Here is a 57306-nt window from a genome sequence, read left to right on the forward strand (position 1 = left end):
GTGTACCCAAAGTCAACACCACGGTAGAGCCATTCACTGTAACACCGGTTACAGGTACCACTTGACCATCTGCGGTGACCACGAAACTGTTTAATGGCGGTAAGTTGTTACTGTCTAGTGCTTCACTATAGGTCAACGTGAGCGATGTGCCGGCTGTATCTAGTGCTGCACTGACAAAAGTCGGTGCTGTGGTATCACCACCGGGCACAGTTGAACCATTATCCACTGTGGTGGCTGGAAGTGTTGCTGCATCATTACCCGCAATGTCTTGAATCGCATTTGGATCATTGGCTGCCGATGGATCGGTATAACCCACTTGCACCGCTTGACCTGCTGTCACTGGTGTACCCAAAGTCAACACCACGGTAGAGCCATTTACTGTAACACCAGTTACAGGTACCACTTGACCGTCTACAGTCACTGTGAAGTTACCAGCAACGGGTGGATGTAATGGATCAAGGGTTTCACTGTAGGTAAGGGTCAATTGTGTTCCTGTACTATCCACATGCGAAGATTGGAATTGTGGATTTGTGACATCACCTGCTGTAATTTCAATCGCTTTTGGATTACCAGCACCATCTGTCACAGTGACCGTAATTTTTTCACCATCTGTAAGTGGTCGTGTTAACTGGATGTTATCAACAACACCATTCCCCGTTGCCGTTCCTGTTCCAATCACATTACCTGAACTATCTGTGATTTTAACTTGACCTATTTCATTTGAAGTAACTTCAACATGGGTCGCATCTTGAATGGTTGTAGTGATCACTGGTGCAGTTACATCACCTGCTGTAATTTCAATCGCTTTTGGATTACCCGCACCATCTGTCACAGTGACCGTAACTTTTTCACCATCTGTAAGTGGTTGGGTTAACTGGATATTATCAACCGTGTTATTACCTGTGATTGTACCCGTACCAATTACATTACCATGACTATCCGTGATTTTAACTTGACCAGCTTCATTTGAAGTAACTTGAATATGGGTTGCATCTTTAATTGTTGTACTAATATTTGGCGGTGTTACATCACCTACTGTAATTACTTTTTCTGTTTGATTCCCTGCGGCATCAATAACGTCAACAATAATCTTACTGCCGTCAGTTAAAGGCGTATTTAAATCAACTATTAATTTTCCATCAGGACCAATTACACCCTCAGCAATTATTTGTCCTGCTTCATTTTTAATTATAACTTTACTACCAGGTTCATTTGAATTGACCTGAATAGTATCATTATCAATAATATTTATTTCGACGTCAGGTTTTGTAACATCGCCAACATTTATTGTTTCAGTTGTTTTATTTCCCGCATTATCTGTTGCTGTTATTGTAATTTTTTCATTATCAACCAAAGGTCTCGTTAAATTAATTTCAAGCGCACCTGCTTGATTTAATTGCCCTGACCCAATTGTTTTACCACTCGCATCAACTATTGTAATTTTACTTGCTTCATCTGCAGTGATTTTAATTTTCTGATTATCTAAAATATCATAGGTAAGTTTTGGTCCAGTTTTATCACCGCTTCCCGAATGGTTTGAACCACCACTTCCTCCTGACGCTGCTGCAATACCAATCACCCCAGCTGCAGCTGCAACCCAAGCCCATGCTGGTACAGCAGAATGTTCACCAACTAGATATTCTTCAAAATCTGCAATCCCTAAATAATCAATTTTAGTTACTGTACCACTCGCATCAAACTCAAGAAAGTTAAGTAAATAATGCTTTCCATCTGAAGTTTCTATTGTAAATTCTTTTGGTTTTTCACCAATAAAGAAATCATCAATAACAACTTTTTCTCCATTTTGTAAATAAACCTCCAAATTATTATTAACTTTTACAATCTTGGCTATTTCTGCGCTATCAAGATTTACTTTATACACTGAGTAGTGTTTATTAACTAAATCTTGAGTAAGAACTTTAGCTGTTCCTTTTTCATAAATAGTGATGTTTTTCATAATATTTTTTCCGTCTTATAATTTACTGTTATGCAAAAAAGATAAATAAGTGAGATAAATTTCACAAGTGTATATTTTTAATATTAAAATCACATATACATATAAAAAACTGTGCTTGTCTATAATAGCTAAATGATTGAACTTTTTTAAAACCATTACATTGTGATGCAATTATCATTTAATTAAAATCTTACTTGTTTATTTTGCTAATTTATTGAGATTAAATTTAATTATCACTTTATATTCATTACTGACATTACCAACAATCACTTTTATAAATTTATTTAAATTTTATTAATAATTTTGTCTACTTTAAAAAAAATAGCCTGTTATTTTTATACAACTCATAGCATTTAAAAATATGAAATTCCCATTTAAATTTTATGGGTATTATAGAAACTTAAGAATTTAGCTTAGATTAAAATTTAAACAAAACATGTAACACATTTCTTTATCTGTGACAACCATCACATTAAAACTATGTTGTTAAATTTTAATGAAATAATAATTAATGAAATATTGAATAAAAACTGGTTTTTTTTTAAATATACCTCACAAAAAGCAAAAAAAAAGATGAAGGAAGTCCTTCATCTTTTTAAAAACGCTGAGTCGTTAGACAGTAAAATCATCACCCAAATACACTTGGCGCACAGTTTCATCTGCCAACACTTCTTCTGGCGTACCTTCCGCAATCACAGCACCTTCACTCACAATATAAGCATGCTCACAAATCGCTAAGGTTTCACGAACATTATGGTCGGTAATCAAAACCCCGATCCCACGATCTTTTAACTGGCGAATAATATCTTTAATATCACCTACCGAGATTGGATCGACACCTGCAAAAGGTTCATCCAAAAGCATAAATTTTGGATCTGCTGCAAGTGCGCGTGCGATCTCTGCACGGCGGCGCTCACCACCCGATACACTCATTCCAAGTGAATCTTTAATATGAGTAATTTTAAAATCTTCCAATAATTCTTTAAGACGTTGTTGACGCTGCTGTTTATCTAAGTCTTTGCGTGTTTCAAGGATAGCCATGATATTTTCAGCAATGGTTAGCTTCCTGAAAATTGAAGCTTCCTGTGGAAGATAACCAATCCCTTTCCGTGCACGCTGATGCATAGCTAAATCAGAAATATCTTCATTATCAAGATGAATTTCGCCTTTATCCATTCGCACCAAACCAACGACCATATAGAAGCTGGTGGTTTTACCCGCACCATTCGGCCCAAGCAAACCTACAATCTGTCCACTTTGCATACTAAATGAAACGTCTTTGACCACCCAGCGTTTACTATAAACTTTTGCTAAATGTTTGATACAAAGTACTTGAGGCTGATTCGATGCTGTCATTAATCACGCGCTCCAGGGAAAGACTTGGTGCTATTTGGCGGAATAATAATTTGTACACGTCCTTTCGCTGAACCTGTGCTATTTGAACTACCCGAAGCCTCAATATCACCTTTGTTCATACTGTATTTTAATGAACTGCTGCGAATACTTGCTCCATCTTGATATAAATAAGCATTACCAATCAGATTAATAATACCTGTTTCAGCATTATAAATAATTTTTTGCGCTTCTCCACGAGCAACACCCTTAGCCGTATCAACTTGTTGTTGAAACTTTGCTGGGCCCCCAGTGGCAGTAATGGTACTAATTTGCTTATTTTTATTCAATTGAGCCACAATTGAAGCAGCTTGAAGCTTCATAGTACCTTGCTCAATGATGACATTACCGGTATATGTCGTTACACCCGCAGCTTCATTATAGGTTGCTTTATCTGCAACCAATGAAATTGGCTGATTACGATCTGACGGTAATGCAAATGCTGCTGCAGACAAGCCCATTAAACCGGCAGTGCAGATCGCTTTTATTAGGAAAGATTGTTTCATTAAAAAAGGCTTAGTTAGGTACATACTTTCCTCGAATATGTGCAAATTCATATTGTCCTTGGTTTAAATCAGCTTTTAAACCCTGACTAATAAATTCTGCATCAGGTGCATTAACAGTCACTTGGTGAGTCGTTTCAAACTGACGTATTTTAGGGTAACCCGTTAACTCGTCTGTTTGAAATTCCATGGTCCCTCGTTCACCAATCTTCGTCGCTTTAACTTGTCCAGATAAAACGACTTTTTCATTGTCATTAAATCCTCGTGCTTCTTTTGCAAAAAAAGTTGAATCTACTTTATTTTGATGAAACATCGAAGCATTGAGATTACTCAATGTTGAAGTTTTTCTTTGTAAATCCTGCTCTAAACGATCCACTTGAGCACGAACATAAAGATTACCCTTTTCATCTGTTTGAACCAACTGGATACCCTCAGCAGTATACGTCATGCTTTTTGCTGAATTCGCATCCAACTTTTTGCCTTTTCCACTGTAATAGTAATAGCCACCACTGATTGCCGCGATGACAACTGCAGTCACATATAAAACCTTAGTATCCATAAATTACATTCAACATTTGATCAATCTGAATTTACGCTATTAATGCGGTATAGCTGTATATTTTTCAAGTAATTCTTGGTAAGTGCCTTTTGCCATCAGCAACATATCACAGACTTCACGCACAGCTCCACGCCCACCCATCGCCTGAGTGACTAAATCTGCTCGACGACGCACTTCAACATGCCCATTGGGTACAGTGACTTTCATTCCTGCAATTGCAAAGGCAGAAAGATCTGGCCAATCATCGCCCATATATAAACAGTCTTCAGGATCTAAATTGAATTGAGCACAAGCTTCTTTAAGTGCAGTCCCTTTGTCTTCACGACCTTGAAAGACCAAATCCACCCCCAGATCAGCCATACGTTTTTCAACAATATTGCTTTTGCGACCAGTGATAATGATGACTTTAATCCCAGATTTTTGCACCAGTTTCATGCCCAATCCGTCACGAATATCAAAGGATTTAATTTCATCCCCTGTATTGGTCAACGTCACAAAACCATCACTCAAAATTCCATCTACATCTAAAACCAATGCTTCAATATTACGCGCTTGTTCCAGTAAAACATAAGAAGCCATTGATTAATTTACTCCAGCTTGAATCAGGTCATGCATACTAATTACACCAATCACTTTATTGGCATCATCAACGACAATAAATTGACTAATTTTCTTTTCATTCATTTTTTCTAAAGCTTCAACTGCACGTGCTTCTTTAGAAATGGTTGAAGGGTTTTGAACCATGACCGCGGAAACAGGCAAGTTCACATCAAAACCTTGCTGTCTATCAATTAAACGGCGTAAATCACCATCGGTAAATATGCCCAATAAGGTGTCATTTTCATCGACAACAGTGGTTAAACCTAAACGCTTATTGGATATTTCGTACAAAACTTTATTCATTGGTGTATCAGGAAATACTTTTGGTAAATCAGTGCCTGTACGCATCAAATGTTTTACATGTAACAACAAACGTTTGCCTAATGCGCCAGCAGGATGTGACATTGCAAAATCATCTGCAGTAAAACCACGTGCATCTAATAATGCTACAGCCAGTGCATCGCCCAATACCAATGTCGCAGTAGTACTTGAGGTTGGTGCCAAACCTAATGGACATGCTTCTTTGATATTTCCAAGTGTCAACGCAACATCTGCATTTTGTGGCATAGGTCCTTTGTCATCACCGCTGATGGTGATTAAAGGCACTTCCAAATACTTAATCAGTGGCATCAACATCATAATCTCATCACTCTTTCCAGAGTTTGAAATTGCAATCAACACGTCACCTTTGACCAACATACCCAAATCGCCATGCCCTGCTTCACCAGGATGCATAAAGAATGATGGTGTCCCTGTTGATGCGAAAGTTGCCGCCATTTTCCGCCCAATATGCCCAGATTTCCCCATACCCGTAATCACTAAACGACCTTGGCATTGTAAAATAATTTCACATGCGCGCGTAAAGCGTTCATCAATTTGAGTCGCTAAAATCTCTATGGCATGTTCTTCAATGCGTAAAGTTTCAAGTGCAACTTTTTGAAAATCAACTTGATTTGATTTATTTTCAGGATTCAAAATGGGCTAACCTTAACTCTATAAAGAGTTTTGAATATCAAATGGAATATTTTTGCTATTTTAGCATAGCAATACAATAGGCTGCTTTCCTAAATGTATAAATTTCATTTTCTTAGAAAAATAACGTATAAAACTTTATGAAATATGGAGCTTAGGTTAAGATTAATCATCATTTTGTTGAAGCCTTTAGAAAACCTATGCAACCATTTGTTCTTTACAACTCTGAGCAACGAAAAAAAGTTGAATTTGTTCCCCGTAAAGAAGGACATATCGACATGTATGTGTGCGGTATGACAGTTTATGATTACTGTCATATAGGCCATGCTCGGGTGATGGTTGCTTTTGACTACATTATTCGTTTTTTACGTAGCCAAGGTTGGAATGTTAAATACGTTCGTAACATCACAGATATCGATGACAAAATTATTGCGCGTGCCAATGAAAATAGCGAAAGCATTACAGCTTTGACCGATCGTTTTATTAAGGCAATGAATGACGATGCCGAAAACCTAGGATGCTTAGCACCTGATGAGGCACCACGCGCAACAGATTACATCGATCAAATGCAGAATATGATTGGTAACCTTGTCAATAAAGGCACGGCTTACCCTTCTGCAAATGGCGATGTCTATTTTGAAGTTGAAAAATTTAAGAACTATGGCCGACTTTCAGGACGTAAACTTGACGATATGCAAGCTGGCGCTTCTGAACGTGTTGATGTTGAAGTTGAAAAGAAACATCCTTTTGACTTTGTACTATGGAAACATGCAAAAGAAAATGAGCCATCATGGGCTTCACCTTGGGGCAATGGCCGTCCAGGTTGGCATATTGAATGCTCAGCAATGTCAACTTGCTGCTTAGGCAATCATTTCGATATTCATGGTGGCGGTTCAGATCTTTTATTCCCACATCATGAAAATGAAATTGCGCAATCAGAAGCAGCAACAGATGAACAATATGTAAATTACTGGATGCATGTTGGCTTTATCAATGTCGATGGCGAAAAAATGTCTAAATCTTTAGGCAACTTTTTTACCATTCGTGATGTGATGGAGAAATTCCATCCTGAAGTGATTCGTTATTTTATTGTGTCATCACACTATCGTAGCCCTGTAAACTTCTCAGACTTTGCACTAAAAGAAGCAAAAACTACGCTTTCTCGTTTTTATCATGCATTTAAAGCGTATCAACAAGTCTATGGCGATAAAACCACAGACCTGTTAGATGAAACGCTCATCGAGCGCTTTAATTCAGCAATGCGTGATGACTTCAATACATCTGAAGCAATTGCAGTTTTATTCGAAATTATTAAAGAATTGAATCGTGCGGTTAAAGAAGAGAATGCAGCGCAATCTACGCTTTATTATTCTACTTTACGCCACTTGACCAATATTCTTGGCTTGGTTCAATACAATGTAGATGACTTTTTAAAATCAGATATTGGTCAAGAAGCACTTGGCTTATCCGAAGCTGATATTGAAGATTTCATCCAACAACGTGTTGATGCCAAGAAAAATAAAGACTTTGCCCGTGCAGATGAAATCCGTCAGTCTTTGCTTGCTCAAGGTGTAGTACTGGAAGATACACGTCAAGGTACCATTTGGCGCCGCGCGGATTAATTTCTAAGACCTTTATTAAAAAGAATAACCTGATCAAATGATCAGGTTATTTTTGTAAAGTCGTTGCTGACTAAAGCTGTTTTTAAACGGTACATCTCTTACAGTTTCTTTATATTCATATTATGACCATACTTAAGTTTAGGTTTTATAAATTGTTCATTAATTTTTTTAACATCGCTAATTTGCTTATATAAAATCTAAATTATTAAATATATTGAAAAAATAAATATTTTATTGAATATGATGGACTATAGTTTTATTGAATCAGCAAAATAGCTGATATACTCTGAGTCCAGTTCTTCATCAGCGGTTTTGGATCAATAGAATGAGTTCAGTGCGCCAACAGAATTTTCTTCTTCGCAAAGAGAAAATTTTAGCAATGGCAGAAACCTTATTGCTTGATAATAATCAGGATATTACGTTAAGTGAGCTTGCTGCTGAACTTGATATCGCAAAAGGAACGATCTATAAACATTTTAAAAGTAAAAACCAACTGTATCTTGAACTGATTATTTTGAATGAAAAACGACTTTTAGATATTTCTAAAGCCTATCATCACGATATTAAAATCTATGTATCTGAATACATGTTATATAACATGTTAAATTCGAATCGAACAATTTTACTGCATGTGATTGAAGAGCGTTTAACCAATAATGAACGTAAACTCAAAGACTTATTCGAAGAACTTTATAGCATACGTGAGCAACGTATTTTAGAAATTAAAGATCTTTTCGGAGCGCATCTCAAAGCCTTAAACAGTAGTATGTCAATCCGTGATTACTTGTCTTATATCTGGACAGTGACTTATGGCGCATCATTATTGTTAAATTCTACGCACTATCAAAAGTCTATTGGCTCTCGTGAACGCTTAATCAAACTCTATGTCAATCAAGCATTGATGACACCTGATAAGCTAACCGATTCAGAGCATCAAGCGAATTAATCTTAAAAGGATAACTGTTCTTAAGCTATTTAGTTTAAAAAATCCTCTAAACTTCAGGCTGATCGCCATGGCTTAATAACTGACTGGGTAAAGGCATTGAGTTCACCTGACTAAAAATCTCATAACACATATGTCTTAACCACTGATGGCTGGTTTTATGGTGACATGACATATGCCAATACTGCTTAATCGAATAAGTCGGAAACGAAATTGGTGCTGGAAAAATTTGTAAGTTTCCTCGTGACAACAAGACTTCGCTCAAATAATAAGGAACGGTTGCAATCGAGTCAGTATCTTGCACCACTAAGCCAACACCAAGATAACTCGGAATACGCATCAATACATTACGTTTTAAATCCAAATTTAACAGCTCATTGGCGATGTGATAATGCCCCACACCCGCATCAATATCGATGTGTGATTCACTCAAGTACTGCTCAACGGTCATGCTTTGTTGAGTTAATCGTGGATGATCTTTAGATGCAATCACCACATAAAATTGTTCGAATAATTTTTGTTGATAGAAACCATTTTCTAATTGCGGTAAAAAACCAATCGCCAAATCAATTTCACCATTTGCCATCTGATAACTGGTTTCAGAAGTGATAGCGCGAACATTTAATTTGACATGTGGTGCATGTGCTTTGAGATATTGAGAAATTTTAGGCAATAAAACTAAGTGAGAAACATCCGTCATCGCAACTGTAAATTGTTGCTGAGATGCTGTTTCATCAAAATCCACACTAAAATTATTAATAATTTCAACTTTACTCAGTGCTTCACTGATCAAAGGATAAAGTTGTTTAGATAATTCTGTAGGCACCATTTCATTACCAATCCGTAAAAATAACGGATCGTTATAATGAACACGAATTTTGTTCAGAATATTGCTTACTGTAGGTTGGCTCATCGCTAAATGATCTGCGGCAACAGAAACACTTTTAAACTTGTAGATATAGTAAAAAATACTGAGCAACTTACAATCTAACTCATACACGAAATTACTTCTCACTCATTTTTTAGATTCAATATTATATCTTCTGCTTTTTTATAAAAATTTCCAATGTTTTAATGTACCGATTTTAAACAATCAAACTAGGATTTTAAAATCGGTACGAATTATTGGCGCGATCCGTTCAGCAATTATTCTTTAACAAACAAATCAACCATCAACTCATCCTCAGAATCAGCATAGCGATATTCAGAAAAATTTGTAATACCCGACTCTCGTAGGATTTCTTCATCAATCAACAAACGTCCTGTTAAAGCACGTTTCTCACTGTTTAAAATACGATAAGCGGCGTCTGCCATAATGTTCGGTTTACGAGCTCTGCTAAATAATTGCTTACCGCCTAAAGAAAACTCAATTGCAGCTGTGGCAATAATCGTTCTCGGCCAAAGTGAATTTACACTCACTCCATAACTGGCAAACTCTTGATTCATTCCTAAAGTCAGCATACTCATGCCATATTTAGTAATGGTATAAGGTGCATAGCTGGCAAACCATTTTTCATCCAAGTTTAACGGCGGTGAAAGATTTAAAATATGTGGATTGTCACTGTTTTTTAAGTACGGTAACGCAGCTTGACTACATACCATCACAGCACGTGTATTAATCTGATACATTAAATCAAAACGGTTTGGGTCAAGCGTCTCTACCCCAGACAGTTTAATCGCACCAGCATTGTTAATTAAAATATCAATTCCACCGAAATGCGCTGCTGCTTGTTTCATGGCAAGCGCAACCGTATCTTGATCACGTACATCCAGTTGAAGTGCTAAAGCTTGACCACCTGCCGCCTCAACTTCTTGAGCAACAGTAAAAATCGAGCCTCCTAATTTAGGATGCTCTTGTGTAGATTTTGCAGCAATCACAATGTTCGCACCATCTTGTGCAGCTTTTAGTGCAATCTCTCGCCCTATTCCTCGGCTTGCACCAGTAATAAAAAGTGTTTTTCCTTTAAGCGACATGATTTCCTCGTTGTATTTGTTTTTTGCTGTACTAATCTACTTAACTTTGTTTTCTCCTCATAGTACCAAATCTGCCATTTTGTATACTCATGAGTACAATAATTATTGTTTTTTATGGTCTTTATAAAAATCAAAAGCTTGCATAAGCAAGCCTTGGACTAAAGGTGGTTAAAATTTAAATTCTAGGCAGCGCCAACTTTTGGACTTGTTCCAATTTGCCAAACAAAAGGCAATGGTTCACGATTGACTTCCCAATCACCAATCACTTTTTCCTTATATACGACTGGATTATGTGAAGATACGACTCGCGCATTGCGCCAGAAGCGATCAAGTTGTTTTGTGGTGGTACTTGCAGATGCGCCAAGCGCATTAAATAACTTACTGGTTAACTCCAAGACTAAATCAGAAATAACCACCTGCCCTTGTGCTGCCTCTAATTCAGCATCATTATTTGCTTGAATATTTTTTACTTCGGATTCACTAAAGTGACTGATATATGCACGCTGCAAAGCTTCTGCTGTTTGAGTGGTAATACTTTCACTTGCATAGGCTTGTGCGGAAGCTTTACCAATCACTTGTAAAATCTGTGGATCATTACGTACTAAATCAGCATTGCCATGACTAAAAATACGATCACGCTTTTGTACTTCATGAATAAATGTTGCAACTGCTGACTGTGCAATCCCCGATAAGGTCGCCAAATGAATCACTTGGTAGAATGCAGTTTGATATTTAAAACGTTGCTCAAAAGGCAAAATATGGTCTGCTTCGATTGCAACATTGCTTAACGTTAAAGTGCCACTCCCCGTAGTTTTTTGACCGAAACCATCCCAATCATCCTGTACTTCAACCCCAGAAGCATGTCGAGAAATCGCAGCAATAACATGCTGATTAGTACGTTCATCATAGGCAAATAAATCAACCCAATCCGCAAAGATTGTACCTGTTGAATAGTACTTCTTCCCATTGACCAGCAATTGATTATTATTTTGAGTTACACGGGTAATCACATCACCAATTTTTACATGACCGATTTCAGTCCATGCATTCCCCACCAAATCACCTTGAACAAAGCGTTTAAACCATAATTCTTGATTCTTAAACTTATGTGCATTTAATCGATCTTCAACAAAAGCGAAATGCCCCCGCAATGCTTGCACAATATTTGAATCGGCCTGTGCAAGTTCAGTGAGCAATTGAAATAACTGAGGTAAAGACACCCCATCTCCACCAAACTTGACTGGCACACGTAATGCACCAAAACCTGCATGTTTTAACCAGTCTATTTGCTCATACGGCAATATACGCTGTTGCTCGCGCTCAACGACACCTTGTGAAATCTTTTCAAAAATTGCACGATACTTTGACGCAACCTTCTCATAGTCTGCTGAGATTGATAAATCCTCAATAAAACGGTTTTGAATATCTAAGTTACCCATTTTTTCTCTCCATCTGTTGGTTATTTTTATTCTTAACTCCACGCATGGCGTGGTAAGTGAATGTTATTGAGATAATAATTACCGACTAAATTAAATTTCCAACGTACAGGATCATGCAAAGTATGAGTACGTGCATTACGCCAATGGCGATCTAAATTTAATTCAGACAATGTTGAACGAGTACCTGATAATTCAAATAATCTATTTGAAGCTAGGATGGCAATTTCAGTTGTTAATACCTTGGCTTCTGCGACCAGTAATGCCGCCTGATTAGCATTCTCTTCAGATGGATTGGCAATTGCTTGATCAATTGCATCACCAGCCAAGTCTAAAACAGCTTCGGCTGCACGTAATTTGATTTTTAACTCCCCAATACTTGCAATGGTATACGGATCATCGCTGGCTTTCTCTAAACCTGAGTCAATCCAAGGGCGTGAATGTAAGCGTACATATTGAATCGTTTCATCAATTGCACCACGAGCTATACCAGCATCTACTGCGGCTTGAATAAATTGAGAAATAGCACCTGCTGCTGTAGGTCTTTCAAAGGCTTTGTGAATCGGCACAATATATTTTTCATCGACTTGAACTTGTTTTAATAACACAGTTCCACTCGCTGTGGTTCTTTGTCCAAATCCAGACCAATCATTAACAATTTCCAGACCTGTACTGGTCCGTGGCGTTAAGGCAACCACAGGCAACCCGTCTTCATTAACTGCTACAACAGGTACCCAATGTGCCAATAAAGCCCCTGTAGCAAAGAATTTTTGACCATTAATTTCATAGCCTTGGACTGTTTTATGTATTTTGGTTTCTAAGTCAGCAACGGTCTTGCTACCTTTTTCTGAAAACGCATTGCCCAGACGTCGACCTTTTAAAATTTCAGCAAAGAAAAATTGTTGCTGCTCAGGACTGGCATCTAAACGGAGATGCTCAATAAAAGCCCAATGATTTTGAGCAATTTGTCCAAGTGAAGGATCTACACTAGAAATGGTCTTCACTACTTCCGCTAAAGTACGATATTTCACTTCAGCCCCACCAAATGCCTGAGGAATATTAATTCCCCATAAACCACTTTGTGAATAGAGCTGTATCTCCTCAAGCGGCAAACGACGTTCATAATCACGTTGTGATGCTTCTTTGGCAAATTCTTTGGCCAAATTTTTCGCTACTTGAATGGCTTCCGCATCCGATTGAACAACATGTGCATCATGATTCAATTCAAAAAATTGCAAAGGAACCGCTGTCTGAGAAGAAAAGTTTTTTTGGTTTAAATCCGTCATTGTTGTTACTCTTTTAAATAAGCATGGATTTAAACTAGCATTATTTTTTTATGCTATTTATACGAATAAATGCATTTATTATTCAAAACAAAATCATAAATTTATCATTAAAATTCATAACTATTAAAATCATAAAAAAGCCCACATTATGTGGGCTGGACTCTAACTAATGAGCTCAATCAATATACAATAAATAATTATTTAAAATGCATATTTAAAATTGAATTTAAACTAACTTGCTTGTGCCAATCTATCCGTATTCTCTTTGCGATATTGTGCGCCTCGATGATTCTCTGGCAAATAAGCACCTTGTTGAAATAGTTTTTCTCGTAGAGTCCCCTGAAGATATTCTGTTTGATAAACACCACGACGTTGTAACTCAGGTACAATAAAATCTACAATATCAATAAAAGTTTGATGAGCAAGAATATAAGCTAAATTAAAACCATCAACATCGGTATCTTCTACCCATTGTTGTAACTCATCTGCAACCGTTTGTGCTGAACCGACAAATACAGGACCATTTCCCCCCACACTATTCCAATGGGCAATTTCTTCAATTGTCCAAATACGCTTAGGATCTGCATTGACATAAGCATCTAACATCGATTGAATCGCATTAGTTTCAATATACTCAACTTTATCATGCGGTTGATACTGTGAAAAATCCACACCAGACCAACCAGATACCAAGGTCAATGCACCATCATAGCTTCCATAAGATTGATATTCTTTAAATTTCGCCTGTGCCTTTTGATCCGTTTCATCGGTTACAATTGACAATAAGCTATAAATTTTAACAGCATAAGGATCTCGCCCTTCCTGCTTTAATTTTTCACGAATACTTTGAACAATTTTCTTGGCCGCTATTTTTGACGGTGGCGCAATAAAAATACATTCGGCATTTTGGCTTGCAAATTTTTGCCCTCGAGCTGAAGCACCAGCTTGATATAGCACAGGTGTGCGTTGTGGTGAAGGCTCACAAATATGAATACCAGGAACTTTAAAGTACTTCCCCTCATGTGAAATAGGATGAACTTTTGTATGATCTGCAAAGATCCCAGCCTGCTTATCTCTTAAAACAGCATCATTTTCCCAAGACCCTTCCCACAGCTTATACAGCACTTCTAAATACTCATCGGCAATATCATAGCGATCATCATGATTTAATTGCGTATTTAGACCCAAGTTTTTAGAACCACTTTCCAAATAGGAGGTGACGATATTCCATCCCACCCGACCTTTGGTAAGATGATCTAATGTACTGATTCTTCGTGCAAAAGGATAAGGATGTTCAAAAGAGATAGATGTAGTTACACCGAAACCTAAATGCCGTGTTACCGCAGCCATCGCTGGAACAATTTGCAAAGGATCATTGACCGGGACTTGTACTGCACCTGTTAATGCATGTTCTGCACTGTGGTGGTAAACATCATATATCCCGAGTACATCCGCAATAAAAATGCCATCAAACACGCCCTTTTCCAAAATTTTAGCAAGGTCAGTCCAATACTCAATATCTTTATATTCTGTCGAACGATCTGAAGGATGACGCCATAAACCAGGAGATTGGTGGGCAATACAATTCATTTCAAAGGCGTTAAAGCGGATCTGCTTCGTCATTTCTCTTCAACTCATTTTGGTTATTATTTTTATCCTATGCCATTTATCTTTATTCTTTTATCTCAATATCTTCAATTATTATCATGATTGCTTTTATCTAAAATGGTGAAGTGAATATACTATTTTATAAAAAGTGCTTTATTTAAAATGACTCATATTGGCCTTTATCATTCTGTAAGTATCATGATTAACTTTGTATAAAAATTAAAAACATATCTTATTTAAAAAGCATCAATCCAAACTTAGTTTAAGGTTAATCACTCAGCATAAAATCTAAAGGAAAAAAGCAAAATTCGATGCTAATTTTCAATCTTTTTAGCCAGCAATTGACGTGCTTTAAAATCTTTATAGAAGTATAAAATTAGTCCAAAGATCAAAACCGCCGCACCAATAAACACACTCATTGTTGGTTTTTCATTATTGAGCATCGCGCCTAAAAACATGGCAATCATCGGGGTCATCACAGTCGTCAATGACAAAGTCGTGGCTTTAATATTTTGCACCAATTTAAAATAACAAAACATCGCCAGTAATGAAGCCATCAATACGGTATAAATCAATGCTAATAATGATTTTGTTTCGGGAATATGCGTAGGTGCATACTGCCAAATAAAAGGAATAATACACATTGCAGCCAAGGTAGAAACCAAGATTGAACCTGTTGCTTGCGCCATTGGAACGACATCTGCATTTACTTTTTTTACCCAAAAGATGGAAAAAGCATAGGTAAATACACTCATCAACATCAACAAGATTCCAACAGGATGCACATGTTGACTTGCCCCGCTACTGGTACAAATAATGGCGAGGCCAACAACAGCAACTAGCATCCCAAGCCATTGAATCCCCAGTAATCTTTGACCAAAAACAAAACGACCAATAAGCCCTGCCATAATTGGAGCTAATCCAAACATCAAAGCAATAATACCTGAACTTAAATAACTGGTTGCAGCATAGGTAAAAATTTGCGAACCAATCAGACTAAATGAGCCTGCTAAATAACTATGTAAAGCAATTTTATTGCGCGGTAATTTAACCTTTAAAATCAGCAATAGAATTAAAGCAATCGGCAAAGCGATAAAAAACCGCAAAACCAAAGCCCACATCATATGTAAATCTGCCACACTCCATACAATTGCCAAAGGCGTACTTGCCCAAATGAAGACCAATAAAATATAGGTCGTCATCAGGTTGGATTTGGAGGGCATATAGATTCCTAAATGACTGCTGGATGTGAATTAAAATGTGCTGGGGTTAAAAAAGAATTTCTACATTAATCTTTGCAAATTCACTTAAATCTTAATCAAGCAATGTGAAGATCTATTGAAAAGCAAGGTCGAGTCATTCAAAAGGTCGAAAAAATCAGTCGCAGATGATTATTCAAAGCATGAGTTAAACTTATATCGAAGTCTTACGTTTCTGCTTGAGAATGGTTTGGTCTAAGCTACTCGAAAACTCACGTTTATCACGCTCAGAAATCGGTGGTGGTCCACCTGTTTGTACACCTGCACCGCGCAAAGTATCCATAAAATCACGTAAATGTAAGCGAGCTTTGACGTTGGCTGAAGTATACACTTCTCCACGTGGATGAATTGCCACACCACCCTTTTCAATAACCTGTGCCGCTAAAGGGATATCCTGAGTAATCACAATATCATGCTCCCCCATACGATCAACAATTTCTTGGTCAGCTTGATCTGCACCCGACATTGCTTGAATTGAGTTGATCCGTACAGATGGCGTAATACCTACAGGCTGGTTTGCAACAAAAGTAACTTCCAATTGATAACGGTCTGATGCACGTAAGATCACTTCACGAAGAATTTTAGGTAAAGCATCTGCATCGACCCAAAGTTTAAATGGCAGCACACAACATCTCTGATAAAGATTTGTCAACATTTTAACAAAATGCCGCTTCGCTGTCCTATGCATATTCTTTTATTTATCGCGAAAATCTTTAACGACTTTCAGATTCAATCAAACTTTGCATCTCGCTTTTGGTGATTAAAAGTACAATTTAGGGCGTGGTTTATGGCAATTGAGTTTAATATTCTGGTTTTTCTTATGATTTTACATTTCAGGACTTGAAATCTAGCAATCATCCTCGATTTAATAGCATAAGAGAGGCATTTAAAATCGTGAAAATGAACAATCAAAACAGACCTGAAACAATTATCATAGAAGATCAGAATTTTGGTAGCCATGTCGAACATTGGAGTCTATTGACTGAAAATCCAACGTCCGAAGTGCCCAAATGGTTAGGTTTGGCTTTGGATGCACCAGTGATGCCCATGGGGCTTTGTTCAAAAGAATGCGATATGGATGTATCAACTTGGTTAATCCAAGGTCCAAGCGGTTCTTCTGTACAGCTCTGTCAAGTGATTGATGTTGAGAATAACAAACCTAAAGCTGTAAAAACGGCTTTCCCAAGTTTTGAAAGTCCCTATCAATTAAATGCTTCTATTGACCGTATTATTACCTGTAAAACCAATACTCAAGCAGTACTTAGCTTAAAAGTAGGAACAAATAGTGTAGTTTATGCATTTGACAGTTTGTACAGTGTAAACGGCCATCAATATTTGCAAGATCAACAATATAAAGTTCAACTGAATGCATGGGCCTATGAACTTGAAAAAGTTTCTGACCATGAACAAATCATTGTTGATGATCCTGCTTCAATCAAACACCATCGTGCGTTAAACGATATTCTTTCACAAAATAATGGTATTGCACCTGAAAACCTTCAAGAGCAAATTGATGCATGGGAAGCGAAGTCAGAAGATGATAAAGCGCCTGTTACTGTTGATTTTTCTAAAATGGTGGCATACCTCTATGGAGAAACCCTAGGGCAAGAGGATGAGGCTTGGTTTCAAGGTAAAGTGGTCGGTAAAACTCTAATGCAGTTTATGCAACAAGACTACACGCTTTATGATGTGACTTTAATTCTTGAAGAGAACCAACCCGCAATCTTAGTCCGTATCGCAACCAAGGATCCTGCTTTCAAAAATTTTGAAATTGGACAATATATTCGCGGTAATATCTGGATTCAAGCAAACATTTATTCTGCTGCTTGATTCAAAAAACACATGATCAGCATGATGGAAAACCCATCATGCTTTTTTATTACATGTTTTGTAACATTTCTATTATATCTAAATAGAACCTCGCATTTTTTATCTTTTTGAATTCAAATTTACCAGTTATCCACAATTTAAATTCAAAATTAAATAATCAGGCCTTTTTAAAACTATTTAAGTTGAAGAATATCGCCTGTTTATTTAAATAATAAATACATTCCCCTATTTGAAAAATTCCAAGAAAATGAATTCAAAAATAAATTTAAAAACAGCAGCTTAAGTATAAAAATTAAACCAATAAATATCATGATCTTGTTAAAAAATAGACTTCATTTTTATACTTAAATCATATTATTTTCCATATAAAGACTAAAAAATAGTCAAGTTATCCACAATGTATCCACAAAATCATGATTATAAATTCATAATATTTTTATTGATCGGGAGATAATAAAAGCCACAACATATTAATAATGTAATTTAGCACTTTATTTAACCAGTCAATTATGTTAAAAATACGACGAACCAATAGGATTTAAACAATAATTTAAAAATCTAGGCTCAGTAATGAAAATTATACCTGAACAATCGACTAGTCTAATCAATCAAGTTAGTGGTTTTCACTTACGCTTGGATAAAGGAGCCTGCTGCTTTTTTGTTCTGGGTATGTTTTTAGCTGCAATGATGATCCATATATTAGGCATATTCCCAACGACTTAATGTTTTACGACATTTATCTCACATAAAAAAATCCCTCACTCTGGAGGGATTTTTTTATGTCTAGGACTTTACCTGTTTATTCAATCAAAGGAGAAAATTAGGTCCTGATCGACCACAACAAATCATTTAAATGTTTTGAAGTGAGATTAGCCGTTACGTTGAGCAAAGTCATCCATAAAGTTGACAAGTGCTTGTACGCCTTCCAAAGGTACAGCGTTATAAATACTTGCTCGCATACCACCCACTGAACGATGACCCGCAAGATTGAGCAAATGATTTTCTTCAGCTTCTTTCAAGAATAATTTATCCAATGCTTCATCTGCCAAAGTAAACGGTACATTCATGATTGAACGGTTTGGAAGTGCGATCGGGTTATTATAAAAATCACTAGAATCAATATAACCATATAGCAATTTAGATTTTTCAAGGTTGGTTTTATACATTGCGTCTACACCACCCTGCTCAAGTAACCATTCAAAAACCAAACCAGACAAATACCAAGCATAAGTTGCTGGCGTATTCACCATAGAGTCATTCTTCGCTTGTGAACCATATTTTAACAAGCTTGGAATTTCAGGTTTTGCTTGATCCAATAAATCATCACGCACGATTACAAGGGTTAAACCTGCTGGGCCAATATTCTTTTGTGCTCCAGCATAGATCAAACCAAACTTAGATACGTCCAATGGTGCAGATAAAATACTTGATGAAAAATCAGAAACTAATGGTTTATCTGTTTCTGGAATATTGGCAAATTGAATACCGCCAATTGTTTCATTTTCAGCATAATGGACATAAGCCGCATCGTCAGACAAGTTCCATGTACTTTGCTCAGAAATTGCAAGCTTTCCATTTATGCTTGTTGCCGCTTCAACGATATTGATATCGCCATAACGTTGCGCTTCTTTAGTGGCTTTTTCTGACCAAATCCCAGTATGGATATAATCAGCTTTAGAATTTTTACCCAATAAATTGAGTGGAATTGCAGAAAACTGAAGTGATGCACCACCTTGTAAGAACAATACTTTATAGTTCTCTGGAATGTTCATCAATTTACGTAAATCTGCTTCTGCTTTTTCAGCGACAGCCACATAGTCTTTGCTACGATGGCTCATTTCCATGATGGATAAGCCTTTACCATGCCAATCCAATAACTCAGCCTGAGCTTTTTCTAAAACGGCAGTAGGTAATGCAGCAGGACCAGCACAGAAATTGTACGCGCGCATGATTTTTCCCTTTTTAAAAGTGAAACGAATGAAATAGGCGCATTTAACCACAAATCGACCTTTCATGCAGTAGCTTTGTCAGTCAATATTTCAATATGTTTAGAGATTTAGAGTTGATAATTCAATTAACTATCGATATTGAGAGAAGCAAAATATTATAGCTAGACTGCTCACGGATATTTTAATCATCAGCCTGAAACAATGACTTATTGCGAACATGCTTTTCTAGCTGACTGCACAAGGCTAGAGCATCCGTTGCTCATATTCATATACGGATAAAACTCAATTTATCAGCTGAACTCAGTTATAATTTATCCAGCTTAAACTTTATTCATTGGTAGATGGTTAAATGCCAGCATCAAATCATCAGGATTGGATTCGCACAGCATCGGAAACAGATCGATTTGAACGTATCGAAGCATTTTTTAATGATCATGCCTATGAACCACATCGGCATGATACCTATGCCATTGGTCGCACATTTTCAGGCGTTCAAAGTTTTCATTATCAAGGTGTCATGCAACATAGCCAGCAAGGTATGACCATGGTGCTGCATCCTGATGAAAAACATGATGGTGAATCAGGTACTCAAGATGGTTTCCGCTATCGTATGGTGTATATAGAACCTGCAAAAATTCAATCTATTTTAAAGGGTAAACCTCTCCCCTTTATCGAACACGGGATCAGCACAGATCCTCGATTATTTAAAGCCACCAATACTTTTCTACAAAGCATTGAAAATCATATGGAAGTCTTGGAAGAAGAAGATGCGCTGTATGATCTGGCCATGGCTTTAAATGAAATTTCTGTTCAACCATTATCACAACGACTGAGTTTTGATTATCGTGCAGCAGAACAAGCTCGAGAATTTATTCATGCTGTATCTGAACGAAATATCAGCTTAGATGATTTAGAAAAAAATATTGGACGCGACCGTTGGAGTTTATCGCGCGACTTCCGCTTATTGTTTGGAACCAGCCCACATCGTTATTTAACCATGCGTAGGCTGGAAAAAGTTAAAATCAATTTAATCAAAGGGGCTTCTTTGGTTGCGGCTGCAACAGATGCAGGGTTTTATGATCAAAGCCATATGACCCGACATTTTAAACAAGCGTTTGGGCTCAGCCCTGCGCATTGGAAAAAGATTAATCATTTGCCTTAGGCGTAAATACACACAGATTCAGTTCAAGCTAGTGATTAATCACAGCAAATGCATTCCTACAATAAAATCGCGTAGCATTCCAAGTCCTGTAACAATCAGCATGATTGCCATAATTTTATTTAAATAATTAAACCATTTAGGATCAGAAATTTTATCTCCTAAAAACTTGCCCGCCAAAGCATATACAAATGGCGCTCCAGCAGCACCCATTGAAATAATCAAAGATATAATAAAAATCATTACGCCTGTAATTTTAGCCGCAGGATACATAATTGTCGTGACGGGTAAAATCACCAGAATCCCTTTAGGATTAAACAATTGAATTAAGAAACCATTTAAGAAGGTCAGTTGATGTTCGGCTTTTTCAGTACTTTCTAAATAGGCTGTCAACATTTTAACAGCCATATAAAAGGTATACACCGCCCCGACCAAAGAAATATAGTGTAGCCAGTGGTGAGGAATAACAGCCTCACCAACATAGCCCAAAGTCAGAAATAGAAATAACATTGCACAACCCACCCCAATGAAAAAACCGATGGATTGTTTAAGCTGCCCAAGCAGTCCTGAATTCAATCCAATGAAATTTACAGGACCGGGGCTATACATCACACTCAAGGTATAAAGAAAGATTTCCACAACAACACTCAACTTTGATCTAAACGAATTTCAGAAGATCAAAGTAAGTCTGTGGAAATGTTTTGTATTGTACGTTTGTGCAGAACTAAACTTTATTTTCTACATAGCGTGCAAAATTATCTAAAATTGCTTGCCAACCTGCTTGCTGTTGCTCAATCGGATATATCGTTTCAGGATCAAAACTAATCCTCACCACAACAGCATCATTTTTTTGTTCAAAGTGAACTTCAGCATTTCGCTCGCCAAAAGAATAGGCAATTTTTTTATGGGGAATAATTTCAGTATATGTACCCGAAAAATCAAAGCCCATACTGCCATCTTTGGCTTCCATACGATTTGAGAATTGTCCACCTACACGTAAATCATTTTTAGAATTGACCGTGTGCCAATCCGCTGAAGCGGTATTCCATTGCTGTATATCCTCTGGATTATTATAAATGTCCCAAACCAATTCGATTGGTGCTGTGACCACGGACTCAACGGTAATTCTTGCCATTTTTATTCTCCATAGATCTATTTTGAGATTCAATTTATTGATTGAATTATCATGATTTTGATTATAATTTAATCGGATTTATACTGATTATCGAAACTACAAAAACCACACATATTAAAGTATACATTTAGATTATTTATTCTAGTCATTCAAGGTTAGAATAGTCTCAAATTTAAACAAATGCTGATGATTTTTCAGATGAAATTTAAAACTTGCTATTCACTTAAAGCATTATCAAAATTGATACAAGTAAGCAGTTTTGCAGCCTTCAATACGGCCTTTGTATCTGTCACCTTTGCTGAAAATCTAAGCTATGTGCAAGCAGAACAATATTTACTTGAAAATTCTTATACCACCCAAGCCAATCAAGCACTCAATCAAGCATCTAAACTTCAAGCAGAGGCTGTCAAAAATATTGGTCTACCTCGCATCGATTTAAATGTACGTGCCTATAAGTTTCATACTGAAACAGATATTCCGCTAAATGGGGTCAAAAATAATCTGGAACAGACGCTTTCACAAGGGGTGAATGATCGGGTTGATCAATGGCAATCTGAACAGAACATTCCATCAAATATCACAGATCCTTTAAAACAAGGACTAAACCAAGGAATTCATAGTGGTATTGGCTTAATTCCAGATACAGCCAATGTTGTCCTTGAAGATGAAGTAGTTCGCCCTACAGTTTCTGTGATGATGCCAATTTATACTGGCGGGATTACCTCGACAACAAAACAAATTGCCAATTTAAAAGTTGAACGTAGTCAACTCGATACTAAACAACAGCAAGATACACAACGTTTTGAAGTGATTCAGGCGTATTTTAATGTGCAATTACAACAACAGCTGTTCAATGCCAATCAATTCAATCTAAGTGCAATGCAACAACACTATGACAATTCACTAAAACTTGAAAAACAGGGATTTATTAGCAAAGGACAGCGCATGCAATTTGAAGTTGCGCGCAATAATGCCCAGCGTTCAGAACAAAATGCTTCAGCAAATTTACAAGCCAGTCAGTTCCAACTTCAAAATTTATTGCATAAATCCAAAATTGATCAACTGACGACACCCTTATTTGTCAATCGTCAGCAAAGCCAATCACTCAACCAACTCCTTACTTCTTATCCTGAAACTTCAAGCCTAGTTCGAAAAATGCAAATGGATACGCAGCTTGCCAATCAGAATGTCAAAATACAGAGCGCCGCAAAAAAACCAACCCTTTTTGCGTTTGGGGAATATAGTTTAGATCAAAACCAAAACTGGATTGTGGGTGTTGCTGCTCGCTACAACCTATTTTCAGGGATTGATAAAAACAAAAATGTCCAAGCCGCTGAATTACAAAGATATGCAACAGAGCTTATGACAGCGCGCACCCAACAAGAGATTGAGAATATTATCTACAAATCCTATAGTGAACTCGCCACAGCACAGCAGTCCAATCAATTACTGCAACAAAATGAACAAGCAGTGTTAGAGAATTTAAGAATCCAACAATTATCATTTAAAGAAGATATGGGCACCGCCACCCAAGTCATCGATGCACAGAATCAACTCAGCCTACTCAAAACAGAAAAAGCACTCAATGCCTATAAATACGTACTCTCTCTAGCAACTTTGCTACAAAGCCATGGTTCTATTGAACAATTTAAAGACTACGTCAATCAAACTAATACAGATTATATTCGTTAAGATGGAGCATAAAATGACAAAACAACATGACCATCACAATGGACAAAATGATTCATCTTCAACTTCGCAAGCTGATGCAAACTCAGATATTTCATCAAATGAAAATTTAGTTCATCCAGAAATGAATACACACAATAATACAGATCCGACTGCTTTATCTGATGCAGCTGTAGCGCAACAACCTACAGCCAATCAAATTGAATCTGAAAAAGAGACACCAATCAGAGATTCAGCACAGGAACAAAGAGCAGCGACAAACATCAACGCTGATCAAAAACCTTCTAAAAAGAAAACAATTTTGGTCATTGGCGCAATAATTTTAATTCTATTATTGGGATTGATTGCGTTTGGTCTATGGAAAAGTTATCAACCTAAAACAGTAGATGTTCAAGGACGTGTTGAGGCTGAAACATTACATGTCAGCACTAAAGTTCCAAGTCGAATAGAAGGCATTTTTGTCAGCGATGGTCAAAAAATTGAAAAAGGACAACTGTTAGTTACTCTAAGCAGCCCAGAAATTGCTGCCAAAAAACAACAAGCGCTGGCAAGTTTACAATCCGCCTTAGCCTTACAATCGACGGCAGACAGAGGTTCTCAACAAGAAAACATTGATACCTTATATGCCAATTGGCAAAGTGTAAAAGCGCAAGAAAATCTTGCAAAAATGACCTATCAACGCGGTGCTAACCTCTTTGCACAAGGGGTAATTTCACGTCAACGCCGTGATGAAATGCATGCCGCTGCACAATCAGCCACTCAAATGAGTGAAGCCGCATATCAGCAATATGCACGTGCAAAGCGTGGCAGTACCGCTGAACAAAAATCTGGGGCTGATGCACAAGTCGAGATTGCAAAAGCCGCTGTTTCGGAAGCCAATGCTTTAGAGGCAGAAACCAAACTATATTCTCCTGTAAACGGCACAGTATCTAAAACTTATGGTAAACCCTCAGAACTGGTGGCTATTGGTGTCCCTGTTGTGAGTATTATTCAAGATGAAGAAAATTGGGTCAGTTTAAATGTCCGTGAAGATCAATACACCCAAGTTTATCAAGCAAAAAGTTTAGATGGTTTTATACCCGCACTCAATAAAACAGTGTCATTTAACATCAAAAATATAGATGCTGAAGGTGAGTTTGCAACTATTAAAACCACACGTCAGACAGGTGGATATGATATTCGTAGTTTTAAAGTCAAGCTTACTCCCACTGAAGCCGTGCCTGAATTAAAAGTAGGCATGAGCGTGATCTTTAAATTAAAAGAGAGCCAATAAACATGTGGGCAGGCATGTTAAGAGAGCTTCAATATTTGCTCAAGCATAAATGGGATTTATGCTTAGTCACACTTGCCCCGCTCTTTGTGATTATTTTATTCAGTAGTATGTTTTATGCAGGAAAAGCTGAACATTTACCGATTGCAATTATTGATCAAGATCAGAGTGAACTCAGTCGCAATATAGAAAAGTATCTCAGTCATAATCACACGCTTTCAATCTACACTGTATCAGACAATCCCAATGAAGTTGAACATCTGCTCAATCAGACCAAGATTTGGGGATATGTGCATATTCCAGCAGGTGCTGAACAACGTATGGTTCAAGCACAAGATGCACAGATCAGTATTGCTTTTAATCAGTCCTATTTTAGTATTGGCAATGGGATCTCTTCAGCGATGCTTCTCTCTACGGTTGAAGCGATTGCTGATTTTGCAAAGAATTCATATTTTGAAAATAAAATTCCTTATGCTGAACTTTCCACAGCAAATATAAAAATTTCCCCCCTATTCAATCCGAATCTCAGTTATGAGTTCTATTTAGAACCCTTTATGATTCCAGCAATTTTGCACTTATTGCTGTGTTGTTGTGTAGCCTTTGCTGTGGGTCAAGAATTGAAATACGGCACTTTAAATCAATGGATCCAAGACAAATCTGTATTGAATGCACTTTTAGCAAAAAATATGGTCTATGTGTTAATTTTCTGTTTTTGGACTTGGGTATGGTTGTTTTGGCTAGTGGTGATCCGAGGTTGGTTCATTGCTGGCAGTCTATGGATAATTTTACTTGGACAATTCTTACTTTATTCAGCCTATGCACTGATCAGTAGTACAGTCGTTCTCGCAACTAGAAATTTATCTAAAACTTTTGGATTTATTGCAGTTTATGGTGGCTCCTCGCTGAGTTTTGCAGGCGTAACGCTTCCCTTAAATAATGCACCAATTTTTACCAAATTTTGGGCCAACATTATTCCTTATACACCTTATGCGAAATTACAAACTGAACAATGGGTTGTTGGCAGTCCTAGTTTTATTTCGATGGTTCCTTTAGCTATCCTTGCCGCATATTGTATTTTCTATTTTGCATTATCAAGTTTACTCCTCAATAAAAATTTAAAGGGAGCAAAACATGATTAAATTCTTTAAAGAACTCGCTCGATACTATGTAGACACTTTTAAAAATATTGGGAAAAACTCGTCTATTTTGACCACCATGGTGCTTTCAGTATTTTTTTATAGCATTTTTTATCCCACAGCCTATAAAGCGCAAACGGCTGAAAGCTTACCGATTATTATTGTAGATGAAGAACAAAGCTATCTGAGCAATACCATCATTACTGAAGTTGCCAAAAGTCCCAATGTAAAAATTACTGAAATTACTGGAAATTTTGAACAAGCAAAACGTATGGTTCAAGAGCAAAAAGCCGATGGTATTTTATTATTACCTGAGAACCTATCCAATAGTGTGGTTCGAGGTGAAGCTGGTGGTATTGGTTTATATTTAAGCAGTGCTTATTTTCTTAAAACCAAACAGATTGGTTTAGGCTTAGCCACGGCAATTGAAAATGCAGTGGCAGAACAAGCCGAAAGGTTTGGCAAAATTTCACATTTCCAAGTCGCCCTTCCAATCCATCAAATTCCGTTGTTTAACACGCTTTCAGGATATGGCAGTTATATCTTTCCTGCAATTGCACCGCTGATTATCCATCAGACTATTGTTCTGGGCTTGTGCATGTTGATTGCTGGGTATCGTGAGCAACGATGGCGAGCCACAACCGCTGAATTTCTTGGAATCTATCTAGCAGCACTCACGATTGGCTGCCTCGGCTGCTATTATCTATTTGGTTTCACTTACTGGATCAATGACTACCCAAGAGGTGGCAATTTCTGGGGCATGCTGTTTTCTGTTCCGATTTTTATTAGTTGCGTGATTACAATGGCAATGCTTTTAGCCAGCTATCTAGATATTTCAGAACGTTCTGGACATCTGATCGTTTTCACCTCAATTCCATTATTTTTACTCTCAGGTGCAGCTTGGCCCCTGCAAGCAATGCCGACTTGGATGCAGTATTTTGCTCACCTCTTCCCGTCTACTCAAGGAATTAACTTATTTATTCAGTTAAATCAAATGGGTGTACCGATTCAGGTGGTTATTCCTAAGTTAATTTATCTCGTGTGCTTAACAGGAATTTTGATGATATGGGCATATATACGCCTGACCAAAACACATAAAAAATAAGAATAATTGTGTGAAATTTAATTTATATAATGAATTAAAATTAACAATAAAATCGAATATTTTAATCAAACTGAACTATTTTTAATCATTTGAACGCATTTTTGATAAAAAAGTTAGTACTGCTGACGCAAATAGCGTCAGAATAGGCCATTTTCGAAATACTCTGAATACTCAGAATCTCCCACCCTAAGGCACCCACATGCTTTAGCGGGATTTCTTTTGTGTTTTTTTGATAGAGTTTTCCTTTTCGCCAAAATCTGAATTTTAAGGGCTCAGTATGAAGAAAATGAAAATTAGCCTCGCTTGGCAAATTGTTATTGCGCTCTTCTTAGGTATTCTTGTTGGTGCTTTTTTGCACAACGCACCTGAAATTCGCGGTGACATCATTGCAAACTTTTTACAACCATTGGGTAAGATTTTCATCAATCTGATCAAAATGATTGTAATTCCACTTGTGCTTTCCATGCTGATTTTAGGAATTGCCAATGCGGGTGACAGTAAAAGTGTCGGTAAACTTGGTTTTAAAACCATTGTTTATTTTGAGATTATTACGACAGTTGCAATTATTGTAGGCTTAGTTGCTGCCAATGTATTCCAACCTGGTGCAGGCATTGATATGTCTACACTGACAACCTCTGATATTTCGCAATATAAAGAAACGACACAGGAAGTCAGCCATGAAGCTCATGGCTTAGTGAATACAGTTCTTTCACTTATCCCACCGAATATTTTTGCTGCAATGGGTGATGGGCACATGTTGCCGATTATTTTCTTTGCAGTCATTTTCGGTATTGGTCTAGGTTCATTGTCTAAAGAAACCAAGCAACCGTTAATTGACGTGTTAAAAGCTGTTTCTGAAACAATGTTCAAAGTAACGCACATGATCATGATGTTTGCACCGTTTGGTGTATTCGGCTTGATTGCAGCGACTGTTGCAAACTTTGGTTTTAGTTCATTATTACCGTTAATTAAACTAGCAGTTTTAGTTTATGGGGCAATTTTGTTCTTTATCTTTATTGTGCTTGGTTTTGTGGCTAGATTCTGTGGTTTCAGTATCTGGACAATTATCAAAATCTTAAAAGATGAACTTATTCTGGCCTACTCCACTGCAAGCTCTGAAACCGTTTTACCACGTATGATGGAAAAAATGGAAGCTTATGGTGCACCTAAATCAATTACCAGTTTTGTTGTTCCTATCGGTTATTCATTTAACTTAGATGGTTCAACACTCTATCAAAGTATTGCTGCCATCTTTATTGCGCAACTTTACGGTATTGATTTAACCATCACTCAACAGCTTGTTTTGGTCTTGACCCTGATGATTACCTCTAAGGGTATCGCAGGCGTTCCTGGCGTGTCTTTCGTGGTTCTATTGGCAACTTTAGGCAGCGTGGGTATCCCACTAGAAGGCTTAGCATTTATTGCGGGTATTGACCGTATTTTAGATATGGCTCGTACTGTATTGAATGTGATTGGTAATGCACTTGCTGTTCTCGTGATTAGTAAATGGGAAGGTAAGTTCGATACTGAAAAACAAAAATCTTATAATTTTGATGCCACACATTAATTTTTAAGATCAGAAAAACCACCTTCGGGTGGTTTTTTTGTACATGCTTGACTGAGATCACCTCCCTTTTAGACTGCATTCAATTCCACCAATCGCTCAAAAGATTGAATATATGATATGCAGAATAATTAACCTTCTAGCATTGATAAGGGTACTGTTTTAATGGCGTTTTACCTTTCTTTAAAATGATTTTAATCTGCGCTTTTTTACCGACATCGACAAATTCTTGTGTGATATAGCCATCTTTTGCAAGGCATAAATTCCAATCGTACACTTGCACCCCATGAATCATTAAGCTCTCAACTTTCCATTGGGCCTGTTTTTCAAAATTCACTATCCCCAATTTGTTTGTGAACTTTTCATCAGACTGGTCATCTATTTTTGCAGGATGTACTGCCGTTACTAACACGACTTTTACATCAGAAATTGCTACTCCCTGCTCATTTACAACAGTCACAGTCACTTGAGGCTTCTGTGTTTTATATATCGGATAACAACTACTTAAAGAAATCAGGATTGGTACTAGAAATATGCTTCTTTTCATAAACTCATCTATTTAAAAATTTTTTGATTTTTCTAAATTAATTTTGACATGTGGGAAATTATAGTCACCTTATTCTAAGTGTATTTTTCTGGCATTTTTGATTCACTTTTGGATCTTCCAATCTTTCTAAATGTATATCAAAAATACTTTTATCTGAAATACTGTAATATTGCTTTTTATAGCCTTGTTTAGATACACAGAGCGACCATGTATACTTTCTATCCAACCCCATATTCAGTGCAAAAGATCTATTGATATCAAAATACGCTTTGCCATTTTTAGTATATTGAGTCTTGTAGTTTTTGATCGTTTTACCCTCTTTAACTGTCGTCGTTAAAACGACATAAGCAAGATCCACCATTTTCCCTTCAGAATCTTTTACAGTTACTTCAATTTCAGGTATGGTTTTTTCTATATATGGATAACATGCGCTAAGTGAAAACAGTATTGGTATTAGAAATATAAATCTATTCATTCATTTACCTTGTATAGCCACAGCTCAATTTTGAGTTTCCTTGTGGTGTTTCATCTAAAGCGTTCTCAATATTCCAATCATCACCCACAACCTTACGTAAATGATAGAGCACCGTTGTCGGTGTACCCTTAAATACAAAATAGTAACCATTGGATTGAGTTTTACCCGATTTATATTTTTGTAATGCAATTTTGATCAGTTGTGATCCAAAAACATTACTATCTACTGCTAAGTCATCCTGTTCAGTATGTGCAGTTTTATAATAGCGATAACCTTGCACACCATAATATGTATTATTACCAACAATCATCGTCTGTTTAGATTTATTCAGCTTTACATTTTTCTGCCCATCACGGCTAAAATCTTGTAAAAGTACAGCTATTTTACTTTCAGGATGTTGAAAAAGTGCATAACAATTGATCGCTTTAGTATCGATAAGCGTGTCTATCTGAATATTCTGAGCATTTACCAATTGTGTAAAAATCAAACCGACTATTAGTAAACTTATTTTATTTATATTTTGAAACTGTTTCATAGGTTATTTTCCATCAGTCGTTTGCGAAAGCAATAAGTTTTGTAAACACTCTAAAATTACGATTAAATTATTCATTTTTATGAGCAAAAAATTGGACAAATTCATGATACACAAAAACCACAATAAAGTGGCTTTTGTTATTAGCATCTAAAATTATCAATCAGGGAATGTACTCGCTTCTTTAGCTATGCAATTAAATATGCACTGAGAATAATCAGCATTTGTACAACTAAAATAACACTAAACCATTTCCAGCCTTTTTGGCGAAGGATGACCTTATCTGCTGTTGAATAATTGACTGTTCTTATCATTTTATCACCTCATTCTTGCTACATCATGGAACATTTTTGGGGCAAAACATCAGTCTTTTAATAGACAATGTATAACATGCAAGAAATAAACCAAAGTTAAAACTGTAACTAAAATTATCTTATACTCATCAATATAATTAACTTGATATAAATCAACTCATTTTGATGTTCCATTATTTAATCCTACATAGTGCCACTATCCCGTGGCAGCATAAATCTTACCTTTGAGTGGAGGCGATAGAAATATTGATCAGTTTAAAACAAAAAAGCCCCTTACGGGGCTTTTACAATCCATCGGTCTAGATCTAATTAACCAATAAACTTACGCGCATTACGGAACATACGTAACCATGCACCATCTTCAGTCCACTCTTCAGGTTTCCAAGAATGCTGAATAGCACGGAAATTACGTTCAGGATGCGGCATCATAATCGTTGCACGACCATCTTTTGAGGTCACCCCAGAAATCGCCTCAGGAGAGCCATTCGGGTTCAATGGGTATTGTTGAGTTGCATTACCTAAGCTGTCTACATAACGTAAAATCACTTGATTACCCGCATTTAACGCAGCAAAGTTTTCAGCAGAAGTTTCTGCACGACCTTCACCATGTGCAACAGCGATTGGTAAAACAGAGCCTTCCATGCCTTCTAAAAGAATCGATGGAGATTTCTCAACTTTCACATTCACAACACGTGCTTCAAATACTTCTGAAGTATTACGGCGGAAACGTGGCCAGTTGTCTGCACCTGGAATGAGTGGCGCAAGCTGAGCCAGCATTTGACAACCATTACAAATACCTACAGAGAAAGTATTATCACGGTTAAAGAATTTCTCAAATTGATCACGAAGTTTAGGATTAAACAGTACAGACTTAGCCCAACCACCACCAGCACCTAAAACATCGCCATAAGAGAAACCACCACAAGCAACCAGACCTTCAAAGTCGTCTAAATCTACACGACCTGAAAGTAAATCACTCATGTGAACATCAACCGTATTAAAACCAACTTTATCGAATGCCGCAGCCATTTCAACATGACCATTTACGCCTTGTTCACGTAAAATCATCATGTTTGGACGGCGTTCATTGATATAAGGTGCTTCAACAGGCTCATTTAAATCAAATGTTGGTAATGCAATTATACCTTTATGGTTCTTATCACCAATTAAGGCAAATTCTGAATCAGCGGTTTCTACGTTATCACGTAAACGTTGAATTTGATGTGACACCTCAGTCCAAGCTTGTTGCAATTCAGCACGATCAAGGAGCAAACCGTTCACTGATAATTTATCAGAATCATTGACAGTACCAACAACACGAATTGCTTCTCTTAAACTAGAAGTTGCAACTTCATCTGTCAAACTTGCCCAGTCTGCTTTAGAAATTTGCAATACTGCGCCGATTTCTTCAGCAAATAAGCTTTCAGTAGATTGATCTTCAAGTGCTACACCTAAGCGTGAAGCAAACATCATTTCAGCAACAGTTGCCAATAAGCCACCATCACCGATGTCATGATATGCCTTGATCAAACCGCGATTATTCCAATCTTGAACCAATGCAAAGAATGCTTTGAACTCATCAAAGTTATCAACATCAGGTGTAACAGAACCAATTGCCTTATACACTTGTGCAAGGATCGAACCGCCTAAACGGAACTGACCTTTAGATAAATCAATACGTACCAAAACTGAATCTTCATTTTTCAATTCTGGTGTCAATGTTTTACGAACATCCAACACAGGTGCAAATGCAGTGATAACACCAGACATTGGTGAAGTCACAGATTTATCTTCGCCGTCGTCATTCCAAGTCGTACGCATTGACAATGAGTCTTTACCCACTGGAATTGCAATACCTAATGCAGGACACATTTCCATACCGATGGCTTTTACGCCTTCGAATAATGCTTGATCTTCACCTTTTTGACCTGCGGCCGCCATCCAGTTAGCAGACAGTTTAATATCGCTGATCTGTTCAATATTGGCACACATGATATTGGTGATGGACTCAGCCACAGCCAAACGTGCCGAAGCAGCAGGATTTAACAATGCAACAGGAGGACGTTCACCCATTGCCATTGCTTCACCAGTATAGCCTTGTAAGCTTGTTGTAGTTACCGCAGCATCCGCAACTGGTACTTGCCAGCGGCCCACCATCTGATCACGCGATACCATACCCGTGATTGAACGGTCACCAATGGTGATTAGGAATGATTTTGAAGCCACTGTCGGGTTTTTCAATACACGGAAGATTGCGTCTTTTAAATCGACTTTAGATGCATCAAACTCATCACCTTTACGTTGAATCGTTTCGTATGTACGACTCATACGTGGCGTGCCACCAAGCATGACTTGCATTGGCATATCCACTGCTTTGTTTTCAAACAATGGATCGTTTACAGTCAATTGACGTGCTTCAGTCGCTTCACCCAATACAGCAAATGGGCAACGTTCACGTGCACAAATCGATTCAAATAACTCTAATGATTCTGGTTTGATGGCAAGTACATAACGTTCTTGCGCTTCATTTGACCAGATTTCCATTGGCGACATGCCAGGTTCAAGCGATGGGATTTTACGAAGATCAAGAGTTGCACCCAATTCGTGATCATTCACAAGTTCAGGCATTGCATTGGACACACCACCCGCCCCCACATCATGTACAGATACGATCGGGTTAAAGTCTTCCATTCTCCAACATGCATCAATCACTTCCTGACAACGACGCTCCATTTCTGGGTTTTCACGTTGTACAGAAGCAAAATCTAGGTTTTCACCCAATTTACCACTATCTACAGAAGAAGCTGCACCACCGCCCAAACCAATGAGCATCGCAGGGCCACCCAGTACAATCAGTAAATCGCCGGGCTGAATTGCATCTTTTTCAACATGGTCAGGACGAATATTCCCGTAACCACCCGCAATCATAATCGGTTTATGGAAACCTTTTACTTCGCCATTAACATTTTGCTCAAAAGTACGGAAGTAACCATTTAACGCAGGACGACCAAACTCGTTGTTAAATGCTGCACCACCTAGAGGACCATCAATCATGATCTGAAGTGGTGATGCCATACGAGATGGTTTACCGTAGTTTTCTTCCCAAGGCTGTTCAAAACCTGGAATATTAAGGTTAGAAACAGTAAAACCCGTTAAACCTGCTTTTGGTTTACCACCACGGCCTGTTGCACCTTCATCACGAATTTCACCACCAGAACCTGTCGCGGCACCTGCAAATGGAGCAATTGCGGTTGGATGGTTGTGGGTTTCCACTTTCATGAGAATGTGGGCAGCTTGGCTCTTGTATTTATAAATATGGTGACCCGTAGCTTCATCTTTTTTCGGATAGAAACGCTGTGTGTCAAAACCAACAATTACAGAAGCATTATCTTTATATGCTGACAAAACATCTGTAGGTGATTCTTTATAGGTATTTTTAATCATTTGGAACAATGATAATGGTTGTTTTTCACCATCAATTGTCCACTCTGAACCAAAGATTTTATGACGACAATGTTCTGAGTTTGCTTGAGCAAACATCATCAACTCGATGTCATGTGGGTTACGCCCCATCTTATTAAATGCTGCGGTTAAATAGTCAATTTCTTCATCTGACAATGCAAAGCCAAATTCAGAGTTTGCTTTAACCAGTGCATCTTTACCTTGCCCCAAAATATCAATTGAGTTTAAAGGTTTAGGCGCAGTTTCAGAGAATAAAGCTGTTGCGTCATCAATTTTATTGAAAACGCTTTCTGTCATACGGTCATGTAAAATTTGTTTTACTGCATCAGAAATTTCAGAAATTCCCTTTAAAGTAAACAAAACACCGCGTTCTAAGCGGTGTACAGGTGTATTACAGTTGGCAAAAATATCGGTTGCCTTAGATGACCACGGTGAAATTGTACCGACACGTGGCGTGACTAAAATCTGGACTTCGTCACTTGCAGCCTGACGAACTTCAAACGATGCGCCATCGTTTAAAAGCTGTAAAGCAGATTGCTGTTGTTGCTCGTTGAGCGTTTGGTCGAAAAGGTAAACCCATTGGCTTTCTATTGATTGAACAGAACTGATCGACGCAAGGCGTGTTAATAGTTGTGTTTGCTTAAAAGAAGAGTGTGCAGGTGCACCGGCAACGATAAACATGCTGTTTTTGGCTCCACAGGCAGGTTTTGGCAACCTACCTCAATGTGACTTGAAGAGAGCGCATATTCTACTGTGAAAGCAAGATTTCAGCTAGTCATATCCCACTTAAAAAACGCTGAAATCTTGGTTTTAAATATCCGATTTACTTTGACTTTCGTCTTTAAACATGATTCGTAACAATTGAATTATTGAGCTGTATAATGAAACTCACCCGTTTTAGGATCTTCTTTCGCAATGATTCCGCTTTTTTGATAAAAGACTTTTCCACAAGAAATCTCAGGATCGATTTCACCATCAATATCATAGGATAATCGGACATTGATATGTTCTAAATTTGGGTTTTGAGATGCAGAGTCAATGAAAAATACATCTAAACTTTCCATGTTATAGCACACATAGATTTTTTCAGGATGCGAGTTTTTATTCAGATCAATTGTATACGTATGATCCGCATTTTGAGTCATTCGATCAAGCTTGAGGGCCACCGCATTAACCAAATCGCCACTTTTATTGATCGCATACGCATAGTTTGCCGTGTCATTTTTATAAGCTTCGTTGCAATTTTTAATTGGTTGCCCAATCTTCACCTTGCTAGGCGTAAGATCCTCTATTGTAAATTTAGCTTTTCCATTCAACATACTGCTTGGTAAGATGCTCCAATACTGTTTATTTTGCGCATTTGGATCATCTGTCCAAATACAATTATTTGTCAAATGACCATCTGGCGTTTCTTGAAAAGCAAAAGTCGCGAAAGCTTGATCTACTGCTTCAGGCTTCGCAGGAATGCTTTCTTCGATTTCAGCTTTGCTCACTTCAATCTTTTTCTGAGTTTCGATTTCTTTGTTTTGATTGGATAGATTTTTATCAGTTGGGCTACACGCTGTGAATAAAATAGTCATAATTAATAAGAAGAAATTTTTATTCATGCTTTACTCTATTTCTTAAATGATATAAGGATAATGTTTATTCATTTTAACTGTTTATAGGGATAAACATATTAGCTTTAATCTTTGAAATTTTCCTATTGTTTGGACTATCTAGATTATAAATTGGTTTACTGGTCATTCAAAAATTTACTGCTCAATGTTTAGTGGATAGAAAAGATCAAAAATTAACAGGCGATTGTATTATTGGATAATTTTTAGGTCATGGTGAACAGCTTTTAATTCGCCTTGATTCTGAAAAACCTGATTATGGCTCTATTGTTGTCGTGAATCCAATTACAGCAAGAGATGATTGGTTTAGTGTTGAAGCCAACTTTTATAACTTCATTGTGAATTATTTTAAATATAAGGGTGAAAAATACTGGGAAAATATTTCTCAAATATAAACTACCAAGACAACTTATGTCGCCCGCCCCTAGTACATTTTCAATAAATTTGGCATCATACGATTAACGAAAGAATGAATAATGATAAATGACTCAAATGCGTTGGTTAGAACTCCTTTCAACAGTTCGTTTAGGTAGTAAAAAGCAAAGTACAGAACAGGCACGAAGTCCATTTCATAAAGATTATGACCGCATTATATTTTCGCAAAGTTTTAGACAACTCAATCGTAAAACTCAAGTTCATCCACTGACCCAACATGATGGTATTCATACACGGCTCACGCACTCTTTAGAGGTGTCATGTATTGGCCGTTCTTTGGGAATGCTCGCTGCTGAAAAAATCAAAAATGAACTCCCCGTTTGGATCTCCCCAGCGGATGTAGGGGCAATTATTCAAGCTGCATGTTTAGCACATGATATCGGTAACCCACCCTTTGGACATGCTGGTGAATATGCGATTCGTGAATGGTTTGATGACGCTGCACATACAAATTTTTTACAAGATCTGAGCCCTGAACAACAAGCAGATGTACGACAGTTCGAAGGTAATGCCCAAGGTTTAAGACTGCTTACTAAAATTGACTATCATCCTCATGATGGAGGTATGCGTCTTACTTACGCAACATTAGGAGCTTACTTAAAGTATCCTTGGCTCTCTAAGACCATCGAATCTCAAGGGAATACTCCTGCAAGCAAACGGGCTAAATTTGGCTGTTATCAAGCTGAAAAAGAAATTCTTAAACAGATTGCAGATCAACTCGGTTTAATTCAATTGGGTGAGTATCATTGGTGTCGTCATCCGCTGACGTATTTACTAGAAGCTGCTGATGACATTTGTTATGCCTTAATTGATTTAGAAGACGGTATTATTCTCAATATGCTCAGCTATGAAGAAGTTGAACCTATTTTTCTTGATTTGTTAGGAGATTATGGCGTTCCCGCTGAACTTAGTATGCCGTATATGACTTGGCAACAAAAAATTGCAGCCTTACGCGGTCGTGTCATGAAACGGCTGGTAGATGAAGTAACCACCGCTTTCGCAAAACAACATTATCAAATTTTGTCAGGACAACTAAAAGGTTCGTTACTGCAATACTGCGCTGAAGATATTGAGATCGGGATTGATCGAGCAAAAAATCTTGCCCGTGAAAAAATCTTTGAACACCCGCAAAAATCAGGTTTGGAAATTATTGCCCATCAGAGTTTACAGCATATTTTAGATGCCTTTATTCCCCTTACCACACCGAATAAAACATTAAGTTTTAAAGATGGTCGTTTACTGTCTATATTAGAACGTTTTGGTGCACGCTTTAGTGATCATCACTATGACAATATTATGCAAGTCTTAGATATTGTGAGTAAATTTTCAGACCATCAAGCCTATAACTTAGCGCAAGAACTCCAAGGTAATAAGGTTGGTTTTTTCTGATGACTGCGCGGCATATTGATGGTGGCATCTATAAATATCAATTTATTTATGCCGATCAATGGGTCCATTGCCCTGATTGTGATACAGCAGGAATTGTTCATTATCAATCATTAGATACAACTCTATATAGTTGTAATTGTCGCGCTCATTTTGTATTTACGTGTCGCAAATGCAATCGCCATTTAGACAGTCATTCCACGCAATATAATATTGAATTTAATGGCTATTATTATGTATATCTGTCTGAACGTTGCCACTTCTGTGGAGGGGTTCAACTAACAGTGAATGAAAAAATACGGAATATTAAAAACCCAAATTCACATTTTGAAGCAATCTGCCCTTTATGTAAAAAAACCTCAAAACTGGTGCTAAAATCTCAAAAAATTGTTTTCTCAAAAGCGAATAGGTTGGAACATACTCACTTTGGGCTTAAGCTTTATTTAGTCGCCCATACTCGTTTCGGGAATATCTATGTACATAATCTTGAACATTTACAAGTATTAAAGTCTTTTGTACACGCTGGTTTACGTGAAAGGACACAAAGTACTGGAAATTCCAGTTATTTTTCTCGACTGCCTGCTTGGATAAAATCTGCCCGAAATCGCAAAAAAATTCTTAAAGCAATTTTGCGTTTAGAGCAAATGGCATCTACTATTCAACCATTAACAAATAAGTGAACAAACTCAATGATCGGATGTCTTATTGGTGAAGTCTTAGCTTTAGAAGCACCTACCGTACTTTTAAATGTAAATGGTGTGGGTTATGAGATCGATACCCCACTCTCAACATTTTGCCAATTACAAAAAGGTCAAAAAGTTACCCTATGGACACATTTAGCCGTCCGTGAAGATGCTCAATTGCTATATGGCTTCTCTAATGCTCAAGAAAAAACCATCTTTCGCACCCTGCTAAAAGTGAATGGTGTCGGTCCTAAAATGGCTTTAGGTATTCTATCTACACTCAGTGTCGAAATGTTGGTACATACTGTTGAGAATGGTGATGTTAAAACCTTAGTTAAAGTCCCTGGCGTTGGTGCGAAAACAGCCGAACGTTTAATGATTGAACTTCGTGATCGCTTTAAAGCCTTTGCTACAGGTACCACACCGAGTAATTCGACTTCAACTCAAATACAATTTACGGGCAATTCTGCTGTTGCAGAAGCTGAAGCGGCATTGCAATCTTTAGGTTATAAACCTTTGGAAGCACAAAAACTGATTAATGCCGTGAAAGCAGACTATACTGAAGCAAGCGACATTATCCGTGCTGCACTTAAATCCATGAATAAATAAGACAGATTAAGACACTCATGCAAGACCGTTTAATCAGTGGGGCTGAAAAACCCGAAGATCATTTTGATCGTGCCATTCGTCCAACCTCTTTGGATGACTATATAGGCCAACCTGTTGTACGAGAGCAAATGGAAATTTTCATTGGTGCTGCTCGTGGTCGTGGTGAAGCACTTGATCATACCTTGATCTTTGGCCCACCCGGTTTAGGTAAAACCACATTGGCCAATATTATTGCCCGTGAAATGGGGGGGAACCTTAAATCTACCTCTGGTCCAGTACTGGAACGTGCAGGTGATTTGGCTGCAATGCTGACCAATCTGGAAGAAGGTGATGTGCTATTTATCGATGAAATTCATCGCCTCTCTCCAGTGATTGAAGAAATTCTTTATCCCGCGATGGAAGATTACCAACTCGATATCATGATTGGTGAGGGCCCTGGTGCACGTTCGATAAAATTAGATTTACCACCATTTACTTTGGTTGCTGCAACAACGCGTGCAGGTCTACTCACCTCACCTTTACGTGATCGCTTTGGAATTGTGCAACGTTTAGAGTTTTATTCAATCGAAGATTTGACTCATATTGTTGCACGTTCAGCATCATTAATGAATGTTCCCACAACAGCAGATGGTGCAAAAGAAATTGCTCGTCGTGCACGTGGCACTCCCCGTATTGCTAACCGTTTGTTACGTCGTGTCCGTGACTATGCACAAGTTAAAGGCACGGGTGAAGTCACTCAACACATGGCACAACGTGCATTGGATATGTTAAATGTTGATAAAGATGGTTTAGATACGTTAGACCGTCGTTATTTATCGATGTTATTAGAACGTTTTGATGGCGGCCCTGCTGGTGTTGAAGCTTTGGCCGCAGCAATGGCTGAAGATTCAGGCACGCTAGAAGATGTGATTGAACCCTATTTGATTCAGCAAGGTTATGCTATGCGTACCGCTCGTGGACGTATTGCAACCAACCAAGCCTATTTACAGTTTGGGATGACACCACCTGAACCAAAATAATCAACTCAAGGGAATATTGAATATTCCCTTGAGTCTCTTATGATTTTATATATAAAAGCCCTATACAAATAGGGCTTTTATAGTGCTAATCGAAGAAGGGTTTTATTAGAATTTAAACGTTGTGCTCAATTGAACACGGCGTCCCTCTTGAGTATTTTTATACCGATTATAATAGTCTGCGCCTACTTTCTGATAATCAACAAAGTTTTTATCAAAAATATTATATAAACCAACAGCAATATCCCACTGATTATTGACATTAAAATTTGATCCCATATGCATCAAACCATATGCTTTAAAATCACCTAATGCATCATAAACTTCTTGGTTAACTACAGGTAGACTATTATAGTAGTCTGGTGTGAAACGCGCACGTTCACTCCGGTATTCGCCTCGCGCCCATAATTGAATTTTATCATCCGCTTGCCATTTTAATGATGCATTAACAATATGTTTAGGTGTATCGTTTAAAGGCGGATTACCATTCTTTTTGTCCTTAATTTCTGCCACTGTCCATGTATAATTCAAACCAAATTTCCAAGTCGGTACAAACTCCCAATTTAAGCCGGTTTCAACACCATAGATTTCTGCTTCTCGAGCATTGATAGGACGAGTAACATTCCAAGCGCGTTTGTCAGTATCTCCAGATTGCATTAACCATGGTGTACCAAGACTAGCCATGAATTTTTCACAATCTGCTTTTACCTTAGCGTCCTTGGCATCACAGGTTCTCTCCACTGGTCCATTGACTATTTTATCTTGAATCTGACTAAAAAATGCTGTGATGTTAGCATCAAAATTAGAACCGTTATTAAAATAAGTACCCAGTTCAAAGTTATTACTTGTTTCAGGTTTTAAATTTGGACTACCAAAAAGAGGAGTCCGCCCCTGTCCACCAACATTATAAATTCCATTGGTCAGGCGCTCTAAGCGTGGCGCTTTATACCCCTCGCTATAACCACCTTTAAACGTCCAATTGTCATTTGCATTCCAAACTAAATATGCTCTAGGTGTCCAAAAACTACCAAATGTATCATGGTTGTCAAAACGTAAACCCATGGTCAAAGCTAGATCAGGAGTAAGTGCCCACGTATCTTCAGCAAAAAGCCCCAGTTGCTGAAACGACACCTCTTTATTTACCCTTAATCCATCTTTAATACTTGCATCCCACCATTGCCCACCAAGGGTAATATTGTGCCCTTTAAAATATTGAGTCGCCAATTTAGTATCAAAAATCGTATCCTCACTTTCTAAAAGACGTGGGATAATCACACTTGAACCTGCTTGAGCACGCGATGGAATAAGTCGACCAATGGTTTCGGTTTGAATATTACTTATACTTGATTCCAAGGTCCCTATTTTATTGCGCCATATATGTGCAAGTACTAGCCGATCTCGATTAAACTCTTTTGTTTTATCATAACCACCATTTGCACCAAGCGTACCAAGTTGACTCTTACTGTTATCGTACCATTGCTCAGTTTTTTCATATTCTACGGAGAGGTCATGTTGCTTTGTTGGGGTAAGTGTTAAACGAGCACCAATTGTTTCTAAATCTGATTTGGTTGGGTTATTCCCCATGTTCAACTCTACTGAATTATCATTTACATCGAGATAACCCACATTGGATTGACTCCGTTGAGCCTTTCGTGCGCGAAGTTGCACTCCCAACAAATCCTGAATAATTGGACCAGTAATAAATCCATCAGCAGCACGTTGATTACCAAAATCAGAACTGTTTGGAAGTAAAGTCCCTTCTAATGTGATGGAGCCTGTCCATTCATTTGAAACTTTTTTTGTAATAATATTGACAACACCACCAATAGCATCAGAACCATACAATGTAGAAGCAGGTCCTCGAATCACTTCGATTCGTTCAATTGCTGAAACTGGAGGAATAAAACTATTATTTGACTCACCAAAAGCATTTGGTGCGATATCCCCAGTACTGTTCTGACGACGACCATCAATCAATACAAGGGAATACTCAGAATCCATCCCTCGGATACGTATATTTAAACCGCCAGTTTTCCCAGCGCCTGGGCTAATATCAACCCCCTCAACATCAACTAAAGCATCTGCAATTGAGTTTATACGTTTATCTTTTAGATCTTGTGCTGTGATCACAGTAATACTTGCCGGCGCATCTTTTAGTTTTTGCTCATAACCTGCCGCAGAGACAACAATTGTTGAAAGTTGTTGTGTAGCATCGGATTCTACCTTGCTATTTGCAAAGACTGAAGTTGTTGTAATTCCTAAAAGTGCGATTGAAATAGGACGAAGGTTAAACTTACTCATAAATAGAATTCCAGTAGATGGACGACATAAACAATTGAAAACAAATAAAACATCTAAATATGAATGATAAGAATTATCATTTGCAATAAAAAGAATACAAAAGATGGCGGTCATAGTAAAGATATATTACATATTATTTTAATAAAAACTTAATAAAAACTTTTGTTGGTTTTAATAGCCTCATTTAATTACATTGATCTTATTAAAAATTTGCTATTCAAAACAAATAAGTTATTGTTAATATTTAATTTTATTATTTTATAAAATCTTCTTCGATACATCCTTTTTACTCAGCACTTAATAAAAATTCCTACACTCAATTGGCTGTTAGTAAGGTAGTTCAAAGATAAAACACACGAAAACATCATATAGCTATGCTGCTTATTTAAACAATTACAAAAAAATAATTTTGGAATGAACGGGTTTCGTCGAGTGTTGAAGTTATGAAATATAGAGCGGATATTCAATTGCCATCTTTTATTTCACGCTGCAAATGCAGATTGACATACTCTTTTGATTAATGAGTTTTTCTTATTGTACGTTTAAAACTTTAAACTTATAAAAAAGCCAATTCAATGTTAATAACTTAATAAAAGGACAGTTGATAATTTTGACTGAGCAACCCAAAAAGGAATCAAATTGAGTGAACTTGCATGGAATGTGAGTTTAGAAAAAAAATTCAACAGCGCATATACCTAAAGCTCATTCGAGAGTCTTTTATACAAATATTCAAACTTGCTGATGTTGATCGTTATCGCCCGAAAATCAATATTTTCAACATGGATGTACTGGTTTCATAATCGAATAAATAGGATATTTAAATATGGATAACACTCAGAATATATTACAAAAATTTGCAATAAAAGTCAGTGATTGGTCAGAAAAATGGTTTCCTGATTCCTATATCTTTGCCCTGTTAGGCGTCATCATTGTCGCCATAGCTGCGATTGGAATAGGAGCACCTGTTCAGGAGGTCGCAATTTCATTTGGCAATGGTTTCTGGAGTTTGATTCCATTTACGATGCAAATGTGTATGTTGATTGTCGTTGGTTATGTGGTTTCAGTATCCAAACCCGTCGAAATGCTGATTCAAAAAATGGCTCAGATTCCAACATCTGGAAGAAATGCTATTGTTTTTGTAGCGACTGTTAGTCTGTTGATTTCGCTGATTAACTGGGCCATGAGTACAGTTTTAACTGCCCTTTTGGTGATTGCACTATCCAAGCGTAAAGAGCTGAATATGGATTATCGTGCAGCTGCCGCAGCCGCTATTATTGGTATGGGAGCAACTTGGGCATTGGGTATTAGTTCTTCCGCTGCTCAGTTACAGGCAAACAAAGCGAGCTTACCAGAACCACTTTATAATTTAACTGGTATTATTCCTTTTACTGAAACGATCTTTTTACCACAGTCTATGATTATGACTGCCGTATTAATTATTGTGTCAATTGCCATTGCATTCTGGTCTGCACCTAAAGGCAATAGCATAAAAACCATTGATGAATTTGATATTCATTTTGAAAATGAAAAGACCGAAGTTCAGAGCAAAAAACGCCCAGGTGATTGGCTAGAAAACTCCCCTATTCTGAGCATTTTAATTGTGGTTTTGGGTCTGATCTGGATGTTTAATGAGTTTACAAAAAGCAATCCGATTATTGCGATTTCCAGTTTAAACACTTACAACTTTATCTTCTTAATGCTGGGTATTGCTTTACACGGAACACCTCGAAATTTTTTAAATGCAGTTTCTAAAGCAGTCCCTGCGGTTTCTGGCGTACTGATCCAATTTCCACTCTATGGAAGTATTGCTTTTATCATGACAAGTGCAATGAACGCACAGGATTTATCTCTATCTCATTATATTGCTGAATTTTTTGTATCGATTGCATCCAAAGAAACTTTCGCAATTGTTATGGGGTTATATTCGGCTATTTTAGGCTTTTTCATTCCATCTGGGGGTGGTAAGTGGATTATTGAAGCACCTTATGTCATGCAGGCTGCACACGATTTAAAAGTACATTTAGGCTGGTCTGTTCAGATTTATAATGCAGCAGAAGCTTTACCCAATTTAATTAATCCTTTCTTTATGTTACCCATGCTGGGAATTTTAAAGTTAAAAGCCAAAGATGTTATTGGATTTACAGTTACTCAGCTTGTCTTCCATTTACCCTTGGTTTTATTCTTATTGTGGATTCTTGGTCGTACTTTAACGTATATGCCACCTACTTTTTAGAATTTAAGATGCTTTGTTGTACAAAGTTATTTAAACGGCTTATTCAACATAATCTTCTGTTGAATAAGCCGACAACTAAATTGATCATACCAAGAGTTGATCTTCTTACAAACGAGCTTTAATTAGTCAATCGTAGGAATGCATAGCAACATGAGTGATAAATTCGAATTCCAAATTCTAATATTTACTTAAAATCTAGCAATAATAAGAATTAATAGACAAAATATTAAACCAATAAATTCAATATGTTATGAAAATTTAACTTTAATAAGCAATATTTAGAAATATTTAGCAGTCTATTTTTGGTCTACTATGGGTCTACTTTTAATAACTCGGATTAATAGACCAGCCTGAATATAATTGGATAAAATTCATGGAATGTAATTTCCAAATTATTAGAAAAAATTGACTATACAATTGACAGACATTTTTTGAGATTTTTTAATTACGAAAGTTTCGTAATGTTTTGGCCTAGCCTGATACTCAAATTGTGAGTATCAGCAATGCTCTCTTTTAAATTCTGTACAAATTCAAGTAAATTAAGATTAACAAAATTTAAGGCTACCATAACAATTTGGGGCAAAATTTTGCCCATTAAGCTGAAGGTTAGATAGATTCATTTGTAGGGGAGCAACATTTGATAAATTTACATTTCCTATATTTGCATCAAGGCCATTTCCAGTAATAATTCCAAGAAGATCATTTGTTCTGGCAGGATTTTGCTGTAAATAATCTCCAGCTTTCGTAGCAAATTGACCAAGCAATGGCTCAATACTTAATTTTTGGGTTGGTTCTACTCGACCTATACTGATAGGATCTGCAAGTGCTAACCACCAACCTGGCTGTGCAATATTTAAGGATTCAGAATCTGGCCACAATAAACTCTGATTTTGTAAGCTTAAAGATGCAGCCGAATTCACCTGTAAGCTATGTATAAAACCAAGAGCTTCTTGAAAATTTACAGTAGCTTTCGCACCACTTACTGAACCACTCATTTTGATATTAGTAAATTGACGCCCTGTTGGTGCAGCTAAGCAAGCAGGAATAAAAAAGACCGTGTTTTGACATCCTGTTATCCTTGCGTCTACGGGATTGCCAGCTGTGTATAATGCTGTTGTGGTTCCATTTGCATCAAAGGTTGTTCTACCTGTTGCTGGATAATCATTTCCTGTCCCTAAATTGATAGTTGGAATATCAACAGATGCAGATAAACCGACTGATGTCTTACGATTTCCTACAACAACAATTTGGGAGGTTTCAAAAGGAAGGTTATCCATTTCTGGAATACTGAATCCCCCTCCAGTTGTGATGAAACTTGCATTTGCTAATCCAATTGCAAGTAAATTGCCTTTAATTGGATATGTACCTAGATTCATAAATTGTGCAGCAGTATCGGCATATCCTTTAATTTTACTTTGTTCTGCAACAGTAGTACCAATACCTGACTGTACTTTCATGTACCCAGAGAAACTATTTAATCCATTCGCAACAGATGAATTTTCTGTTCCCAAAGTCATCAGACCTAGTATTTTCTCGGCACTCAGTCTTAATCCAATTATTTCTCTTGTAGATGACTTACCGGGATTTTTAATTGCAAACTCAATAAAAGGGTTGGTTAATTTTGCACTGGAACTTGTTCTACCAGAATTAGTATCAGAAATACCACTTAAACTTAAATTATCAATATCAAGATCACATCCACCAGCCCCGTTCACCCCCCCACAACCTAGTTGTAATTTTTTAATATTAGCATTCAACTCTAGTTCTGCTTCCAAACCTAAGCGATAAAAACCGATATTCTGGCTACCGCCAGTACGCTTTCTTTCCAAGTTATCTGAATCATTAGGTGCAATAAAAGACATACTCATTAAAGCCTGACCAGTAGTTGCTGACATTTCACTTTCTGACATAGGTTGAAAAGTTTCAGAACTTGCATAAACTGAATCGTTGCTAAAACAGATTAATCCCAAAAAAGCATTTGATAAAAAAACCTTTTTCATTTAAAAATCCTTTTTCCATTGTAAGAATGTTTATTAGTTTAAAAATTCAAAAAATTAGTTTATTAATAATCGCAATGTAATTCTGATCAAATTTTATACTTTTTTCAATTATATTCAAACTGTTTTTAATTTTTCTAATCATTTAATACATAATAATTATGAGTATTTAAATTTGTGGTCTATAACGGCTTTGTTGCGCAAAGCTGTTCTTAAAGGCTTCTTCAGCAACATAATTTCCAAATAAAGAAGCCTACATCCAAAATCTATCGTATAACGAATTGGTCCTCCTACAACCAAGCCTTAATAGGATGAGGAAATATTTCAATTTAGTTTGATCCTAAAATGCAATGGTATACTCAACCAAAAGGAAAACCAGGACGAAATCAAACTTATTCAGATACAGCGATTAAATGCTGTTTAATGATCAAATCTCTATATTGATAGATTTTATTCCAATATTATTCCTAAGAATAAAGCCCTATTTAATAGCCTTATTCTTCACATCATTCAAAGCATTACATTCATTGTATTTAGCAACTGTATCAATGATCCATAAGGTGATTTCTTTACCCTGCCCTGACTCAAGTTTTAAGAGTTTAGGGCAAGGTAGTGTGCGGGTATTTATAGGATAAGTTATCTAATAATTCGTATAAGCTGTATTATGTTAATTTTAGGAAATCTTAACTTATATGAGTAGTAGAATGTGGAGAATTCTATTCTTAGACTAACTTTTTATTTTATATGGTTTAGAAATAGCATCCTTGCCATATTTTCTAATTATTACATTTAAAAATTCTGGATCAATATAAATAGAAAAGTTAACAATGCCTTTTAATTTTTCTACTTCCTCAGAATCAGTAATTTTTCCTAAGCCGTATTGATAAATCATTGCCAAGATTTGGCGTTTTTTGCTACGAACAATAGATACCTTATTTTTATTAGTAATAGTCAATCCAGTATTTTTTCTAGAACAAGCTTTTGATACAAAAGTAGTTTTTTCAGTGTTTATTTTTATTGATTCTCCCTTGTTTACCTTGTAGCTGTGCATACCATTGAGTAGTAGGATCAAACCAAATCGAGATATTTCCTTGATTGATTAAGGCTCGATTATAAGAAGACCAATTCGTTGTACGGTAGATTTTAGGTGTAGGCTTAGTCATTTAGAAATTATATTGTTGATAAGCCTTTGATGGTAGGTTTGTGCAACAAAGCCCACTACATGTAACGAGCCAGCAGCCCCCCATGTTTTTCCATCAGAAGTGGCAGCTTGAATAGCTGGAATTCCACAAATAAAAGCGATGAGTAAAACAGTTTTTAAAACTAATTTCATAATATTACATTACTTTCTTAATTTTTTTTCTAAATCCCCAAAATCCTATTGGAAATCCGTCTTAAATATTATTTACTGTTTGGTATAAAGTACACACAAGAAAACAACATATTAATTTTAAAACAGTGTTTTTGGTATTTATTACTTTTTTAAAATATTAACTAATTATTAGTATTTTTTAGGTGTTCAGTCATCAAAAAAAAAGCAGATCTGAAATTCCATAATGTTATAAAATGAGGAGGCTACGCTGAAAGGTTGATTTTGAGAAAAATTGATCTTTTATCAATAAGTAAAGCAGCGCATTTCATTGTTTAAGATGAAGCTTGTTTTTAGGTATTTAAAAATTAAATTTGGCCATGTTCAACTGTTTCCTACTCTCAAAGAGACATAGACGAAGTAAGGTACATGGCTAATTTTGGGTGTGTATAAATAGAGTGCATTTGCATGAATAAAATTAGATACTTTTTAGTTTTAACTACAGTTCTGGGGATGGTGGCTTGCGGGGGAAGTCAGGATGATCAGTCAACAACGGGAACGGTAAAAGATATTCAGAATGAAGTGCCTGTAGGCATAATTCAATCAACGCAAGACAGCGCTATGGTTGGAGATAGCATACTTTTAGATGGTTCTGAAAGTACTGATGATAACGCGACAACATTGAATTATCGTTGGGCAGTCGTTAAAAAGCCTGAAAATAGTTTCCCAAGTTTTGGTGCTAGTACGGATAAAATATTTCATTTTATTCCAGACCATGCTGGAGATTATGAACTGAGTTTAGTGGTGAATGATGGTCAACAAGACAGTCAAACCACCACAGTTAAACTAAAGGCCTTCGCTAGAAATGTAGAACAAGTTGTTAATCCATCTGATGTCATACCAGACCCTGAAAATGATGATGTATTGATAGACAATACGGAAGAAAAGGGTAAGGTTATTTTTCGTGATGGGTTTGAGACAGGGACGATTCGTGTCGATAAATACAGTAATGATCTGTCGACGTGGAATGCAATGGCCCTCCACTTTGAAAATCGTAGTTCAGCAACAATTGTTAAAGATCCTGCTGGCACAGGGCAGAATGTTGCCAAATTTGTCGTGCCTGATGATGGTCAATGTTATCGCGCGGAAATACAACGAAAGCAATTTAGTTGGGGCCATTATAACTATTCTTTTTCTCACTATATTCCCTCAACATGGCCAGTATTTCAGTATGGAACAATATTGGCACAGTGGCATGGCTTTAACCTAAATGGAAAAAATTTGAATCCCCCAATAGCCTTGGTACTTTCAGGTCTAAAACCTGAGTGGCAGTTACATTTATATGAGTTGAAGCCAATGACTTCACCCTTGGCAGTTCCAGAAACGCTTTTGAAGCGTTATGTCTTAGATGTGCCTGTGGTATATAACCAGTGGAATGATTGGAATTTTGATATCCAATGGTCAGAACTTGATGCAAACGATCAATTGATTCCTGGGAAAGTAGTGGTGAAACATAATGGAAAAGAAGTAGCCAACATCACTGGGGTCAATAATTACCATCAAAAGTGGTCACCTTATTTCCAAATGGGCATTTACCGTTCAAGTTGGCGAGAAGGAGCACTTAAGAACCGTGTTATCGTGGGTCAGCCTGTCGAGGCTTACCACAAAAACGTGGTGATTAAAGATCTTAATTAACAAGAATCCTGCTTTAGCCAATCATTGAATGATTTAAATCGTTGGCTTATTCGACATCGTGAATACAATTTCGCAGATTCACGATGTCGAGCTGTGGCAACAATAGCATTGCGTGGGCCACAGTTTTAGATATCTGGTTTAACATAATGGCCCTTATGCAAATATGCCCTCACTCCGAGGGCCATGCTTCCCTCAATCTTTCTGCATCAGCTGCGTGTCCATCTGCTTTTTCTGCCACTGCTCGATATTCAGTAATGCACTTTTCGAGTTTTTCAGTGCTTTTATTGATGGCTGGTATTTTTCTTGCCTTAACTGGAGATTGGAGCAAGTAGAGATTTGGATAGGAAAAATTTTTATTAAAAAAATATCTAATTAATCCAAAGTATTACTTAATAATATTGAATTATTTTTTAAAAATTCAAACATTTAATTTATCATTTAAAGATGGTATCTTTGTTCCCAATATTTACTTAAAAATCAATGTTGCAGAATCATATGTTTAAAGAAGGAAAAATTACGACCTATAATGAAAATAAAGGTTATGGTTTCATCCAACTTGAAGATCATGGGAAAGATTTATTTTTTCATATCAGTGATTTTCCACACAAAACATTTCCTCCAAAAATTGGAGAAAGATTAAAATTTCATGTTGTTAATGAAAATGGAAGAATAAAAGCAGAAAATATTATACGTTTAGATTTTAAGATCGAAGAGAAACAAAGTCCAAGCGATAGTAAGCGTCAAATTCGGTCACAATTCAATAAGAGAAAACCACAAGAAAAGAGTTTCAATTTACTTGAAATTTTTATTGGTGTATTTATATTCTCCGTATTTCTAGCTGTTTTAATACCCTTTTTATCAGGAATATATAAAAGAGAGACCTTAAAAAGACAACCCGTTAAACTTGTTGAAAGAACCTCATCTACTACAACTAATTCAGTTCAACAATATCGTTGTGATGGACGAGTATACTGTAGTGAAATGAAATCATATGATGAGGCAGTATTTTTTATAAATAATTGCCCAGGAACAAAAATGGATGGTGACGGAGATGGAATCCCATGCGAAAGTCAATTCTGATAGATCCCCATAAAATTTAATTATGATTAAGTTGTATAGAGCCCTCTAAAATAAATTTCGTTCTTTCGAACGACAATTAACTAAACCTTGCACAACCTTGCCTTTAACTTTATTCCAAAAATTAAACTGAGAAGCTGCACACAGAACATCGCTTGCATTCAGTATTTTAAGTAATGGGAACTATTTAATTTTCTACACTCACATTAAGTTTGTAGTTCACATTTGTATTTTGGCGAGCTGTATTGCGCATTTGGTAAATTTGAATTAAATAATTACCAGATTGAGGAAGTGAAAATTGACCTGTTGAACCTGTGATAGATCCGATAACCAATGCCTCAGCTGTACCAGGTTTATCACCCGGAGCATAGATATTAATTTGAGCTAAATTTTTATTACTACTTAGCTTATAATCTAAAGTCTGCCCTGCTTGAGCGCGTAAACTATACTGCACCTCATCTGATCCTTTAAATGAACCAGAAATAGTTGTACCAACTGAACCTTTTGCAAATTGAATCGATTTTACAGGAGTTGCGTTTGCTTCTAAAGTACCCAAAGACATAGTTACAGCCATTAAACACGGCAACATAATTTTTTTCATGTCAAATTAGACCTTAATTTATTAAGTTTATAATAATTATATACTCATGATTTTATAGGTCAATTATTCAAAGACATAATTGAGTTAAAAAGTGTGAAATGTTCCGTTCTTAACTGATTGAGAAATCGAACCATATTCCTGAGCTGGTTTCAGATCATCTAACTAGAATTGAGAATGAAAGCTTGATGCAGGCCTATGAAGAAATACAGACAAAATTTGGCAAAGCTAAGATCTCTATAGGTCCGTGTTACTTCAAGGATCGAAAGTGGTCTATGAGTAGGGATATGCTGTCTAAGAATTATTTTACGAAAAATGGGATGATTAAGGTTTATTGATCATTAATATGGGAAATGCCAAAGCCCTAATCTAGAGAAAAGATTAAGGCTTAGCACGGTCTTTATTTTGATAGAATAGATATCAAATAATCATCATCTTTGTAATATTCTTTTATAAATTCAATAATAATATTTTTTTGAGCATCATTAAAAATATGATTATCTTTTTCCCATTGTGATTTCAGTCTAAAAATAAACCAATCCATATAAGCTTTGTTTCCATCAGTTGCTAGAAAATGATAAATAGCAGCTGGTAAATAGAATTTAAAACCCTCTGAGCTTAAATAACTACAGTCCTGCCCAAAATAATATAAGTAATCATAGCTAACATCTTTCCATGTTTTGATTCCCTCATTTGGTCTACTACGCGAACGAACAGCTTCTAGTCCAGCTTGTAAGTAAAATTTAGGCCAATCAAAGCTATACTCAAGAAGTAATCCTTCTGCTGGCAAGTCTATTACAGATAGGTAATCATCATCAATCTGATCAAAATAACTATGATGAGTATCATAAAAATCACATTCAAGCAGTGAGCGATTATCCCCTAATAGGAACGGTGGGAAAATTTTCTCAAGATATTCTTTAGTATTTATATCCATAATTAGTTTTCACATAGACTCAAAGCGTTTTGAGCATCAACTAAAGCTGTAGCATGGTTTTGATCAGGAGGTGACCAGCAAGCATTTTCTTGAACTCTTGCATTGATTAAATTCCGAAAAAGAACAGCATTAGAGGCTTTAATTGTTGTATCTGTTATATTTTTACAGCTCTTTCCTCTTGTGGCCGTTTTGGCATCTCTTGTTGCACGTGTGTATGGCATAAATAAAGATTTATCACAAATCCAACAACTACCATTTCTAACTATACCACTTGGGCATTTAGAATTATTTTCCAGCTCATCAGCAATTGGCTTCGCTTCCGCATCATCCTGTTCAGCATCAGAGAGGATATTTGTCGCTGCTGCTAAAACTGCGAATTGAGCATCTAGATTATCACTTTCTGCATTCTCGATGACTTGTTCGGCGGCGGTTATGAGGGAAAGGTGTTTTTCTGTGATAATAGGTGGCGAAGTTATGAGTGGATAAATCACAAGATCAGGTTTTGTAGATGTACTTGTATCATCACAGTTTGCTTTAAACTGTGTTTCGCTATGATTTTCAATATCATATGCAAATGCAAATTGTTTAAAAAAGTACCTACATTGAGAGTCAGCAGCTTCTTTAGCAGTAGCAAATGTTTTTTTTGTTAATTGATCATAATAAGTACCGCCGAATTCCTCATATTTATACTTAATCTGATTATTCGCAGGATCTAATACCCAATCCACAGCCCCTAATAATTGCTCTACCGCAAAAGTTAGTGCATATCCAGCTATACCACCACGTAAAACTTTGGCAATCTGCGAAGCATTAGGTGAGATTAGCACGGATGACGCAAGTGAACCTTTTGTACCATCATATAAAATTGATGCCCCAACAGCAGTAGGGTTTGATAAAAACCATCCATTAATTGTTGTAGCATTAACTAAAGCTGAATTTAATAACAATAAAATTGAAGTTAAAAAAATCATAATTCTTTTAAGCATGTTAATTTGACTCTTTTCAAGGAATTGGAAGTATTTTTGATTGTTTAACGACATTCTGGTAAGTATAACTAAAAATTATAAATTGGGATGTAAGCAGAGAAAAATTGACACAGAATTATTTTAGTTGGGATGGGTTGTTGACTGTAAGTGATTAATTTTGCATTATTTGCATAGTTGCCTTTAAATTTATATTCTATGAAAATCAGAACCTTGCAAAATGTATTAATTTTTATAATATTCTTAAAAATTTTTTCCTGTATTGCGCATGCTGAAAACATCAATAATATTGAAAAAAACAAGTTGCTTGAATCTAAAAATTCAATAAATATCAATACTAAAGATCTAAATGAAGTAAAAGAGAATCAATTAAAATTAATAAATGAATTGAATAATAAACCAATAAATTTATATAAGGAAATTGGACTGCCAATACTTTTATCAATTATAGCAGGTCTAATATTTTGGTATCTTTTTCAAGTATTACCAAACAATTCAAGAAAGAAAAGATTGCGTCCAAAAATTGAAAAAGATTTACTGGATATCAGATCTACAATTTATCATCTGATAGATTTAGCTTTTATACATAATGAAAACCCAGTCTCCATGTTTCACAATGAAGTTTATAATGGGGAAGTTTCAGAGGAACTTATTGAGTTGGCGTTATTCAATAAGTCAATAAACAGCAAACATCTTGTAGATCAATTTTCAAACAATATAGTTATAGGTGATTTATTATTCAAAAGAACCTCAAAGATTAAATATGGAATTGAAAGAGTACTTTTCTTTAATGAGAATTTGTCAGTAGATGAAATTTTGATCTTGGAAGATATTTATCAAGCTATTAATAAGTATGACTTTTTTAGTAAAAACGAAGATAGTTTTGGAAAGGTAATAGGTTTTATCGCCCTGTAAATCCAACATTGAGTGAATATAGTCACTTCTTTTTTAGCTTGGTTAGTTTAGTTAAAAAACTTGAATATATAATTACTGAAGAAAAATCAAATAATTATGATTTTCTTTTAATAAAATTTAATGTTTATTATATTGAAAAAAATTACGTAAAGGCTTTAAGTATTTTAAGAAAAATCGAAAAAGAATATCCTGATAAAAAACAAGGATTACAATGGTATAGATTCAAATGTTTATATTATACTGATTATTCTGAATCGCTAAAATTATTAGCATCTTTAATTAAATCACAAGATAGCTTAATAAGCTCAAGAAGTTTCTTATCTCCTTTTTTAGAAGATACCAATGTTAAAGAGGTTCTGAAAAATAATTCATCTCAAAATAATATTGATGATTTAGTAGACAGCTTAAATCAGGAAAAAACTATTAAAGAAGCTCTTCTATGCATTAATAGAAATTTAAAAGAATCGTTAAATTCTAATCAGCCCTCAATCTGAGGGCCATGCCTCAATCAATCTTTCTGCATCAGCTGCGTGTCCATCAGCTTTTTCTGCCACTGTTCGATATTCAGTGATGCAGTTTTCGAGTATATCACTGTTGGTATTGGTGTACTCAATGATGGTTTCTTTGGAAGCACTGGACAAACGGCTATTTGCAACTTTGAGTTGCTTTGACAAGCTGTCAGCGCTGGCACTAGCAAGGCGACTATCAGACTCAATTTGTTTAATTTTGGCATTATAGTTTTGCTCCGCTTTTAACTGTTGTTCAGACCATTGTTTTTCTTTGAGTGCTGCTGAGGCTTTGGCCTTTGCATTTTCAGCATGCAAAACAATTTCAGTGTGTTTGTATTTTTCGATCTGCCCTGCTTTGTGGTTCAGTAAAGTAAGGCAAATAAGTAATAAAAAAGCGAGAAGTCCAATTAAGATTTCTCGCCATTTTGAGATGATTAGGAATAGTGTCATTTTAGGAATAACTCCATCTCAATTTTTCTGCGTTTTACAAGACCATTCAAAACTCGGCCGCCTCCACGGTTCCATCGAGGGAATTGCTCTGCAGCGCCTTTATAATCTTTTGCATTTAACTTTTTAAGTAGTGTTGAACTTTTAAATGCACCAATGCCGATGTTGTAGGTTAGTGAAACCAACGCATCAAACTGGTTTTGATTTAAAGTGACCTTTACTGCTGTATTAACCACAGATTCAAATTTCTTTAAATCTTGAGCCATGTAGGACTTAGCTTGTTCAATTGTACAAGTATCACCTTTCTTAACTGCGACACCATTAATTGCTGTTGTGCCGTAACCTATAGTCCATACACCCACACCATCGTCATACGCTTTGAGTCGAAGATCTTCAAAACCTCTGATCAAATTAATTCCTGTATTGCTAATTTTCACGGCAACTTACCTCCCGAAACTACTGCTTTCCAAATCAACACGAATGTATCGATTGCCTTACCACCTAAATGGCCAGCCATGCCAGCTAATACACCTATCAGTACCAATGGCATATCCCAATAAATACACAATAGAACTGTGATGATCCCTGCGAATGCAGAGATAATTAACTCACCGAAAATAGGTTTAATCGAAAATCTAATGATCCTGAAGCCATACATTCCTCAACTTTTTTACAGGCATAAAAAAAGCCGACTTATTAAAATCGGCTTTGATAGTTAAATATGGATAACATTAATTAATCAAATAAAACAAAAACTTGAGATTAGAAAAATACTAGATGTGCTCAAGTTTTTAAATCTAAACTGTTTCTCGTTTATATAATTTTTCTTGATAATAAAAACAATTATTTACTTTGTTAGAGATACTACTACACCATTTTTAAAATAAACCATTTTGCCAGAATCATAATGCCAAAACTCTGATAAACCATTCACTGATTGCGTTTCAGAGTATCTCTGCGGATAACCCCAAGTTGAATTTCCAACCTGCGTTGTTGTCATGCCAATTTTTGGCTCCTTGCGCGCATCACGCTCTGCTTTTTCTTTAACTTTTCTGCTCTCATTTTCATGATAGCTATTTTGTTTTTCTTTAATCTTGTTGATTTGTTCTTTGCTGCCTGCGCAAGGCTTTCCTTGATAAACCGTTTTTCCACCAACGGTACATGTATAAACATCCTTAGCAAACACATTAGTGGAGGCTATCAATAAAACAAATATTAAATATTTCACAATCATTGCTCCAAAACAATTTTATAGACCACCTCCCTGACTATCGTTATAGTATATTTATCATTATCAACTACATAGCTCAAATTAAAGGCTGAACGTGGAATTCGATGATAAATTCTTAAAGTGAAACGTTTCTCTGATTCGGGATTTCCTAATACACTTTTTACATCATCAATCGAACTACCAATTTCTATTGAACCAGTAGATGTTTTGATGGATTTAACCTCTGTTCCTGCAAAAACAAAACTTGAAGCAAAAAGCATAAAGGCTAATAATATTTTTTTCATAAATATCCCCTTATTATGTGAACAGGATATCTTTTGAATGTTTATTGTGCAATGTGAAATTTATGAACCTTTCATCTCATTTGAAAATTTCTTATAGCCATTATTGTCTGCATGATATGAAACACGCATTGTACTTCCAAGGCTTAATAATGAATTTCGTTCATTACGTTGTGCAGCTTTTAAGTATTCAAGGAAGGCACCAAAACTATAATCTAAAATATCTTTGTGACGATGGCCTTTGCTTATCAAAAACTGAAAAGAATCAAACCATGTGTTTTCTGTTTTTTCAGTAGATTTTTTCCCATCTTCTTGATCAAAATAAGCTTTATTAATCGTTAATACATCTGAAAAAATTGACAGAAATGTATCAGCATCGGTATTCATAATATTTGAATAATAATTTGCATCATGAATTGTTGTAAGCGAGCAAACCATAATGGCTGCTACAATGTGTTGTTTTACAATTGATTCTAGATTTTCATTTGAATAATCTTGTTTTAAGTCTTTCCGAATCATTTCAGCAAACTGCGACCATTGATCCAAGTCTCTTACAGTGATTTGCTTGATTTCAATATCTTCATTAAATACAGATCGATTAGACGCTAAAAAGAATTCATTCATTTTAATTACTCGAAAACAGGCACAAAAAAAAGACGCTTATGCGCCCCTGTGCCTGTTGTCTTAATTACGCTGCTGGAATTGTCACAACATGGCCATATAAACCAAGTGTAGGATCTAAGCCTTTTTCAGTGTCTGAAAGTGACTGA

55 protein-coding genes and 2 pseudogenes are annotated in these 57306 nt (G+C 36.5%); 20 read left to right on the forward strand and 37 right to left on the reverse strand.

The window, feature by feature from the left end:
* The 6 genes from FY049_RS20465 to FY049_RS20490 form a co-directional block, all read right to left on the reverse strand.
* Nucleotides 1–1957, reverse strand: a 1957-nt coding sequence (locus tag FY049_RS20465) for an Ig-like domain-containing protein (protein WP_446084239.1), incomplete at its 3' end; no start/stop codon positions are given.
* A 612-nt stretch (nt 1958–2569) separates the two neighbouring features.
* The gene (gene lptB / locus FY049_RS20470; protein ID WP_151803313.1) at nt 2570–3313 is read right to left on the reverse strand and encodes an LPS export ABC transporter ATP-binding protein; all 744 of its coding nucleotides are present in this window, start codon (nt 3311–3313) and stop codon (nt 2570–2572) included.
* On the reverse strand, nt 3313–3855 hold the full coding sequence (lptA, locus tag FY049_RS20475; protein WP_085942773.1) for a lipopolysaccharide transport periplasmic protein LptA: 543 nt from the start codon (nt 3853–3855) through the stop codon (nt 3313–3315). The genes lptB and lptA overlap by 1 nt, the downstream gene beginning before the upstream one ends.
* A 10-nt stretch (nt 3856–3865) precedes the next feature.
* The gene (lptC, locus tag FY049_RS20480; protein ID WP_004724340.1) at nt 3866–4411 is read right to left on the reverse strand and encodes an LPS export ABC transporter periplasmic protein LptC; all 546 of its coding nucleotides are present in this window, start codon (nt 4409–4411) and stop codon (nt 3866–3868) included.
* Nucleotides 4412–4450: 39 nt separating this feature from the next.
* Nucleotides 4451–4990, reverse strand: coding sequence for a KdsC family phosphatase (locus FY049_RS20485; RefSeq protein WP_446084240.1), 540 nt, complete (start codon nt 4988–4990; stop codon nt 4451–4453).
* 3 nt (nt 4991–4993) lie between these two features.
* The gene (locus FY049_RS20490) at nt 4994–5986 is read right to left on the reverse strand and encodes a KpsF/GutQ family sugar-phosphate isomerase (protein ID WP_004822585.1); all 993 of its coding nucleotides are present in this window, start codon (nt 5984–5986) and stop codon (nt 4994–4996) included.
* A 197-nt stretch (nt 5987–6183) separates the two neighbouring features.
* Here FY049_RS20490 and cysS point away from each other — a divergent pair, with 197 nt between their 5' ends.
* Nucleotides 6184–7605 carry a cysteine--tRNA ligase gene (gene cysS, locus FY049_RS20495; protein ID WP_151803315.1) on the forward strand — a complete coding sequence of 474 codons (1422 nt, stop codon included), beginning with the start codon at nt 6184–6186 and terminating at the stop codon, nt 7603–7605.
* A 325-nt stretch (nt 7606–7930) separates the two neighbouring features.
* Nucleotides 7931–8551, forward strand: coding sequence for a TetR/AcrR family transcriptional regulator (locus tag FY049_RS20500; protein ID WP_004822589.1), 621 nt, complete (start codon nt 7931–7933; stop codon nt 8549–8551).
* A 46-nt stretch (nt 8552–8597) separates the two neighbouring features.
* On the opposite strand, the gene FY049_RS20505 is transcribed toward FY049_RS20500, so the two are convergent.
* The 7 genes from FY049_RS20505 to FY049_RS20535 all read right to left on the reverse strand — a co-directional run bounded on the left by FY049_RS20505 (nt 8598) and on the right by FY049_RS20535 (nt 16766).
* On the reverse strand, nt 8598–9548 hold the full coding sequence (locus tag FY049_RS20505) for a LysR family transcriptional regulator (RefSeq protein ID WP_004822592.1): 951 nt from the start codon (nt 9546–9548) through the stop codon (nt 8598–8600).
* A gap of 146 nt (nt 9549–9694) precedes the next feature.
* Nucleotides 9695–10522 (reverse strand): SDR family oxidoreductase, encoded by an 828-nt coding sequence (locus tag FY049_RS20510; protein ID WP_333664835.1) that lies wholly within the window; start codon nt 10520–10522, stop codon nt 9695–9697.
* A gap of 182 nt (nt 10523–10704) precedes the next feature.
* Nucleotides 10705–11961 (reverse strand): acyl-CoA dehydrogenase family protein, encoded by a 1257-nt coding sequence (locus FY049_RS20515; protein ID WP_446084241.1) that lies wholly within the window; start codon nt 11959–11961, stop codon nt 10705–10707.
* Nucleotides 11962–11993: 32 nt separating this feature from the next.
* A complete protein-coding gene (locus tag FY049_RS20520) occupies nt 11994–13244 on the reverse strand; it encodes an SfnB family sulfur acquisition oxidoreductase (protein WP_446084242.1) in 1251 nt (416 codons plus the stop codon).
* Nucleotides 13245–13475: 231 nt separating this feature from the next.
* The gene (locus FY049_RS20525; protein WP_335955178.1) at nt 13476–14867 is read right to left on the reverse strand and encodes an LLM class flavin-dependent oxidoreductase; all 1392 of its coding nucleotides are present in this window, start codon (nt 14865–14867) and stop codon (nt 13476–13478) included.
* A 299-nt stretch (nt 14868–15166) separates the two neighbouring features.
* Nucleotides 15167–16075 carry a DMT family transporter gene (locus FY049_RS20530; RefSeq protein WP_166782239.1) on the reverse strand — a complete coding sequence of 303 codons (909 nt, stop codon included), beginning with the start codon at nt 16073–16075 and terminating at the stop codon, nt 15167–15169.
* Between the two features lie 190 nt (nt 16076–16265).
* Nucleotides 16266–16766: a YaiI/YqxD family protein gene (locus FY049_RS20535; protein WP_446084243.1), complete on the reverse strand. Its 501-nt coding sequence runs from the start codon at nt 16764–16766 to the stop codon at nt 16266–16268.
* 245 nt (nt 16767–17011) lie between these two features.
* Here FY049_RS20535 and FY049_RS20540 point away from each other — a divergent pair, with 245 nt between their 5' ends.
* Complete coding sequence (locus FY049_RS20540; RefSeq protein WP_446084270.1) at nt 17012–17941, forward strand: hypothetical protein; 930 nt, start codon at nt 17012–17014, stop codon at nt 17939–17941.
* 869 nt (nt 17942–18810) lie between these two features.
* Here FY049_RS20540 and serC read toward each other — a convergent pair.
* Entirely contained in the window at nt 18811–19890 is a 1080-nt protein-coding gene (gene serC / locus FY049_RS20545; protein ID WP_105714140.1) for a 3-phosphoserine/phosphohydroxythreonine transaminase, read from the reverse strand.
* A gap of 349 nt (nt 19891–20239) precedes the next feature.
* Between serC and FY049_RS20550 the strand changes: the two genes are divergently transcribed.
* Nucleotides 20240–21052, forward strand: coding sequence for an AraC family transcriptional regulator (locus FY049_RS20550; RefSeq protein WP_446084244.1), 813 nt, complete (start codon nt 20240–20242; stop codon nt 21050–21052).
* Nucleotides 21053–21091: 39 nt separating this feature from the next.
* Here the strand turns inward: FY049_RS20550 and FY049_RS20555 are convergent, their stop codons facing one another.
* Complete coding sequence (locus FY049_RS20555) at nt 21092–21688, reverse strand: LysE family translocator (RefSeq protein WP_446084245.1); 597 nt, start codon at nt 21686–21688, stop codon at nt 21092–21094.
* Nucleotides 21689–21773: 85 nt separating this feature from the next.
* Entirely contained in the window at nt 21774–22184 is a 411-nt protein-coding gene (locus FY049_RS20560; protein WP_105714137.1) for an SRPBCC domain-containing protein, read from the reverse strand.
* Nucleotides 22185–22382: 198 nt separating this feature from the next.
* Here FY049_RS20560 and FY049_RS20565 point away from each other — a divergent pair, with 198 nt between their 5' ends.
* The 5 genes from FY049_RS20565 to gltP all read left to right on the forward strand — a co-directional run bounded on the left by FY049_RS20565 (nt 22383) and on the right by gltP (nt 28951).
* The gene (locus FY049_RS20565) at nt 22383–23876 is read left to right on the forward strand and encodes a TolC family protein (RefSeq protein ID WP_446084246.1); all 1494 of its coding nucleotides are present in this window, start codon (nt 22383–22385) and stop codon (nt 23874–23876) included.
* Nucleotides 23877–23889: 13 nt separating this feature from the next.
* A complete protein-coding gene (locus FY049_RS20570; RefSeq protein WP_446084247.1) occupies nt 23890–25146 on the forward strand; it encodes an HlyD family secretion protein in 1257 nt (418 codons plus the stop codon).
* Between the two features lie 2 nt (nt 25147–25148).
* Nucleotides 25149–26282: an ABC transporter permease gene (locus tag FY049_RS20575; RefSeq protein WP_335955005.1), complete on the forward strand. Its 1134-nt coding sequence runs from the start codon at nt 25149–25151 to the stop codon at nt 26280–26282.
* On the forward strand, nt 26275–27384 hold the full coding sequence (locus FY049_RS20580; RefSeq protein WP_446084248.1) for an ABC transporter permease: 1110 nt from the start codon (nt 26275–26277) through the stop codon (nt 27382–27384). The genes FY049_RS20575 and FY049_RS20580 overlap by 8 nt, the downstream gene beginning before the upstream one ends.
* A 277-nt stretch (nt 27385–27661) precedes the next feature.
* Nucleotides 27662–28951 (forward strand): glutamate/aspartate:proton symporter GltP, encoded by a 1290-nt coding sequence (gene gltP / locus FY049_RS20585; protein WP_004724381.1) that lies wholly within the window; start codon nt 27662–27664, stop codon nt 28949–28951.
* Nucleotides 28952–29087: 136 nt separating this feature from the next.
* Here the strand turns inward: gltP and FY049_RS20590 are convergent, their stop codons facing one another.
* The 6 genes from FY049_RS20590 to FY049_RS20615 form a co-directional block, all read right to left on the reverse strand.
* Complete coding sequence (locus FY049_RS20590) at nt 29088–29495, reverse strand: hypothetical protein (RefSeq protein ID WP_335955006.1); 408 nt, start codon at nt 29493–29495, stop codon at nt 29088–29090.
* A gap of 64 nt (nt 29496–29559) precedes the next feature.
* Nucleotides 29560–29970 carry a hypothetical protein gene (locus FY049_RS20595; RefSeq protein WP_446084249.1) on the reverse strand — a complete coding sequence of 137 codons (411 nt, stop codon included), beginning with the start codon at nt 29968–29970 and terminating at the stop codon, nt 29560–29562.
* 4 nt (nt 29971–29974) lie between these two features.
* Nucleotides 29975–30505, reverse strand: coding sequence for a hypothetical protein (locus tag FY049_RS20600; RefSeq protein WP_056512091.1), 531 nt, complete (start codon nt 30503–30505; stop codon nt 29975–29977).
* 185 nt (nt 30506–30690) lie between these two features.
* Entirely contained in the window at nt 30691–30816 is a 126-nt protein-coding gene (locus FY049_RS20605; protein ID WP_004724391.1) for a KGW motif small protein, read from the reverse strand.
* A 309-nt stretch (nt 30817–31125) separates the two neighbouring features.
* Entirely contained in the window at nt 31126–34959 is a 3834-nt protein-coding gene (gene purL, locus FY049_RS20610) for a phosphoribosylformylglycinamidine synthase (protein ID WP_446084250.1), read from the reverse strand.
* Nucleotides 34960–35144: 185 nt separating this feature from the next.
* Nucleotides 35145–35885: a hypothetical protein gene (locus tag FY049_RS20615; protein ID WP_446084251.1), complete on the reverse strand. Its 741-nt coding sequence runs from the start codon at nt 35883–35885 to the stop codon at nt 35145–35147.
* A gap of 492 nt (nt 35886–36377) precedes the next feature.
* Here FY049_RS20615 and FY049_RS20620 point away from each other — a divergent pair, with 492 nt between their 5' ends.
* The 4 genes from FY049_RS20620 to ruvB are packed head-to-tail and all read left to right on the forward strand — an operon-like array spanning nt 36378 to nt 40026.
* On the forward strand, nt 36378–37718 hold the full coding sequence (locus FY049_RS20620) for a deoxyguanosinetriphosphate triphosphohydrolase (protein ID WP_004724400.1): 1341 nt from the start codon (nt 36378–36380) through the stop codon (nt 37716–37718).
* A complete protein-coding gene (locus tag FY049_RS20625; protein WP_446084252.1) occupies nt 37718–38395 on the forward strand; it encodes a hypothetical protein in 678 nt (225 codons plus the stop codon). Before FY049_RS20620 ends, FY049_RS20625 begins: the two co-directional genes overlap by 1 nt.
* Nucleotides 38396–38404: 9 nt before the next feature.
* Nucleotides 38405–39007, forward strand: coding sequence for a Holliday junction branch migration protein RuvA (gene ruvA, locus FY049_RS20630; RefSeq protein WP_004724404.1), 603 nt, complete (start codon nt 38405–38407; stop codon nt 39005–39007).
* Nucleotides 39008–39024: 17 nt separating this feature from the next.
* Nucleotides 39025–40026: a Holliday junction branch migration DNA helicase RuvB gene (gene ruvB, locus FY049_RS20635; RefSeq protein WP_446084253.1), complete on the forward strand. Its 1002-nt coding sequence runs from the start codon at nt 39025–39027 to the stop codon at nt 40024–40026.
* 105 nt (nt 40027–40131) lie between these two features.
* Here ruvB and FY049_RS20640 read toward each other — a convergent pair whose 3' ends face one another.
* Nucleotides 40132–42324, reverse strand: a complete 2193-nt coding sequence (locus FY049_RS20640; protein ID WP_446084254.1) for a TonB-dependent receptor domain-containing protein — start codon at nt 42322–42324, stop codon at nt 40132–40134.
* A gap of 823 nt (nt 42325–43147) precedes the next feature.
* On the opposite strand from FY049_RS20640, the gene FY049_RS20645 reads away from it, so the two are divergent.
* Entirely contained in the window at nt 43148–44557 is a 1410-nt protein-coding gene (locus FY049_RS20645; protein ID WP_154130122.1) for a short-chain fatty acid transporter, read from the forward strand.
* A 545-nt stretch (nt 44558–45102) separates the two neighbouring features.
* Here the strand turns inward: FY049_RS20645 and FY049_RS20650 are convergent.
* Nucleotides 45103–46557, reverse strand: coding sequence for a hypothetical protein (locus FY049_RS20650; RefSeq protein WP_446084255.1), 1455 nt, complete (start codon nt 46555–46557; stop codon nt 45103–45105).
* A gap of 240 nt (nt 46558–46797) precedes the next feature.
* Here FY049_RS20650 and FY049_RS20655 point away from each other — a divergent pair.
* Nucleotides 46798–46995 (forward strand): annotated as a pseudogene (locus FY049_RS20655) (transposase); the annotation flags it as partial.
* Nucleotides 46996–47281: 286 nt separating this feature from the next.
* Here FY049_RS20655 and FY049_RS20660 read toward each other — a convergent pair.
* The 3 genes and pseudogenes from FY049_RS20660 to FY049_RS20670 all read right to left on the reverse strand — a co-directional run bounded on the left by FY049_RS20660 (nt 47282) and on the right by FY049_RS20670 (nt 47887).
* Complete coding sequence (locus tag FY049_RS20660) at nt 47282–47626, reverse strand: hypothetical protein (RefSeq protein ID WP_446084272.1); 345 nt, start codon at nt 47624–47626, stop codon at nt 47282–47284.
* Nucleotides 47577–47717: pseudogene (locus tag FY049_RS20665) on the reverse strand (IS5/IS1182 family transposase); the annotation flags it as partial. The gene FY049_RS20660 and the pseudogene FY049_RS20665, both read right to left, overlap by 50 nt.
* The gene (locus FY049_RS20670; protein WP_446084256.1) at nt 47714–47887 is read right to left on the reverse strand and encodes a hypothetical protein; all 174 of its coding nucleotides are present in this window, start codon (nt 47885–47887) and stop codon (nt 47714–47716) included. The gene FY049_RS20670 and the pseudogene FY049_RS20665, both read right to left, overlap by 4 nt.
* A gap of 444 nt (nt 47888–48331) precedes the next feature.
* Here FY049_RS20670 and FY049_RS20675 point away from each other — a divergent pair, with 444 nt between their 5' ends.
* Together FY049_RS20675 and FY049_RS20680 are read left to right on the forward strand one after the other, a co-directional pair.
* Nucleotides 48332–49558: a heparin lyase I family protein gene (locus tag FY049_RS20675; RefSeq protein ID WP_446084257.1), complete on the forward strand. Its 1227-nt coding sequence runs from the start codon at nt 48332–48334 to the stop codon at nt 49556–49558.
* 495 nt (nt 49559–50053) lie between these two features.
* Nucleotides 50054–50638 carry a cold shock domain-containing protein gene (locus FY049_RS20680; protein ID WP_446084258.1) on the forward strand — a complete coding sequence of 195 codons (585 nt, stop codon included), beginning with the start codon at nt 50054–50056 and terminating at the stop codon, nt 50636–50638.
* Nucleotides 50639–50683: 45 nt separating this feature from the next.
* Here FY049_RS20680 and FY049_RS20685 read toward each other — a convergent pair whose 3' ends face one another.
* The gene (locus tag FY049_RS20685) at nt 50684–50803 is read right to left on the reverse strand and encodes a glycoside hydrolase family protein (protein WP_446084271.1); all 120 of its coding nucleotides are present in this window, start codon (nt 50801–50803) and stop codon (nt 50684–50686) included.
* Between the two features lie 19 nt (nt 50804–50822).
* Complete coding sequence (locus FY049_RS20690; protein WP_446084259.1) at nt 50823–51236, reverse strand: DNA breaking-rejoining protein; 414 nt, start codon at nt 51234–51236, stop codon at nt 50823–50825.
* A 185-nt stretch (nt 51237–51421) separates the two neighbouring features.
* Here FY049_RS20690 and FY049_RS20695 point away from each other — a divergent pair, with 185 nt between their 5' ends.
* Nucleotides 51422–51571 carry a DUF4113 domain-containing protein gene (locus tag FY049_RS20695; protein ID WP_446084260.1) on the forward strand — a complete coding sequence of 50 codons (150 nt, stop codon included), beginning with the start codon at nt 51422–51424 and terminating at the stop codon, nt 51569–51571.
* A 62-nt stretch (nt 51572–51633) separates the two neighbouring features.
* Here FY049_RS20695 and FY049_RS20700 read toward each other — a convergent pair whose 3' ends face one another.
* Complete coding sequence (locus FY049_RS20700; protein WP_446084261.1) at nt 51634–52170, reverse strand: DUF6714 family protein; 537 nt, start codon at nt 52168–52170, stop codon at nt 51634–51636.
* Between the two features lie 2 nt (nt 52171–52172).
* Nucleotides 52173–53156, reverse strand: coding sequence for a hypothetical protein (locus tag FY049_RS20705; RefSeq protein WP_446084262.1), 984 nt, complete (start codon nt 53154–53156; stop codon nt 52173–52175).
* Between the two features lie 210 nt (nt 53157–53366).
* Between FY049_RS20705 and FY049_RS20710 the strand changes: the two genes are divergently transcribed.
* Nucleotides 53367–54068, forward strand: coding sequence for a hypothetical protein (locus FY049_RS20710; protein WP_446084263.1), 702 nt, complete (start codon nt 53367–53369; stop codon nt 54066–54068).
* 8 nt (nt 54069–54076) lie between these two features.
* Nucleotides 54077–54562: a hypothetical protein gene (locus FY049_RS20715; RefSeq protein WP_446084264.1), complete on the forward strand. Its 486-nt coding sequence runs from the start codon at nt 54077–54079 to the stop codon at nt 54560–54562.
* Here the strand turns inward: FY049_RS20715 and FY049_RS20720 are convergent.
* The 6 genes from FY049_RS20720 to FY049_RS20745 all read right to left on the reverse strand — a co-directional run bounded on the left by FY049_RS20720 (nt 54554) and on the right by FY049_RS20745 (nt 57160).
* A complete protein-coding gene (locus tag FY049_RS20720; protein ID WP_446084265.1) occupies nt 54554–55027 on the reverse strand; it encodes a hypothetical protein in 474 nt (157 codons plus the stop codon). The genes FY049_RS20715 and FY049_RS20720 overlap by 9 nt on opposite strands.
* The gene (locus FY049_RS20725; RefSeq protein WP_335955936.1) at nt 55024–55461 is read right to left on the reverse strand and encodes a lysozyme; all 438 of its coding nucleotides are present in this window, start codon (nt 55459–55461) and stop codon (nt 55024–55026) included. The genes FY049_RS20720 and FY049_RS20725 overlap by 4 nt, the downstream gene beginning before the upstream one ends.
* On the reverse strand, nt 55458–55682 hold the full coding sequence (locus tag FY049_RS20730) for a phage holin family protein (RefSeq protein WP_446084266.1): 225 nt from the start codon (nt 55680–55682) through the stop codon (nt 55458–55460). The genes FY049_RS20725 and FY049_RS20730 overlap by 4 nt, the downstream gene beginning before the upstream one ends.
* A 189-nt stretch (nt 55683–55871) precedes the next feature.
* The gene (locus FY049_RS20735) at nt 55872–56252 is read right to left on the reverse strand and encodes a hypothetical protein (protein ID WP_446084267.1); all 381 of its coding nucleotides are present in this window, start codon (nt 56250–56252) and stop codon (nt 55872–55874) included.
* Nucleotides 56253–56254: 2 nt separating this feature from the next.
* Nucleotides 56255–56539 carry a hypothetical protein gene (locus tag FY049_RS20740; RefSeq protein WP_446084268.1) on the reverse strand — a complete coding sequence of 95 codons (285 nt, stop codon included), beginning with the start codon at nt 56537–56539 and terminating at the stop codon, nt 56255–56257.
* A 60-nt stretch (nt 56540–56599) separates the two neighbouring features.
* The gene (locus tag FY049_RS20745) at nt 56600–57160 is read right to left on the reverse strand and encodes a hypothetical protein (protein ID WP_446084269.1); all 561 of its coding nucleotides are present in this window, start codon (nt 57158–57160) and stop codon (nt 56600–56602) included.
* Nucleotides 57161–57306: the final 146 nt, after the last annotated feature.

It is taken from the genome of Acinetobacter sp. 1125_18A (genome assembly GCF_052824985.1).

Bases quoted from the DNA above. Each gene is read 5' to 3' on its own strand.
- lptB (WP_151803313.1), bottom strand. From the start codon at position 3,313: ATGACAGCATCGAATCAGCCTCAAGTACTTTGTATCAAACATTTAGCA.
- lptA (WP_085942773.1), bottom strand. From the start codon at position 3,855: ATGAAACAATCTTTCCTAATAAAAGCGATCTGCACTGCCGGTTTAATG.
- lptC (WP_004724340.1), bottom strand. From the start codon at position 4,411: ATGGATACTAAGGTTTTATATGTGACTGCAGTTGTCATCGCGGCAATC.
- FY049_RS20485 (WP_446084240.1), bottom strand. From the start codon at position 4,990: ATGGCTTCTTATGTTTTACTGGAACAAGCGCGTAATATTGAAGCATTG.
- cysS (WP_151803315.1), top strand. From the start codon at position 6,184: ATGCAACCATTTGTTCTTTACAACTCTGAGCAACGAAAAAAAGTTGAA.
- FY049_RS20500 (WP_004822589.1), top strand. From the start codon at position 7,931: ATGAGTTCAGTGCGCCAACAGAATTTTCTTCTTCGCAAAGAGAAAATT.
- FY049_RS20510 (WP_333664835.1), bottom strand. From the start codon at position 10,522: ATGTCGCTTAAAGGAAAAACACTTTTTATTACTGGTGCAAGCCGAGGA.
- FY049_RS20515 (WP_446084241.1), bottom strand. From the start codon at position 11,961: ATGGGTAACTTAGATATTCAAAACCGTTTTATTGAGGATTTATCAATC.
- FY049_RS20520 (WP_446084242.1), bottom strand. From the start codon at position 13,244: ATGACGGATTTAAACCAAAAAAACTTTTCTTCTCAGACAGCGGTTCCT.
- FY049_RS20525 (WP_335955178.1), bottom strand. From the start codon at position 14,867: ATGACGAAGCAGATCCGCTTTAACGCCTTTGAAATGAATTGTATTGCC.
- FY049_RS20530 (WP_166782239.1), bottom strand. From the start codon at position 16,075: ATGCCCTCCAAATCCAACCTGATGACGACCTATATTTTATTGGTCTTC.
- FY049_RS20535 (WP_446084243.1), bottom strand. From the start codon at position 16,766: ATGTTGACAAATCTTTATCAGAGATGTTGTGTGCTGCCATTTAAACTT.
- FY049_RS20540 (WP_446084270.1), top strand. From the start codon at position 17,012: ATGAACAATCAAAACAGACCTGAAACAATTATCATAGAAGATCAGAAT.
- serC (WP_105714140.1), bottom strand. From the start codon at position 19,890: ATGCGCGCGTACAATTTCTGTGCTGGTCCTGCTGCATTACCTACTGCC.
- FY049_RS20550 (WP_446084244.1), top strand. From the start codon at position 20,240: ATGCCAGCATCAAATCATCAGGATTGGATTCGCACAGCATCGGAAACA.
- FY049_RS20560 (WP_105714137.1), bottom strand. From the start codon at position 22,184: ATGGCAAGAATTACCGTTGAGTCCGTGGTCACAGCACCAATCGAATTG.
- FY049_RS20565 (WP_446084246.1), top strand. From the start codon at position 22,383: ATGAAATTTAAAACTTGCTATTCACTTAAAGCATTATCAAAATTGATA.
- FY049_RS20570 (WP_446084247.1), top strand. From the start codon at position 23,890: ATGACAAAACAACATGACCATCACAATGGACAAAATGATTCATCTTCA.
- FY049_RS20575 (WP_335955005.1), top strand. From the start codon at position 25,149: ATGTGGGCAGGCATGTTAAGAGAGCTTCAATATTTGCTCAAGCATAAA.
- FY049_RS20580 (WP_446084248.1), top strand. From the start codon at position 26,275: ATGATTAAATTCTTTAAAGAACTCGCTCGATACTATGTAGACACTTTT.
- gltP (WP_004724381.1), top strand. From the start codon at position 27,662: ATGAAGAAAATGAAAATTAGCCTCGCTTGGCAAATTGTTATTGCGCTC.
- FY049_RS20590 (WP_335955006.1), bottom strand. From the start codon at position 29,495: ATGAAAAGAAGCATATTTCTAGTACCAATCCTGATTTCTTTAAGTAGT.
- FY049_RS20595 (WP_446084249.1), bottom strand. From the start codon at position 29,970: ATGAATAGATTTATATTTCTAATACCAATACTGTTTTCACTTAGCGCA.
- FY049_RS20600 (WP_056512091.1), bottom strand. From the start codon at position 30,505: ATGAAACAGTTTCAAAATATAAATAAAATAAGTTTACTAATAGTCGGT.
- FY049_RS20605 (WP_004724391.1), bottom strand. From the start codon at position 30,816: ATGATAAGAACAGTCAATTATTCAACAGCAGATAAGGTCATCCTTCGC.
- purL (WP_446084250.1), bottom strand. From the start codon at position 34,959: ATGTTTATCGTTGCCGGTGCACCTGCACACTCTTCTTTTAAGCAAACA.
- FY049_RS20615 (WP_446084251.1), bottom strand. From the start codon at position 35,885: ATGAATAAAAATTTCTTCTTATTAATTATGACTATTTTATTCACAGCG.
- FY049_RS20620 (WP_004724400.1), top strand. From the start codon at position 36,378: ATGACTCAAATGCGTTGGTTAGAACTCCTTTCAACAGTTCGTTTAGGT.
- FY049_RS20625 (WP_446084252.1), top strand. From the start codon at position 37,718: ATGACTGCGCGGCATATTGATGGTGGCATCTATAAATATCAATTTATT.
- ruvA (WP_004724404.1), top strand. From the start codon at position 38,405: ATGATCGGATGTCTTATTGGTGAAGTCTTAGCTTTAGAAGCACCTACC.
- ruvB (WP_446084253.1), top strand. From the start codon at position 39,025: ATGCAAGACCGTTTAATCAGTGGGGCTGAAAAACCCGAAGATCATTTT.
- FY049_RS20640 (WP_446084254.1), bottom strand. From the start codon at position 42,324: ATGAGTAAGTTTAACCTTCGTCCTATTTCAATCGCACTTTTAGGAATT.
- FY049_RS20645 (WP_154130122.1), top strand. From the start codon at position 43,148: ATGGATAACACTCAGAATATATTACAAAAATTTGCAATAAAAGTCAGT.
- FY049_RS20650 (WP_446084255.1), bottom strand. From the start codon at position 46,557: ATGAAAAAGGTTTTTTTATCAAATGCTTTTTTGGGATTAATCTGTTTT.
- FY049_RS20670 (WP_446084256.1), bottom strand. From the start codon at position 47,887: ATGAAATTAGTTTTAAAAACTGTTTTACTCATCGCTTTTATTTGTGGA.
- FY049_RS20675 (WP_446084257.1), top strand. From the start codon at position 48,332: ATGAATAAAATTAGATACTTTTTAGTTTTAACTACAGTTCTGGGGATG.
- FY049_RS20680 (WP_446084258.1), top strand. From the start codon at position 50,054: ATGTTTAAAGAAGGAAAAATTACGACCTATAATGAAAATAAAGGTTAT.
- FY049_RS20690 (WP_446084259.1), bottom strand. From the start codon at position 51,236: ATGAAAAAAATTATGTTGCCGTGTTTAATGGCTGTAACTATGTCTTTG.
- FY049_RS20695 (WP_446084260.1), top strand. From the start codon at position 51,422: ATGCAGGCCTATGAAGAAATACAGACAAAATTTGGCAAAGCTAAGATC.
- FY049_RS20700 (WP_446084261.1), bottom strand. From the start codon at position 52,170: ATGGATATAAATACTAAAGAATATCTTGAGAAAATTTTCCCACCGTTC.
- FY049_RS20705 (WP_446084262.1), bottom strand. From the start codon at position 53,156: ATGCTTAAAAGAATTATGATTTTTTTAACTTCAATTTTATTGTTATTA.
- FY049_RS20720 (WP_446084265.1), bottom strand. From the start codon at position 55,027: ATGACACTATTCCTAATCATCTCAAAATGGCGAGAAATCTTAATTGGA.
- FY049_RS20730 (WP_446084266.1), bottom strand. From the start codon at position 55,682: ATGTATGGCTTCAGGATCATTAGATTTTCGATTAAACCTATTTTCGGT.
- FY049_RS20740 (WP_446084268.1), bottom strand. From the start codon at position 56,539: ATGAAAAAAATATTATTAGCCTTTATGCTTTTTGCTTCAAGTTTTGTT.
- FY049_RS20745 (WP_446084269.1), bottom strand. From the start codon at position 57,160: ATGAATGAATTCTTTTTAGCGTCTAATCGATCTGTATTTAATGAAGAT.